General features: G+C 68.8%; 56 protein-coding genes and 3 pseudogenes (2 of these 59 running past the window's edge). 40 read left to right on the plus strand and 19 right to left on the minus strand.

What is annotated here, in order from left to right; translation table 11 throughout:
* The 6 genes and pseudogenes from QJR12_RS10495 to QJR12_RS10520 all read left to right on the plus strand — a co-directional run.
* Positions 1-284, plus strand: partial view of a thiamine pyrophosphate-dependent enzyme gene (locus tag QJR12_RS10495; protein WP_300581686.1) — the final stretch only. Its footprint begins 1,459 nt before the window's first position; the window shows 284 of its 1,743 coding nt (coding positions 1,460-1,743); the start codon falls outside the window, past its left edge; it ends in the stop codon at positions 282-284.
* Positions 265-930: an SRPBCC family protein gene (locus QJR12_RS10500; RefSeq protein ID WP_300581689.1), complete on the plus strand. Its 666-nt coding sequence runs from the start codon at positions 265-267 to the stop codon at positions 928-930. The genes QJR12_RS10495 and QJR12_RS10500 overlap by 20 nt, the downstream gene beginning before the upstream one ends.
* Before the next feature lie 7 nt (positions 931-937).
* Positions 938-1,951: a 3-oxoacyl-[acyl-carrier-protein] synthase III C-terminal domain-containing protein gene (locus QJR12_RS10505; RefSeq protein ID WP_300581692.1), complete on the plus strand. Its 1,014-nt coding sequence runs from the start codon at positions 938-940 to the stop codon at positions 1,949-1,951.
* 5 nt (positions 1,952-1,956) lie between these two features.
* Positions 1,957-2,145 (plus strand): annotated as a pseudogene (locus QJR12_RS10510) (aminotransferase); the annotation flags it as partial.
* A gap of 104 nt (positions 2,146-2,249) precedes the next feature.
* Entirely contained in the window at positions 2,250-2,768 is a 519-nt protein-coding gene (locus tag QJR12_RS10515) for a MarR family transcriptional regulator (protein ID WP_300581695.1), read from the plus strand.
* Positions 2,769-3,164: 396 nt separating this feature from the next.
* Positions 3,165-4,541, plus strand: a complete 1,377-nt coding sequence (locus QJR12_RS10520; RefSeq protein WP_300581697.1) for an HNH endonuclease signature motif containing protein — start codon at positions 3,165-3,167, stop codon at positions 4,539-4,541.
* A gap of 320 nt (positions 4,542-4,861) precedes the next feature.
* On the opposite strand, the gene mmsB is transcribed toward QJR12_RS10520, so the two are convergent.
* The 4 genes from mmsB to QJR12_RS10540 are packed head-to-tail and all read right to left on the minus strand — an operon-like array spanning position 4,862 to position 8,725.
* Entirely contained in the window at positions 4,862-5,746 is an 885-nt protein-coding gene (mmsB, locus tag QJR12_RS10525) for a 3-hydroxyisobutyrate dehydrogenase (RefSeq protein WP_300581702.1), read from the minus strand.
* Positions 5,743-6,921 carry an isobutyryl-CoA dehydrogenase gene (locus tag QJR12_RS10530; protein WP_300581705.1) on the minus strand — a complete coding sequence of 393 codons (1,179 nt, stop codon included), beginning with the start codon at positions 6,919-6,921 and terminating at the stop codon, positions 5,743-5,745. The genes mmsB and QJR12_RS10530 overlap by 4 nt, the downstream gene beginning before the upstream one ends.
* A gap of 8 nt (positions 6,922-6,929) precedes the next feature.
* Positions 6,930-8,450 carry a CoA-acylating methylmalonate-semialdehyde dehydrogenase gene (locus QJR12_RS10535; protein WP_300581708.1) on the minus strand — a complete coding sequence of 507 codons (1,521 nt, stop codon included), beginning with the start codon at positions 8,448-8,450 and terminating at the stop codon, positions 6,930-6,932.
* Positions 8,451-8,497: 47 nt separating this feature from the next.
* Positions 8,498-8,725, minus strand: coding sequence for a hypothetical protein (locus QJR12_RS10540; RefSeq protein WP_300582500.1), 228 nt, complete (start codon positions 8,723-8,725; stop codon positions 8,498-8,500).
* On the opposite strand from QJR12_RS10540, the pseudogene QJR12_RS10545 reads away from it, so the two are divergent.
* Positions 8,616-8,862: pseudogene (locus QJR12_RS10545) on the plus strand (hypothetical protein); the annotation flags it as partial. The gene QJR12_RS10540 and the pseudogene QJR12_RS10545 overlap by 110 nt on opposite strands.
* Before the next feature lie 3 nt (positions 8,863-8,865).
* Here QJR12_RS10545 and rfbC read toward each other — a convergent pair.
* The 3 genes from rfbC to QJR12_RS10560 all read right to left on the minus strand — a co-directional run bounded on the left by rfbC (position 8,866) and on the right by QJR12_RS10560 (position 11,499).
* On the minus strand, positions 8,866-9,477 hold the full coding sequence (gene rfbC, locus QJR12_RS10550; RefSeq protein ID WP_300582408.1) for a dTDP-4-dehydrorhamnose 3,5-epimerase: 612 nt from the start codon (positions 9,475-9,477) through the stop codon (positions 8,866-8,868).
* A gap of 1 nt (position 9,478) precedes the next feature.
* A complete protein-coding gene (gene rfbB / locus QJR12_RS10555; protein ID WP_300581710.1) occupies positions 9,479-10,474 on the minus strand; it encodes a dTDP-glucose 4,6-dehydratase in 996 nt (331 codons plus the stop codon).
* A 164-nt stretch (positions 10,475-10,638) separates the two neighbouring features.
* Positions 10,639-11,499: an LLM class F420-dependent oxidoreductase gene (locus QJR12_RS10560; protein ID WP_300581712.1), complete on the minus strand. Its 861-nt coding sequence runs from the start codon at positions 11,497-11,499 to the stop codon at positions 10,639-10,641.
* Positions 11,500-12,016: 517 nt separating this feature from the next.
* On the opposite strand from QJR12_RS10560, the gene infA reads away from it, so the two are divergent.
* From infA to truA, 8 genes are all read left to right on the plus strand, one after another.
* Entirely contained in the window at positions 12,017-12,238 is a 222-nt protein-coding gene (infA, locus tag QJR12_RS10565; protein WP_300581715.1) for a translation initiation factor IF-1, read from the plus strand.
* Positions 12,239-12,312: 74 nt separating this feature from the next.
* Positions 12,313-12,426 (plus strand): 50S ribosomal protein L36, encoded by a 114-nt coding sequence (gene rpmJ / locus QJR12_RS10570; protein ID WP_213442208.1) that lies wholly within the window; start codon positions 12,313-12,315, stop codon positions 12,424-12,426.
* 162 nt (positions 12,427-12,588) lie between these two features.
* Complete coding sequence (gene rpsM, locus QJR12_RS10575; RefSeq protein WP_300582410.1) at positions 12,589-12,963, plus strand: 30S ribosomal protein S13; 375 nt, start codon at positions 12,589-12,591, stop codon at positions 12,961-12,963.
* 3 nt (positions 12,964-12,966) lie between these two features.
* Entirely contained in the window at positions 12,967-13,380 is a 414-nt protein-coding gene (rpsK, locus tag QJR12_RS10580) for a 30S ribosomal protein S11 (protein ID WP_213442212.1), read from the plus strand.
* 28 nt (positions 13,381-13,408) lie between these two features.
* Complete coding sequence (gene rpsD / locus QJR12_RS10585; RefSeq protein WP_300581721.1) at positions 13,409-14,014, plus strand: 30S ribosomal protein S4; 606 nt, start codon at positions 13,409-13,411, stop codon at positions 14,012-14,014.
* Positions 14,015-14,085: 71 nt separating this feature from the next.
* Positions 14,086-15,129, plus strand: coding sequence for a DNA-directed RNA polymerase subunit alpha (locus QJR12_RS10590; protein ID WP_300581724.1), 1,044 nt, complete (start codon positions 14,086-14,088; stop codon positions 15,127-15,129).
* A 99-nt stretch (positions 15,130-15,228) separates the two neighbouring features.
* Positions 15,229-15,840: a 50S ribosomal protein L17 gene (gene rplQ / locus QJR12_RS10595; protein WP_300581727.1), complete on the plus strand. Its 612-nt coding sequence runs from the start codon at positions 15,229-15,231 to the stop codon at positions 15,838-15,840.
* On the plus strand, positions 15,837-16,751 hold the full coding sequence (gene truA, locus QJR12_RS10600) for a tRNA pseudouridine(38-40) synthase TruA (RefSeq protein ID WP_300581730.1): 915 nt from the start codon (positions 15,837-15,839) through the stop codon (positions 16,749-16,751). The genes rplQ and truA overlap by 4 nt, the downstream gene beginning before the upstream one ends.
* 40 nt (positions 16,752-16,791) lie before the next feature.
* Here truA and QJR12_RS10605 read toward each other — a convergent pair whose 3' ends face one another.
* Together QJR12_RS10605 and QJR12_RS10610 are read right to left on the minus strand one after the other, a co-directional pair.
* Positions 16,792-17,508, minus strand: coding sequence for a cutinase family protein (locus tag QJR12_RS10605; protein ID WP_300582413.1), 717 nt, complete (start codon positions 17,506-17,508; stop codon positions 16,792-16,794).
* A gap of 73 nt (positions 17,509-17,581) precedes the next feature.
* Complete coding sequence (locus QJR12_RS10610) at positions 17,582-18,346, minus strand: cutinase family protein (protein ID WP_300582415.1); 765 nt, start codon at positions 18,344-18,346, stop codon at positions 17,582-17,584.
* A 255-nt stretch (positions 18,347-18,601) separates the two neighbouring features.
* Between QJR12_RS10610 and eccB the strand changes: the two genes are divergently transcribed.
* Positions 18,602-20,077 (plus strand): type VII secretion protein EccB, encoded by a 1,476-nt coding sequence (gene eccB / locus QJR12_RS10615; protein WP_300581733.1) that lies wholly within the window; start codon positions 18,602-18,604, stop codon positions 20,075-20,077.
* On the opposite strand, the gene mycP is transcribed toward eccB, so the two are convergent.
* Both mycP and eccD read right to left on the minus strand, forming a co-directional pair.
* Positions 19,976-21,367 carry a type VII secretion-associated serine protease mycosin gene (mycP, locus tag QJR12_RS10620; protein ID WP_300581735.1) on the minus strand — a complete coding sequence of 464 codons (1,392 nt, stop codon included), beginning with the start codon at positions 21,365-21,367 and terminating at the stop codon, positions 19,976-19,978. The two genes, eccB and mycP, sit on opposite strands and share 102 nt — an antisense overlap.
* Before the next feature lie 2 nt (positions 21,368-21,369).
* Entirely contained in the window at positions 21,370-22,782 is a 1,413-nt protein-coding gene (gene eccD / locus QJR12_RS10625) for a type VII secretion integral membrane protein EccD (protein WP_300581737.1), read from the minus strand.
* Between the two features lie 117 nt (positions 22,783-22,899).
* On the opposite strand from eccD, the gene eccCa reads away from it, so the two are divergent.
* From eccCa to QJR12_RS10670, 9 genes are all read left to right on the plus strand, one after another.
* On the plus strand, positions 22,900-26,796 hold the full coding sequence (eccCa, locus tag QJR12_RS10630) for a type VII secretion protein EccCa (protein ID WP_300581739.1): 3,897 nt from the start codon (positions 22,900-22,902) through the stop codon (positions 26,794-26,796).
* On the plus strand, positions 26,793-28,046 hold the full coding sequence (locus tag QJR12_RS10635) for a type VII secretion-associated protein (RefSeq protein ID WP_300581741.1): 1,254 nt from the start codon (positions 26,793-26,795) through the stop codon (positions 28,044-28,046). Before eccCa ends, QJR12_RS10635 begins: the two co-directional genes overlap by 4 nt.
* A gap of 68 nt (positions 28,047-28,114) precedes the next feature.
* The gene (locus QJR12_RS10640; protein WP_300581743.1) at positions 28,115-28,441 is read left to right on the plus strand and encodes a WXG100 family type VII secretion target; all 327 of its coding nucleotides are present in this window, start codon (positions 28,115-28,117) and stop codon (positions 28,439-28,441) included.
* Between the two features lie 11 nt (positions 28,442-28,452).
* Positions 28,453-28,749 carry a WXG100 family type VII secretion target gene (locus QJR12_RS10645; protein ID WP_300581746.1) on the plus strand — a complete coding sequence of 99 codons (297 nt, stop codon included), beginning with the start codon at positions 28,453-28,455 and terminating at the stop codon, positions 28,747-28,749.
* Between the two features lie 330 nt (positions 28,750-29,079).
* The gene (gene rplM / locus QJR12_RS10650; RefSeq protein WP_300581749.1) at positions 29,080-29,523 is read left to right on the plus strand and encodes a 50S ribosomal protein L13; all 444 of its coding nucleotides are present in this window, start codon (positions 29,080-29,082) and stop codon (positions 29,521-29,523) included.
* On the plus strand, positions 29,520-29,999 hold the full coding sequence (rpsI, locus tag QJR12_RS10655; RefSeq protein ID WP_300581751.1) for a 30S ribosomal protein S9: 480 nt from the start codon (positions 29,520-29,522) through the stop codon (positions 29,997-29,999). Before rplM ends, rpsI begins: the two co-directional genes overlap by 4 nt.
* Before the next feature lie 109 nt (positions 30,000-30,108).
* Complete coding sequence (gene glmM / locus QJR12_RS10660) at positions 30,109-31,446, plus strand: phosphoglucosamine mutase (protein ID WP_300581754.1); 1,338 nt, start codon at positions 30,109-30,111, stop codon at positions 31,444-31,446.
* 46 nt (positions 31,447-31,492) lie between these two features.
* Complete coding sequence (locus QJR12_RS10665; RefSeq protein ID WP_300581756.1) at positions 31,493-31,798, plus strand: type VII secretion target; 306 nt, start codon at positions 31,493-31,495, stop codon at positions 31,796-31,798.
* Between the two features lie 3 nt (positions 31,799-31,801).
* Positions 31,802-33,325 carry a hypothetical protein gene (locus QJR12_RS10670; RefSeq protein WP_300581758.1) on the plus strand — a complete coding sequence of 508 codons (1,524 nt, stop codon included), beginning with the start codon at positions 31,802-31,804 and terminating at the stop codon, positions 33,323-33,325.
* A 38-nt stretch (positions 33,326-33,363) separates the two neighbouring features.
* On the opposite strand, the gene QJR12_RS10675 is transcribed toward QJR12_RS10670, so the two are convergent.
* Both QJR12_RS10675 and QJR12_RS10680 read right to left on the minus strand, forming a co-directional pair.
* On the minus strand, positions 33,364-34,416 hold the full coding sequence (locus QJR12_RS10675; protein WP_300581760.1) for an LLM class F420-dependent oxidoreductase: 1,053 nt from the start codon (positions 34,414-34,416) through the stop codon (positions 33,364-33,366).
* 66 nt (positions 34,417-34,482) lie between these two features.
* The gene (locus QJR12_RS10680; RefSeq protein ID WP_300581763.1) at positions 34,483-35,325 is read right to left on the minus strand and encodes a hypothetical protein; all 843 of its coding nucleotides are present in this window, start codon (positions 35,323-35,325) and stop codon (positions 34,483-34,485) included.
* 108 nt (positions 35,326-35,433) lie between these two features.
* On the opposite strand from QJR12_RS10680, the gene glmS reads away from it, so the two are divergent.
* Positions 35,434-37,302 carry a glutamine--fructose-6-phosphate transaminase (isomerizing) gene (gene glmS / locus QJR12_RS10685; protein ID WP_300581766.1) on the plus strand — a complete coding sequence of 623 codons (1,869 nt, stop codon included), beginning with the start codon at positions 35,434-35,436 and terminating at the stop codon, positions 37,300-37,302.
* Positions 37,303-37,387: 85 nt separating this feature from the next.
* On the opposite strand, the gene QJR12_RS10690 is transcribed toward glmS, so the two are convergent.
* On the minus strand, positions 37,388-38,314 hold the full coding sequence (locus QJR12_RS10690) for a class I SAM-dependent methyltransferase (protein ID WP_300581769.1): 927 nt from the start codon (positions 38,312-38,314) through the stop codon (positions 37,388-37,390).
* Positions 38,315-38,466: 152 nt separating this feature from the next.
* Between QJR12_RS10690 and QJR12_RS10695 the strand changes: the two genes are divergently transcribed.
* From QJR12_RS10695 to tsaD, 8 genes and pseudogenes are all read left to right on the plus strand, one after another.
* Positions 38,467-39,900 carry an NAD(P)H-hydrate dehydratase gene (locus QJR12_RS10695; protein WP_300581771.1) on the plus strand — a complete coding sequence of 478 codons (1,434 nt, stop codon included), beginning with the start codon at positions 38,467-38,469 and terminating at the stop codon, positions 39,898-39,900.
* A 54-nt stretch (positions 39,901-39,954) separates the two neighbouring features.
* Complete coding sequence (locus tag QJR12_RS10700; protein ID WP_300582417.1) at positions 39,955-41,334, plus strand: glutamate decarboxylase; 1,380 nt, start codon at positions 39,955-39,957, stop codon at positions 41,332-41,334.
* Positions 41,335-41,409: 75 nt separating this feature from the next.
* Positions 41,410-42,588, plus strand: coding sequence for an alanine racemase (gene alr, locus QJR12_RS10705; RefSeq protein WP_300581774.1), 1,179 nt, complete (start codon positions 41,410-41,412; stop codon positions 42,586-42,588).
* Positions 42,589-42,601: 13 nt separating this feature from the next.
* Entirely contained in the window at positions 42,602-43,690 is a 1,089-nt protein-coding gene (locus tag QJR12_RS10710) for an alpha/beta hydrolase (RefSeq protein ID WP_300581778.1), read from the plus strand.
* Between the two features lie 76 nt (positions 43,691-43,766).
* On the plus strand, positions 43,767-44,216 hold the full coding sequence (gene tsaE / locus QJR12_RS10715; RefSeq protein ID WP_300582420.1) for a tRNA (adenosine(37)-N6)-threonylcarbamoyltransferase complex ATPase subunit type 1 TsaE: 450 nt from the start codon (positions 43,767-43,769) through the stop codon (positions 44,214-44,216).
* A pseudogene (gene tsaB / locus QJR12_RS10720) lies at positions 44,213-44,851 on the plus strand (tRNA (adenosine(37)-N6)-threonylcarbamoyltransferase complex dimerization subunit type 1 TsaB); the annotation flags it as partial. The gene tsaE and the pseudogene tsaB, both read left to right, overlap by 4 nt.
* Before the next feature lie 75 nt (positions 44,852-44,926).
* Positions 44,927-45,391 carry a ribosomal protein S18-alanine N-acetyltransferase gene (gene rimI / locus QJR12_RS10725; protein ID WP_300582423.1) on the plus strand — a complete coding sequence of 155 codons (465 nt, stop codon included), beginning with the start codon at positions 44,927-44,929 and terminating at the stop codon, positions 45,389-45,391.
* Positions 45,388-46,422 carry a tRNA (adenosine(37)-N6)-threonylcarbamoyltransferase complex transferase subunit TsaD gene (gene tsaD / locus QJR12_RS10730; RefSeq protein WP_300581781.1) on the plus strand — a complete coding sequence of 345 codons (1,035 nt, stop codon included), beginning with the start codon at positions 45,388-45,390 and terminating at the stop codon, positions 46,420-46,422. The genes rimI and tsaD overlap by 4 nt, the downstream gene beginning before the upstream one ends.
* Positions 46,423-46,442: 20 nt before the next feature.
* Here tsaD and QJR12_RS10735 read toward each other — a convergent pair whose 3' ends face one another.
* Entirely contained in the window at positions 46,443-47,102 is a 660-nt protein-coding gene (locus tag QJR12_RS10735; RefSeq protein ID WP_300581784.1) for a C39 family peptidase, read from the minus strand.
* 21 nt (positions 47,103-47,123) lie between these two features.
* A complete protein-coding gene (locus QJR12_RS10740) occupies positions 47,124-47,255 on the minus strand; it encodes a hypothetical protein (protein WP_300581787.1) in 132 nt (43 codons plus the stop codon).
* 187 nt (positions 47,256-47,442) lie between these two features.
* Between QJR12_RS10740 and groES the strand changes: the two genes are divergently transcribed.
* Both groES and groL read left to right on the plus strand, forming a co-directional pair.
* Positions 47,443-47,745 carry a co-chaperone GroES gene (gene groES, locus QJR12_RS10745; RefSeq protein ID WP_213442254.1) on the plus strand — a complete coding sequence of 101 codons (303 nt, stop codon included), beginning with the start codon at positions 47,443-47,445 and terminating at the stop codon, positions 47,743-47,745.
* Between the two features lie 146 nt (positions 47,746-47,891).
* Complete coding sequence (groL, locus tag QJR12_RS10750; protein WP_300581791.1) at positions 47,892-49,505, plus strand: chaperonin GroEL; 1,614 nt, start codon at positions 47,892-47,894, stop codon at positions 49,503-49,505.
* Positions 49,506-49,586: 81 nt separating this feature from the next.
* Here groL and QJR12_RS10755 read toward each other — a convergent pair whose 3' ends face one another.
* Both QJR12_RS10755 and QJR12_RS10760 read right to left on the minus strand, forming a co-directional pair.
* The gene (locus tag QJR12_RS10755; RefSeq protein WP_300581793.1) at positions 49,587-50,447 is read right to left on the minus strand and encodes a class I SAM-dependent methyltransferase; all 861 of its coding nucleotides are present in this window, start codon (positions 50,445-50,447) and stop codon (positions 49,587-49,589) included.
* A gap of 95 nt (positions 50,448-50,542) precedes the next feature.
* Positions 50,543-50,851 (minus strand): WhiB family transcriptional regulator, encoded by a 309-nt coding sequence (locus QJR12_RS10760; RefSeq protein ID WP_213442260.1) that lies wholly within the window; start codon positions 50,849-50,851, stop codon positions 50,543-50,545.
* Positions 50,852-51,200: 349 nt separating this feature from the next.
* Between QJR12_RS10760 and QJR12_RS10765 the strand changes: the two genes are divergently transcribed.
* A complete protein-coding gene (locus QJR12_RS10765) occupies positions 51,201-52,055 on the plus strand; it encodes a hypothetical protein (protein ID WP_300581798.1) in 855 nt (284 codons plus the stop codon).
* Positions 52,056-52,069: 14 nt separating this feature from the next.
* Here the strand turns inward: QJR12_RS10765 and QJR12_RS10770 are convergent, their stop codons facing one another.
* The gene (locus tag QJR12_RS10770; protein WP_300581800.1) at positions 52,070-52,483 is read right to left on the minus strand and encodes a DUF5319 domain-containing protein; all 414 of its coding nucleotides are present in this window, start codon (positions 52,481-52,483) and stop codon (positions 52,070-52,072) included.
* 244 nt (positions 52,484-52,727) lie between these two features.
* Here QJR12_RS10770 and guaB point away from each other — a divergent pair, with 244 nt between their 5' ends.
* From guaB to QJR12_RS10785, 3 genes are all read left to right on the plus strand, one after another.
* On the plus strand, positions 52,728-54,338 hold the full coding sequence (gene guaB / locus QJR12_RS10775; RefSeq protein ID WP_300581804.1) for an IMP dehydrogenase: 1,611 nt from the start codon (positions 52,728-52,730) through the stop codon (positions 54,336-54,338).
* Positions 54,339-54,485: 147 nt separating this feature from the next.
* Positions 54,486-55,613: a GuaB3 family IMP dehydrogenase-related protein gene (locus QJR12_RS10780; RefSeq protein WP_300582426.1), complete on the plus strand. Its 1,128-nt coding sequence runs from the start codon at positions 54,486-54,488 to the stop codon at positions 55,611-55,613.
* 5 nt (positions 55,614-55,618) lie between these two features.
* A protein-coding gene (locus QJR12_RS10785; RefSeq protein WP_300581806.1) for a GMC family oxidoreductase crosses the window boundary here: on the plus strand, positions 55,619-56,209 show its start. It continues 1,173 nt past the right edge of the window; the window shows 591 of its 1,764 coding nt (coding positions 1-591); the start codon lies at positions 55,619-55,621; the stop codon falls past the right edge of the window.

The following is a 56,209-nucleotide window of genomic DNA, read 5'->3' on the forward strand; positions in this document are numbered from 1 at the left end:
GCCGGTACAGCTACAACCGGTTCGGCCCGAGCCGACTGGGGGCCGGTTTGGCGGCGATGTTCCCGGGGCTGGCCTGCGTCGAGGTCACCGACCCCGACGGGTTGAGCGCGGCGATGCGCACGGCCCTCGATCTCGACGGGCCGGCGGTGGTCAGCGTCGAATGCGCGGCCGACGAAATCCCGCCGTTTGCACCATTCCTCAACGGCCAGGTAGCCAACATTACTGCCAGACAACAGATCCCAACTAGTGAGGAGAACACAACCGATGTCGCTGCCAGCGCTTGACGATATCATCGCCCATAGGCGCACCACCGAGCCGATCGAGGGACTGGTGCGAATCGAGACCTCACCGCTGGAGCAGACCGCCCCGGTCCTTATGGCCAAGTTGCGCTCGGTGTACCCGCACGACGAAGTCTTCGGCCAGTACTGCACGGTCAACGACTACATCGACTGCCCGCCCGGCGAGCTGTTCGAATACCTGGCCGACACCCGCAGCCTCGAGGAGTGGACCTACACCCTGCGCGGCTTCACCCCCACCGACGAGCCCGGACTTTGGGTGGCCTACGACCGGTTGCTCCCGGACACCAAGATCTACACCCGCACCGCGGCCAATGCCGAGGCCCGGACCGTCGACTACCACTGCGCCTGGGATCAGGGCAAACACCTGTGGATGATCTACCTGATGCGGGTGCTGGACGCGCAGGTGGTGCTCAACCAGCCGGGTTCGGTTGTGCTGTGGACCAATTGCCGTCACCCGTTCTACGACGAGAACCCGTATCCCGAGGCTGCTCCCTCCGGGCGCACCGGCTGGGTCGGTGACTTCTGGGATCTGTTCGGCGCCGGCCATGCGCTGGAGCTGAACAATCTGAAGACGATCGCCGAGTACCGGCACCGCAACGGCCTGCCGATCACGCCGGCCTGGATGAGATGAGGTCACCGTGAACCGGCCCACCGTCAGCCTGACCGATGTCTCCGGCTACCTTCCCGGCGAGCCGGTCAGCGCCGACTACTATGCACAATTCGCCGATTCCGACGAGTTACGTGACAATCTCATGTTCCGTGCGCCCGCGTTTCGCCACCACGTCGGGCCGGAGGAAACCGCGATCGACATGATCGAACGAGCCGCGCAAGGATTGGTCGAACGCCACGGCCGGGATGCCCTTGCCAATGTCGACGTGCTGATCACCCACACCCAGCTACCGGACATCCCGTTCTACGGCGCGGGGGGTGGTGTCGCTCACCGGCTGGGCATGCGCCCGTCCTGGGTGCTCGACCTGCACAACGGCGGGTGCGCGGCATTCGTGCTGGGGCTCAAGGTCGCCCGCCGTCTGCTGGCGTCGGGGGAAGGACGGACCGCCCTGATCGCGGTCGCGCAGAACGCTGCCGGCCAGGTTTTCGACCAGCCGGGAGTGCGCCGCAAGGCGCAGGCGGCGATTCCCGGTGACGGCGCCGCGGTCGGCCTTGTCACACTCTCCGATCGATCACCCATCCTCGACGTCGAGTGCCGCACCTACGGCGAGTATGCCGGTGACATGACCCTCACCATCGACCCGCCCCGCAAGTGGTGGCAGCCCGGGCCCGGCGAGGGGTTCATCGGTTTCACCGAAACCAGGATCGCCAAGGTGCTCGCCCGCGGCAACCGCCAGGTTCCCGAGGTGGCACTCGCGGTGTGCGATCGAATCGGCATATCGCCCAAAGACATTGACTTGCTGGTCACCAACCAGCCCAACCGTGTTTTTCTGCGTAACTGGCGCGACGCCCTGCAGGTGCCATGCGAACGCCATCGGGATACCTTTGATGAGTGCGGTAACCTCTTCGGTGCCGGCATCCCGATCAACCTGCACCGCGCGATAACCGACGGGCAGATCCATGCCGGCGATGTCGTTTTGATGGCCGCCTTCGCTCATGCCGGTGACTTTGCCGGCGCGGCCGTCGTGCAGTGGGGTGGGTGAGATCGATGATCGAAGCGGCGCAAGCGAGGTCGGCCGCCGCTGAGATCCTCGGCGCGCTGTCTCCGGCGGTCGATCCGTTCGCATTGGCCCTCAACGAGAGCCCGTTCCCTCCATTACCGGCGGTGCGCTCGGCTTTGGTTCGCTCTGTCGACACGGTCAACCGCTACCCGGAGTTCCGGCCCCGACGGCGCGGTGCGCATCGCCGTCGGCGGCCGCGCCTCCACCCTGGCGGTGCTGTCCGCGCTGGGAAAGCCGCCGCGCTGACCCACCCACGGCCAAAAGTGCGGTAAGAAAGAGCGTGGCCGCCGAGCAACCCGATAAGCGATCCGCCAAACCCGACCCGATCGCTCAGGCGAGGGCCAACTGGGAGCGCGCCGGCTGGGGCGAGGTCGCGGACGGCATGGTCGCGGTGACCTCGGTGATGCGGGCTCACCAGATCTTGCTCGCTCGGGTCGAGGCGGCGCTGCGCCCGTACGATCTGAGCTTTTCCCGCTTCGAGTTATTGCGTCTGCTGGCGTTTAGCCGCACCGGGGCGTTGCCGATCACCAAGGCGTCCGACCGGTTGCAGGTGCACGTCACCAGCGTCACCCATGCGATTCGCCGGCTGGAAGCCGACGGGCTGGTCAAGCGAGTGCCGCACCCTACCGACGGGCGCACCACCCTGGTGCAGATCACCGATTTGGGCCGTTCCACGGTCGAAGACGCCACGATCACGCTCAACGAGCGGGTGTTCGCCGATATCGGGATGTCCGTCGAGGAAGCCCGGGCGTTGGTGGCGTCGATTGAAACGTTGCGCCACAACGCCGGGGATTTCTGACTCGGATCGAGGTCGCCACGAAGCGCACGCGTGCCCGCGCGGTTGATCCACAGCGTACCGGGGAGGACTCTTGTCGTCCGCCTAATAGCATTTCGAATCTGATCACATAACGCACTCGACGGCGACGCCGATTTGGCGCTGATGTAGGTGTCCCCGGACCTGATCGACTTCGATTGGCCCGATGCGTCATGGCCGTGCACAATCGGCGGCAAATCGCACTATGTGTGGGGGATGCGTCACTGTCCCGTCTCAAGGTTGTGGAGCGGGCCGGCCGTACCTCCGAGGCAGTAACGCCAACAGCTTTGGCCTCATTTGCTTCAAAAATCACTTGCGCCACAGTAGTTCCGCTTGGGGATGACGTCCGCGGTTGTCGAGCCATTGTGATAGCATTCGAACATGCATTCGAGTTGCTCGCGGGAGGCGATCGTCGAGGTCTTCGACGCCCTGGAGGCCGACATGCGCCGGGCGCTGGGGCTGTCCTGTGATGCGCTGACGACCCCGGAATGCCTGGCGATGCTGCAGCGCTGCGAAATAGTGCGGCGCCTGCTGCCGGTGATCGAGCATCCGTTGATCCATAAGGTCGCCGAGCAGGCCGACCCCACCGATCTGGGCGGCACACTGCCGTTTGCGCTGGCCGAGCGGTTACGCATCACCCGCGCGGAGGCCTCCCGCCGGGTGACCGAGGCCGCCGATTTGGGGCCGCGCCGGGCGCTGACCGGCGAACCCTTACCGCCGCGGCTGAGCGCCACCGCCGCCGCGCAGCGCGCCGGGCGCATCGGCGCCGGTCATGTGCGGGTGATCCGGGAGTTCATCCACCGGCTGCCCGGCTTCGTCGACCTGGACACCCGCCGGCAGGCCGAGGAGCGGCTGGCCGGGCTGGCCCAGGAGTATCGCCCCGAGCAGCTGGCCAAGCTGGCCGACAAGCTCAGTGATTGTGTAAACCCCGACGGCACTTTCACCGATGGGGATCGCGCGCGCCGCCGCGCAGTAACGTTGGGCCCCCAAGACCCCGACGGCATGTCGCCGCTGCGGGGCTGGCTGTCCCCGTCCGCCCGCGCCGCCCTGGAGGCGGTGCTGGCCAAGCTGGCCGCCCCCGGCATGGCCAACCCCCACGATCGCACGCCGGTGCTGGATGGCGCACCGTCGGAGGAGGCGATCCAACGCGACACCCGCGGCACCGGCCAGCGCAACCACGACGGGCTGCACGCCGCGCTGCGGGCGATCTTGGCGTCGGGGAGGTTGGGCCAGCACAACGGGTTGCCGGCGTCGATCATCGTCACCACCAGCCTGCACGAGTTGGAGGCCGGCGCCGGGCGCGCACTGACCGGCGGTGGATCGCTGCTGCCGATGGGTGATGTCATCCGGCTGGCCTCCCACGCCCACCATTACCTGGCGATTTTCGACAAGGGCAGGGCGATCGGGCTCTATCACAGCAAACGACTCGCCTCACCGGGTCAACGAATCGTGCTCTACGCCAAGGACCGGGGGTGCACCGCGCCGGGCTGCGACGTGCCCGGCTATCTCACCGAGGTGCACCACGTCACCGATTTCGCCGACTGCCAGCGCACCGACATCGACGATCTGACCCTTGCCTGCGGCAGCCATCACCGACTCGTCACCCGCGGTACCTGGATGACCCGCAAACGCAAAGACGGCACCACCGAATGGCTCCCGCCCGCTCATCTCGAGCACGGCCGGCCGCGAATCAACCTGTTCCATCACCCCGAGAAACTCCTCCGCGAGGACGATGACGACGATGACGACGGCCCGTAGCGCTCGCAGCGCCGCTACGGGTGCGCCCCCACGAAGACGATCGATCGCGGCCACCGTCGCATCGGGAACCTTCGGTTCTCGACCGACGGCCGCCAAACAGTGCTCATGACCGCGGTCCCAGCCCCCGGGTCGCGACCGGATGCAAAGCCCGCCGGCGCGCCAACGGCGGTGAGGCACCCGCGCGGCCTGCAAACGCGCAGACCGCGGTTCGTTCCGGCTGCGACTCGGGGCATATCGAACCACCCGAGACGTTAACGGCCCCGGCTGCCAGCGCCTGCCGCGGCGATGGTTGCCCACTGAGAAGCGCTTCGGATCGCCGCTCAGCTCCTGCGCAGCATCTCGATGACCGCGCTGAAGTCCTTGTCGGGATGCTCGGCGGCGAACTTGGCGTAGATCTCCGCGGCATGCCGGCCCAGCGGGGCGGCCGAACCGGTGGATGCCACCGCATCCATCGCCAGACCCAGATCCTTGTTCATCAAGGCGGCGGCGAAGCCCGGCTTGAAGTCGTGGTTGGCCGGCGACGTCGGCACCGGCCCGGGCACCGGGCAGTTGGTGTGCACCGCCCAGCAGTTGCCGGTCGCACCGGTGATGACGTCGTAGAGCGACTGGGCGGACAGCCCCAGCCTCTCGGCCAGCACGAAGGCCTCGCCGATCGCGATCTGCTGCACCGCGAGCACCATGTTGTTGCAAAGCTTGGCGGCCTGGCCGGCTCCAGCCGCTCCGCAGTGAATGATTTTGCCCGCCAAGGGTTCCAGCACCGGTCGCGCGCGCTCGACGGCGGATGCGTCGCCACCGACCATGAAGGCCAAGGTGCCTGCCACAGCACCCGCTACGCCACCGGAGACGGGAGCGTCGATTTGGGGATTTCCCCGCGATTCGGCCAAGGCATGCACCTCGCGGGCGTGGTTGACCGAGATGGTGGAGCTGTCGATGAATAGCGCGCCGGGCGCCGCGGCGGGCAGGACCTCGGCGTAGCAGCGTTTGACGATGTCACCGTTGGGCAGCATGGTGAAAACCACCTCCGCGTCGGCTACCGCTTCGGCGCCGCTGTCGAACACGACGACACCGTTTTCGGCGGCGGCCGCGGCGGCCTCGGGCATCGGGTCAAAGCCGTGGACACGATGGCCCGCGGCCACCAGATTCGCCGACATCGGCCCCCCCATGTTGCCTAAACCCAGGAAAGCGATCCTGAAGAAATTGGTCATCGGCTCTCCCGTGCGGTGGTGCGGACTCGCGCGGCTTCGGCGCGGCCGATGACCATCCGCATTATTTCGTTGGTTCCCTCCAGGATTCGGTGCACTCGCAGATCACGCACAATCTTCTCCAGACCGTACTCGCGCAAATAACCGTAGCCGCCGTGTAACTGCAAAGCCTTATCGGCGACATCGAAACACGCGTCGGTGACATAGCGTTTGGCCATCGCGCACAGCTTGACCTTATCGGGGTCGTCACTGTCCAGCGCACTCGCAGCCCGCCACAACAACATTCGCGATGCTTCCAAAGCGGTGGCCATATCGGCCAATGTGAACCTTATGGTCGGCTCGTCGAGCAAACTGGCACCGAACGCCTGGCGGTCCCGCAGATACGGCACCGCTTTGTCGAACGCGGCCTGCGCACCGCCGAGCGAGCACGCCGCGATGTTGATCCGGCCGCCGTTGAGGCCGTTCATCGCGATACCGAAACCGGCGCCTTCGCCGTCTACGCCACCCAACATCGCGTCCGCGGGGACCCGTACGCCTTCGAACACCACCTGGGCCGTCGGTTGCGCATTCCAGCCCATCTTCTCTTCGTGGGCGCCGAAACTCAGCCCGGGAGTCCCTTTCTCGACGACGAACGTCGATATCCCGCGGGGGCCTTCGGCTCCGGTGCGAGCCATCACAACGTACACATCCGAGGCTCCGGCGCCGGATATGAACTGCTTGACACCATCGAGAACGTAATCACCGCCCTGCCGGACGGCGCGGGTGCGCAACGCGCCGGCATCCGAGCCCGCCCCGGGCTCGGTCAAACAGTAGCTGGCGATGGCATCCATCGTCGCCAGCCGCGGCACCCAGATCTTGCGCTGCTCCTCGGTGCCGAAGGCATCGATCATCCAGGCGCACATGTTGTGGATCGACAGGAACGCGGCGATGCTCGGATCGGCGATGGCCAGCTGCTCGAAGATACGCACCCCGTCGAGCCGGCGTAACCCGCTTCCCCCCACGTCGTCGCGGCAGTAGATCGCCGCCATCCCGAGTTCGGCCGCCTCGCGCAACACGTCCACCGGGAAGTGCTTGGTGGCATCCCATTCCAGGGCATACGGGGCGATCCGTTTCTCGGCGAATGCGGCGGCCGTCTCGACGATCACCCGGTCCTCATCGCTGAGGGCGAGAAGTTGCATCGTGGCGCCTATTTCATTGTCGGGATGACGAACTCGGCACCGTCTTTGATGCCCGACGGCCAGCGCGAGGTGACGGTTTTGACCTTGGTGTAGAACTGGATCGACGCCGGCCCGTGCTGGTTGAGGTCACCGAAGCCGGATCGCTTCCAGCCGCCGAAGGTGTGGTAGGCCACCGGGACCGGGATCGGCACGTTGACCCCGACCATGCCGACCTGTACCCGGGAGGTGAAGTCGCGGGCGGTGTCGCCGTCGCGGGTGAAGATCGCCACCCCGTTGCCGTACTCGTGCTGCGACGGCAGACGCAGCGCTTCCTCGTAGTCGTGGGCGCGGACGATACACAGCACCGGCCCGAAGATCTCGTCGGTGTAGATCGACATGTCGGGGGTGACATGGTCGAACAGGGTCGGCCCGATGAAGAATCCGCCTTCCAGGTTCGCGTCACCGAATGTCAGGTCATCGCTGCGGCGCTCGCGGCCGTCGATCACCACTTCGGCGCCCGCCGCCTCACCCTGGTCGATGTAATCGCGCACCCGCTTTAACGCGGCCTCGGTCACCAGCGGCCCGTAGTCGGCCTTGGGATCCAGGCTGTGGCCCACCCGTAGGCCGTTGACGCGCTCAATAAGCCTGGCGCGCAACCGCTCCGCAATTTGCTCACCGACGGGCACCGCAACGCTGATCGCCATGCAGCGTTCGCCGGCACTGCCGTACCCGGCACCGACCAGTGCGTCGACGGCCTGATCCAGGTTGGCGTCGGGCATCACGATCATGTGGTTCTTCGCGCCCCCGAAGCATTGGGCCCGCTTGTCGTTGGCGGCCGCTGTCGCGTAGATGTAGTGGGCGATATCGGAACTGCCGACGAAACCGACCGCCTTGATGTCGGGGTGACTGAGGATGGCGTCTACGGCCTCTTTGTCGCCGTGGACGACCTGAAATACGCCGGGGGGCAGGCCGGCTTCGGTGAACAGCTCGGCCAGCCGTACGGGTACTGACGGGTCTCGTTCAGAAGGCTTGAGAATGAACGCGTTTCCACACGCGATAGCGGGGCCCGCCTTCCACAGGGGGATCATCGCCGGGAAGTTGAACGGCGTGATACCGGCGACGACGCCGAGCGGCTGGCGCAACGAGTAGACGTCGATGCCCGGCCCGGCGCCTTCGCTGAACTCGCCTTTGAGCAGGTGGGGTATGCCGATGCAGAACTCGATCACCTCGATCCCGCGCTGGATGTCGCCGCGGGAGTCCGACAGTGTCTTGCCGTGTTCGAGCGAGAGCAGCTCGGCCAGCTCATCCATGTGGTCGTTGACCAATTGGACGAAGCGCATCAGCACTCGCGCCCGGCGCTGCGGGTTCCATGCGGCCCAGCCCTGCTGTGCCTCCACGGCCGATGCCACCGCGGCGTCGACATCGGCCTTGGTGCCCATCGGCACGGTGGCCTGGACCTGGCCGGTGTTGGGGTTGAACACATCACCGCTGCGCGGGGATTGCCCGGCGGTGCGCCGGCCGTCAATGAAATGGGGAATCTGCGTGGTCATGGGGTGTCCTTGGCGGCTGGGGTAGATATCCGGAATACTTGCATATCCTAGTAACCGTCGTCTGGGTTGGCAAGTTGGCCGATGGGTGACGCCGGCAGGCTCCACGTCCGGCGTGGCCGATAACGCGACGCCGAGTAGCTGGAGCCCCACTTCCACATCAGCGCCATGCTGCCGACCAACAGCAGGCCCACCTCGGAAACCCCCGAGGAATTCTGGGACAACTGGCTGTGGTGCAGCTGGGCGGATCGGGAAACCGGATACCAGCGCTCCGTCACGGTGTCGATCTACCAAGCGACGGACGGCGAACGGGAGGTCGATGGGGTCCGGGACATGATGCGGGACGAGTGTTCGGAGCGGGCTGAATCTACCGACTCCGAACTCGGAGGCCTACGAGATCACCGGCCGGCGGCCTCGCCTACCTGGTGTCGCGCAGAGTGCGAATGAACTCCTGGGCCTCCTCCCAGGTGGGCAGCAGGCCGGCCGCTTGTACCTGCTCCAGCGTCTGCGCGTCGCGGTCACGTTCGGACATGCGAAGCCCAAACCCGTCGATCGCAGGCCAATCGATTCCCAGCGCCGGGTCCGTCGCGCAGATGGTGTGCTCTCGCGCGGGATTGTATTCACTGGAGCATAGGTAGATCACTGTCGAATTATCCTGCAGCGCGAGGAAGCCATGTGCCAGGCCTTCGGAGATGTACACCGATCTGCGTTCTTGGTCGTTAAGCAGCACCGAAGTCCACTGACCGAATGTCGGTGAGCCCACACGAATGTCGACCACGACATCAAACACCGACCCGTGCAAGCAGGTGACGTATTTGGCCTGACTCGGCGGCAGCTGAGCGAAATGTAAGCCGCGCAGGACACCAGTCGAAGACACCGAACAGTTGGCCTGGCGGACATTCAGGCGGTGACCGGCAAACGCGGTGAACGTTCGCTCGGTCAGCCATTCGAAAAATAGTCCCCGGGTATCGGAATGCAGCAGTGGGACAATCTCCCAGGCACCCGGAATGTCGAGTTCGCGGACCTGCATGTCACTGACCGCGTTGTTCGTATCGGTCCTCAACGGCATCCTTGAGCGGGCCCCACCATGATTCGTTGTCGCGATACCACTCGATCGTATCGCGTAGCCCCTCCTCGAAATCGATATGCTTTGGAGCCCAGCCCAATTCACTATATAATGCGGAGGGATCGATGGCGTAGCGCACGTCATGCCCAGCGCGGTCCGGGACATGATCGAAATCGTCGGGGTCGCGGCCCATCATTTTCAACAGCGTGCGCAGCACGGTCAGGTTGTCTCGCTCGCTTTCGGCTCCGATGAGGTAAGTTCGGCCGATCTGGCCTTTTTCGAGGATTCGCCAGACCGCCTCGTTGTGGTCGTCGACGTGGATCCAGTCGCGGATGTTAGCTCCGCTACCGTACAGCTTGGGCCGCCGCCCGGTGAGCACATTGGTGATCTGGCGGGGAATGAACTTTTCCACGTGTTGGTACGGGCCATAATTATTCGAGCAATTGGAAATGGTCGCGCGCACGCCGTAAGACCGTACCCAGGATCGCACCAGCATATCGGCGGAGGCCTTGGTCGCCGAGTACGGGCTCGAGGGGTTGTAGGGTGTGGACTCGGTGAAGCGTCGGGGGTGGTCGATCGCGAGGTCGCCGTAGACCTCGTCGGTGGAGACGTGGTGCAACCGCACACCGTGGCGCCGTACCGCTTCCAAAATGGTGAACGTCCCCATGATGTTCGTGCGCAGGAAGGGCGCGGGGTCGGCCAGAGCGTTGTCGACGTGGGTCTCAGCAGCGAAGTGCACAACCACGTCGGATTCGGCAACCAGCCGGGAAACCAGGTCGGCGTCTGTGACATCGCCCTGGATCAACCGGATCTCGCCGGCGACGTCGGCGAGAGACTCGCGGCTGCCCGCATATGTCAGCGCGTCCAACACGGTCACGGCGTGCTCGGGATGGTGGCGCACCGCGCTGTGCACGAAATTGGCGCCGATGAATCCGGCGCCTCCGGTGACCAGCAGCCGCATGCTCAAACCATAGCCCGGCCGACGCTGCGGGCCGGGAGGCCCGCGGAGGAGGCGGGCGCTCAGTTCGGGTCCGGCCGACGCTGCGGGCCGGGAGGCCCGCGGAGGAGGCGGGCGCTGGTCCGGCCGACGCTGCGGGCCGGGAGGCCCGCGGAGGAGGCGGGCGCTCAGTTCGGCGGCGCCAGCGATAGCGCACCGGCCAGGTCGGCCAGTGTGCGCAGCAGGTCGTCGGGCTTTCCCAGCACTTGGATCGCCACGTGGTCGGCGCCGGCGTCGAGGTGCTGGTTGAGCCGCTCGGCGACGGCTTCCGGGGTCCCGGAGGCCACTAGCGCGTCGATCAGCTTGTCGCTACCAGGTTTGCGCACGTCGTCCTTGGTGAACCCGAGTCGGCGCCAGTTATTTACGTAGTTGCTCAAGCCCAGGTAGAAGTCGATGAACCTGCGACCGACCGCGCGGGCTTCCCCGGTGTCCGCGGTGAGCACCACCTTGTGCTCCGGGGCCAGGAACGCGGCGTCGCCCATCAACTGGCGGGCCCATGCGGTGTGTTCCGGTGTGGTCAGATACGGGTGGGCGCCGGCGCTGCGGTGCGCCGCCAGCGTCAGCACCCTCGGGCCTAGCGCCGCGATCACCCGGCGGCCGACCGGCACCGCGGCGGCGTCTAGGTCATCGAGATAGCCGACGAGCGCGTCGTAGGGCCTTGTGTAGTGCTTCGTGTGCTCGGGGTGGCCGACCCCGATACCGAGTAAGAATCGACCCGGGTATCGAGTTTCGATGCGCCGGTAGGACTCGGCGGCTACCGCGGCGGGGGCCGACCAGATATTGATGATCCCGGTCGCCAGCTGCAGGGACGTTGTCTGGGCCAGGGCCGGCTCGACCCAGGCCAGGCCGGCGTCGGGTGACCCGCCGATCCACACGGCCCCGTAACCGAGCGACTCGATCTGTTTCGCGAGGTCGGGAGTTATCCAGCGGGTCCCCAGCCAGACACCGAACCGGCCCAGGTTGGGCTTGAGCGACACCGTCTTGCTCATCGGCCTCCGTTTCTGTGGTCGGGAGTCTATGGCCGGGAAGGGATCCTCGCTCACCTGAAGGCCAGCCCGACCGGCGCTGGGGTCCGTCTCCCACCTCTGATCCACCTCTGATGAGGACCTGAGGAGAACCTGGTCAGCGACGCGGGCGGCCAATTGCGCAGTTGTCCGCGAGAGCTCGGCAGTTGTCGTTTCCTCCCAGATCCTCCCAGACCGCCAGGTGGCCGAGCGAGCCGATGGGCCCCGCGGGTTGAGCGGTGCGAATTCCAGCAGACCCGCCGCTGTGGTGCCGACAATGCGCGCCGGTCGGGCAGCGAGGGGATTTTGCGTGTGGTGCGTTGCTGCGGGTATCGTGGATCGTCGGTGCGGCGTCTGTGCCGGCTCTTTGCGTGTCCAGTACTCGCGGAACTTCCTGCCACCTGTTCACGTTTGCAGTCCGAACACGTGCTGCACCGAATCGGGCGCACTGACATTGACGAACAGAACGAAAAGCAAGGACACGGAGGACGGCCGAAAGGTAATGGCCAAAAAGGATGGTGTCATCGAGGTTGAGGGTCGGGTGATCGAGCCCCTGCCCAATGCGATGTTCCGCATCGAGCTGGAGAACGGACACAAGGTGCTCGCTCACATCAGCGGCAAGATGCGCCAACACTACATCCGCATTCTGCCGGAGGACCGGGTGGTGGTGGAGTTGTCTCCTTATGACCTGTCCCGGGGACGCATCGTGTACCGCTACAAGTAGCAGCACGACCGACCGACACTGTCGAAGACCACCGAAGCGCGAGAATAGGACCGCGAGAATAGGACCAAAGTGCCGTGAAGGTGAAGCCGAGCGTCAAGCCGATATGCGATAAGTGCCGGGTGATCCGCCGGCACGGGCGGGTCATGGTGATCTGCCCCGATCCGCGCCACAAGCAGCGACAGGGCTAGCCGCGCACACCGCACGCGATCCCCATCACAACTGAATGCAGACCTCCCAGTACCTGTGAGCGGGTCGGCCGCTCATTCACACCCGGAACGGAGGCCGGGGCCCGCCGGCAGGCGGGAACGGACTGGGACCAGACCTCCGCGAAGAAAGAGGTAATGCCACGCATGGCCCGACTGGTCGGCGTCGACCTGCCGCGCGATAAGCGCATGGAGGTCGCCCTCACGTATATCTATGGAATCGGCCGAAGCCTCTCCAACGAGATTTTGGCCGCGACCGGCATCGACCGGGATCTGCGAACCAAGGATCTCACCGATGATCAACTGGCGCGGTTACGCGACTACATCGAGGCCAACCTGAAGGTGGAGGGTGACCTGCGCCGCGAGGTGCAGGCCGACATTCGCCGCAAGATCGAGATCGGCTGCTACCAGGGTCTGCGTCATCGTCGCGGCCTGCCGGTGCGCGGCCAACGGACCAAGACGAACGCCCGGACCCGCAAAGGACCCAAGCGCACCATCGCAGGCAAGAAGAAAGCCAGGTAACTCATGCCACCGAAGAAGGCAACCGCAGCGCCGAAGAAGGGCCAGAAGACCCGCAGGCGGGAAAAGAAGAATGTGCCGCACGGCGCCGCCCACATCAAGAGCACCTTCAATAACACGATCGTGACGATCACCGATCTTCAAGGCAATGTGATCGCCTGGGCATCATCGGGTCACGTGGGGTTTAAAGGCTCACGCAAATCGACCCCGTTCGCCGCTCAGCTGGCTGCGGAGAATGCCGCCCGCAAGGCGCAGGAGCATGGTGTCCGCAAGGTGGACGTATTCGTGAAGGGCCCGGGCTCGGGCCGCGAGACCGCGATCCGGTCGCTGCAGGCCGCCGGGCTGGAAGTCGGTTTGATCGCCGATGTCACCCCCCAGCCCCACAACGGCTGTCGCCCACCCAAGCGGCGGAGGGTCTAGTCAGGGTCTAGGAGGTAGAGAAGAATCGATGGCTCGTTACACGGGACCCGTCACCCGCAAATCGCGCCGACTGCGCACCGACCTCGTCGGTGGTTCCCAGGCGTTCGAGAAACGTCCCTATCCACCCGGTCAGCACGGGCGCGCCCGGATCAAAGAGAGCGAGTACCTGCTGCAGTTGCAGGAGAAGCAGAAGGCCCGCTTCACCTACGGCGTGATGGAAAAACAGTTTCGCCGCTACTACGAAGAAGCGAATCGCCAGGCCGGGAAGACGGGTGAGAGGCTGCTGCAGATTCTGGAAAGCCGGCTGGACAACGTGATCTACCGTGCCGGGTTGGCCCGTACCCGCCGGATGGCCCGCCAGCTCGTCAGCCACGGCCACTTCCTGGTCAACGGCGTGAAGGTCAATATCCCCAGCTACCGGGTCTCGCAGTATGACATCATCGACGTGCGGGACAAGTCATTAAACACCGTGCCGATGCAGATCGCGCGCGAGACCATGGGCGATCGCCCGATCCCGAGCTGGATGCAGGTCGTCGGGGATCGCCCGCGCATTTTGATCCACCAGCTGCCCGAGCGGGCACAGATCGACGTCCCACTCACCGAGCAGCTGATCGTCGAATACTACTCGAAGTAAACGTCCTGCACCGCCGGTGCGGGAACCTAAGCAGCATCAAATAGCGGGTGCTGAGAAGGAGAAGGAAACACATGCTGATCTCGCAGCGACCCACACTCTCTGAAGAGGTCATCAGCGATAACCGGTCCCAATTCATCATCGAACCGTTGGAACCCGGGTTTGGTTATACCCTTGGCAATTCGCTGCGTCGCACGCTGCTGTCGTCGATCCCCGGCGCGGCGGTCACAAGTATTCGCATCGACGGCGTGCTGCACGAGTTCACCACGGTTCCGGGGGTCAAAGAGGATGTCACCGACATCATCTTGAACCTCAAAGGTTTAGTGGTGTCTTCCGAGGAAGACGAACCGGTGACGATGTATCTGCGCAAGCAAGGCCCGGGCGAGGTCACCGCCGGTGATATCGTGCCGCCCGCCGGCGTCACCGTGCACAACCCCGAAATGCACATCGCGACGTTGAACGACAAGGGAAAGCTGGAAATTGAGTTGGTCGTCGAGCGCGGTCGGGGGTATGTCCCGGCGGTTCAGAACAAGGTGTCGGGAGCCGAAATCGGCCGCATCCCCATCGATTCCATCTATTCACCGGTGCTCAAGGTGACGTACAAGGTGGATGCCACCCGCGTTGAGCAGCGCACCGACTTCGACAAGCTGACCATCGACGTGGAGACCAAGAGCTCCATCACCCCGCGGGACGCATTGGCGTCGGCGGGTAAGACGCTGGTGGAATTATTCGGCCTGGCACGCGAACTCAATGTGGACGCGGAGGGCATCGAGATCGGGCCGTCGCCCGCGGAAGCCGACCATGTCGCGGCGTTTGCGCTGCCGATCGAGGACCTGGACCTCACCGTGCGCTCGTATAACTGTCTTAAACGTGAAGGGGTGCACACGGTCGGCGAGCTGGTGTCGCGCACCGAGTCTGACCTGCTGGATATCCGTAACTTCGGGCAGAAATCCATCGACGAGGTGAAGGTCAAGCTGCACCAGCTGGGGCTCTCGCTCAAGGACAGCCCGCCCAGTTTCGATCCGTCACAGGTGGCCGGTTACGACGCCGCCACGGGAACCTGGTCCAACAATAGCGGTTACGACGATCAGGACTACGCCGAAACCGAACAACTCTGATCGCCCCACGACCGCGCGGCCGTGGGGTACCCCACGTAAGGCCCGGGGAGAAGTGGGGCAACCAAGACCCAGCCCGCACTCAAGACAGGAGCATCACTCATGCCCAAGCCCACCAAGGGTCGTCGCCTCGGCGGGTCGTCGTCGCACCAGAAAGCGATGCTGGCCAATTTGGCCACGTCACTTTTCGAGCATGGCCGGATCAGGACCACCGAGCCCAAGGCCCGGGCGCTGCGGCCGTATGCCGAGAAGTTGATCACGCACGCCAAGAAGGGCACGCTGCACCACCGGCGTGAAGTGCTCAAGAAAATCCGCGACAAGGACGTGGTGCATACCTTGTTCGCCGAGATCGGTCCGTTCTTCGCCGACCGCGACGGCGGCTACACCCGGATCATCAAGGTCGAGCCGCGTCAGGGTGATAACGCCCCGATGGCCGTGATCGAGTTGGTGCGGCAGAAGACGGTCACCTCGGAGGCGAACCGGGCGCGTCGAGCGGCCGCCGCGCAGGCGAAGATCCCCAAGGCCGAGCCGCCGAAGGCCGCGGACCGGAAAGCCGAGACCCCGACGCCCCAGCCGACCGGGGGGGTGGCCGCCGAGACCGCCGGGGACGTCCTGGCCCCGGCCGAGAATGCCGAGGTCACCGGGTCACTGCCCGCCGAGGTGGAGACGCCCGGGCCGCAGGCCGGGGGAGAGAACGCTGACACGTCGCAGTGACTCCCCTTGGCGGCGGCTCGGCCGGCGTGCCCGCCACCGACGCCGGTGGCGGGCACGTTCGCCTGCGACTTGATATCGCTTACGACGGAACTGAATTCGCGGGCTGGGCAGCGCAGGCCGGGCAACGGACCGTGAGCGGCGTTCTTGATGGGGCACTGTCCACGGTGTTCCGGACTCCGGTGCGACTGCGAGCGGCCGCACGCACCGATGCCGGTGTGCACGCCACCGGCCAGGTGGCCCACGTCGATGTTCCCGTCGATGCGCTGTCGAACGTCTATCCGCGCTCACCCCGCCCAGCCGAACCGGAATTCCTGGCGCTGGTGCGGCGGCTGAGCAGATTCCTGCCCCCCGATGTCCGGGTCCGCCGCATCGTTCGGGCGCCGGCGGGTTTTGATTCGCGGTTTTCAGCACTGCGGCGGCACTATGTCTATCGATTGACGACGGCGCCCTTCGGGGCCGAGCCGCACCAGGCCCGCTACGTCACGGCCTGGCCGCGGGCCCTGGATGTCGATGCGATGGCAGCCGCGGCGCAGACCTTGCTGGGCCTGCATGACTTCGCGGCGTTTTGCCGCCCTCGTGCCGGTGCCACCACGATCCGGGAGCTGCAGCGGTTCGACTGGTCTCGTGACGGTGATCTGATCACCGCCTCGGTCACCGCGGATGCGTTCTGCTGGTCGATGGTGCGCTCGCTGGTCGGTGCGCTGCTGGCCGTCGGGGAGCACCGGCGCGCGGTCGGCTGGTGCCGCGATCTGCTCACCGCCACGCGGCGGTCGAGCGAGTTTGCGGTCGCGCCGGCGCAGGGCCTGACGCTGACGGGGGTGGACTATCCGGCGGACGGCGACCTGCCCGCGCGGGCCCGGATTACCCGCGATCTTCGGTCGCGTGCGGTGGATGCGCCGTCGCATCGGTGAAATTCCGGGCACGGCGGATCTGATGCGCACCGAAAGTGGGTTACCGCAGCTTGCCCGCCACGAAGTCGGCGGCCTGATCGACCAGGCCGGACGTGATGTACGCGTTGGCATCGTGCTGCGGCCAGTTGGCTGCCCAGCTGTTCGCGTCGGCCGGGTTGCAGACCGGATCAGCGCCGTGACACAAATCGATTGTCCGGTCGTTGTAGACGGGATTGAAATTCGTGATCGGTCCAACCCATTGGCTTCCGTTGCCGAACAGTGCGATCGCGGCGATGTGGGTGTCGTCTCCCGGCGGGAGGGGATTGTGGAAACCGAGCATCCGGTAGGGGACCGCGATCACCATGTCGGTGACCGCCGCGCCCAGCGAATAGCCGCCCAACACCAGGCGGGTGTTCGGGCAGTTGTTGATCATGGACTGAACGTGGCGGCTCATGTCGTCGGCACCGATATCGACTTCGGTGTCGGCGGGGTAGTGCACCGGATAGACACCGATGTCCCGGTTGACCTTGGAGCGCAACGCGCTGATGAACGCGGCACCGACCAACCCCACACCGGGCGGCTCCAACCGGCCCCGGGCAAACACCACCTCGGCATCGGGGCAGGATGCGGCGAAAGCCGTGGGCACCCGTAACCCCGGGAGCGCCGATATCGTGCTCGGCGCCGTCGCCAGTGCAGCGGCCAGCAACCCGGCCGCCGCAGACCTGGCCCAGCGGTGTGCGGTGCGTGACCGGCTAGCCGAAACCGATTGGGCCAGCATGGGGATCCGACGCGGCGGGTCCGGCGAGCGAAGCCTCATCGCCCGATGGTAGCGAACGGGTTGAGCGGTCGTGTTAATGGACAACGGTGGGTGCCGCGGCGACAGCGGATTCACCGGGCGTCGGCTCGGGGGGCTGGCCAGGCGTGACGGGCTGGCCGGGCGTGACGGGCTGGCCGGGCGTGACGGGCTGGATAGCCGAGAGCCGTGCCGCGACGAAGCGCGCCGCCTGGCTGGTGTACGCGGGTATATAGCCTTCGGTGTGCCCGCTCCACTCGTTGCCCTGACCCGCATGACAGATCGGATCGGTGGGGTTGCACAGGTCGATGGCCCGGGAGCCGAAGAGCGGACTTTGGGTTGTGATCGGCCCACCGGAGCGGTCGGCCACGTTGCCGAAAGTGACCACCGCCGCGATCATGTTGGCGTACTGGGCGGGCAGCGGGCTGCCCCAGCTAATGCCCCCGACGGGAACCCCGGTGACGATGTCGACAACCGATGCGCCCTGCGAGTATCCGCCCAGCACGAGTGGGGTGTTCGGACACTTGTCGGCCATGGACTCGATGTGGTTGATGGCGTCTTTCGCGCCGTCGTCGCCGTGCAGTTGAAGAAGACTGGCCTTGTAGTTCACCGCGTACACGCCGATGTTCTTGCCGGTGTCCTGACGGAGCGAGTCGACGAAGGCCTGCCCGACCCGTCCGATGCCGGGCGGCTCGTCGGTACCTCGGGCGAAGATCACCTCGGCATCCGGGCAGTCGCTGGCAACGGCGACCGGCCCGCTCGCCGGAATGGCACCGGGCAGGGCCCACAGCGCGCCGGCAGCCAGCAGTGCGCCGGCGCCCAGGCCCGCAACGCGACGGGCAAGCCGCACCCCCCGGGGGTCACCCGCTCGCCGGAAGCTTGCCCGATGGTTGTGCACGAAAAAATGCTACCGGGCGTCTGCGGGAAGCGCGTTACGGCCACCGGGGTTCGTTGGTGCCGATGAGGCCCGGTCCGCGATCGGTGCGTGCGCGGCCCGCCGTTGCTGTGGATCGATGACGGCGCCGTCGGCGCCCGCGGCCTAGGGTGAGGCTGCAGGGCTGCCGAGCGGGGGACGACAATGGCGCGCCGACCAACAACGCGATTGCAGGTCAGTGGTTACCGATTTCTGATGCGCCGGCTGGAGTGTGCCCTGCTGCGCAGGGATAGCTACCCGGTCGACGAACCTCTCCGCGCGCCGGCGGTGTCACTGATCACCGGGTGCGCACTGGCGGCCGTCGTCGCCACCGGGTGCGCCCTGCTTGCCGTCATCCGGCCGCAGCCGCTGTTGGGCCAGGAGCCGATTGTGATGGGCCAGCAGTCCGGAGCGCTGTACGTGCGACTGGGCGACACTTGGCATCCGGTGCTGAACCTGGCCTCGGCCCGGTTGATCGCGGCGGCAAATGTCGACCCGGCACCGGTGCCCGAAGCCGCGCTGCGCGGCACCAAACGCGGTTCGCTGCTGGGAATTCCGGGTGCCCCGCAGTTGCTGGGCCCGCCGCTCGCGGACCCCGTCTGGACAATCTGCGACACCCAAAGCGGGGCGTCTTCGGGTACGACGCTCATCGTCGGGCCCCGGGACGGGACGGTGACCCCGCAGTCCGCCCCCGAGCAGACCGTGCTGGTGACACCGGACTCCGGTTTATCGACCTACCTGCTCTACGGCGGACGACGGGCGATCGTGAACCTCTCCGACCGCGCGGTCGTCCGGGCACTGCGGCTGGAAGACGCCGTTCCGCACGCTGTTTCGTGGTCGCTGCTGCAGGCGGTGCCGGAGGTGCCGCCGATCACGGCTCCCCGGATTCCGGGTGCCGGCGGGCACGGACCGGGACCGCTGTCGGGGTTTGCGGTGGGCAGTGTAGTTGCCATCGCGCGCGCCGACGGCCAGGAGTACTACCTGGTGCTTCGCACCGGTGTCCAGCGCATCGGACGGGTCGCGGCCGATCTGATTCGTCTTGCCGCCTCTCCGGGTGCCGGCGCGATCATCGGGGTGGCGCCGGCCGTGATCGGTGCCGCCGCGCTCGTGAACACGCTGCCGGTATCGAGCTTCCCGGATCGGGCGTCACCGCCGCTGGCCGGGGATTTTTCCACGCTGTGTGCGACCTGGGTGTCGACCCGGGCGGACCGCACAGAGGTCTCGTTCCGCGCGGCGGGCACCCCGCCCGTCCCCGCCGGTCAGACGGCGGTGACCCTGTCGCAGGCCGACGGCGCCGGACCGGCCCTGGACCGCGTCTATCTTCCACCCGGCCGCAGCGCCTACGTGCGTGCCACCGGCCTGTCCGGGGATCACCCCCAGTCCGGCACCCGATACTTGGTAACCGACACCGGTGTTCGGTTCACCATCCACGACGACGACGCGGCGGGTGACCTCGGTCTTCCGTCGGCGGCGACCCCGGCACCCTGGCCGGTGTTGGCGACCCTGCCGTCCGGGCCCGATCTGGGCAGGGAAAACGCCTTAATCGCCTGGGATTCCGTTGCGGCCGGGCCGCTGCGCCGGCATCCCCGCCCGGCGGAGACGTCCCGGCCCAGCGGTAGCGGCGAGGACCACGACGAGTAGCGCCAGACAGGCCGCGGCGCCGGTGAACGCGGTGCTGCGGGCGCGACGGTCGGCTGGCCGGGGCGCGGGTGGCGGAGCGATCACCGTCGGCGCTTTGGCGGTGTCGGAACCGGCGTTCGGTGGCTGCGCATCGGTACTGACCGCCGCCAGGGGGTCGACAACGCCGTTGCCGACAACCGGATCCCAGCCGCCCGGCGGGTGATGTGCGGTGGTTTCGATGCGCTGCATCACTTGCCGTGCGGTCAACACCGGGAACCGGGCGCGGATCAGCGCCGCGAGTCCGGCGACGACCGGCGCGGCGTAACTGGTGCCCGACAGCGCCGCCACGCCCCCCGGTCCCGCAGCCGCATTGACCACGCCCTCGCCGGTGGGGCTAAGGGAGGTGACCGCCTCACCCGGGGCCGCGACGTCCACCCACGGTCCGGCGAGCGTGAACGACGATGGCGCGCCTGCGGTATTCACCGAACCGACACTCAGCACATAGTCGTCGTACCATGCCGGGCTGACCGCGACGGTGACCTCGTCCCAGGTCGCCGCCGACCGCTGAGGCGGGCATTGCGCGGTGCCGCCGGTGTTGCCGGCCGCGGCGACCACCACGACGTTCTTGACGTCGACCGCATAGGCCAGTGCGGCCCCGAGCGCCCGGTCGTCGAGCCCCGACGTGACCGCAACGCAGGCGACCGACGAGATGTTGATCACCGACGCGCCGAGATCAGCGGCCGTCCGCACGGCTTTCGCCATGGTCTCGACGTCGCCGACACCGGTGCTGGAGCGGTTGCCGAGCGGAGCGAACTTGGTGCTGGACTGGCGGATGCTGATGACGGTGGCCTCGGGAGCGACGCCGCTGAAGTCGCCGGACTTCGGCTCCGGCGCGGCCGCAACGATACCCGCCACCACGGTGCCGTGCCCGTCGCAGTCTCGGGTGCCGTCGCCGGTGAACACGTAGTCACCCCCGGCCACCAGATGCGGAAGCCGGCGATGCGCCGATACGCCGGTGTCGATAATCGCCACCCGCTGCCCCGACCCGCGCGTGAGCCGCCAAGCCTGCGGTAAGCCCAGACCGGAAAGCTGGCCGGGAGCGCCGCCGCGGCTCGCGCCGGAGTCGGCCACCAGCGCGGTGCACGGTTCCCGCTGCACGGTGGGCTCCGGCGGCGCCGGCGGCGCCGGCTCCGGCAACCGGCCGGGGTCGATCGGTGGTGGCGACACCGCCCGCGCCGCCGGGGTGACCCCCGGCGACAGCAACGCCAGCGCCACCACCAGCACCAACCGCAGCACAGGGGACGCCGACACGTTCACCTCAGGTTCACGAGGTTCAGTTCGCGGGCGGCGTCGTAGCCGCCGCATATCCAGCACACCACCGGCACCAGCGCCGCCAGCAGCAGATACTCGACCAGCTCAACCCCGCGGCGCCCGACGGGGGAGATCCCGATCGCCGGTGCGATAAGCGCCACGCACAGCGGGAACCCGGCGAACATCACGGTCGCCGCGCCGATCCACACCGCGTGCTGCGGGAAACCGGCCGCCGCCCCGACGAGGGTGATGCCGATCGTGACCAGCGCGCCGGCGAGCAGCACCAGGATGCGCCGGAGGTCGACCTGGGCGCGGGCGCGCAGCAAGAGCGCCGCGCCAACCAGGCCGGCGAACACAACGCCGCCGAAACGCGGTGTTGGCGGGTAAACCGCGCCGACCACGATGGCGCCCGTAGCGGCCGCCGCCGAGCACGCCGCCGTCAGGCTGGTCAGCCAGTTGTCTGCATGGATCGCTTTGGCGCCCAAAGACTCCGGATCCGGTGCCGGCGTCGCCGGGTCGCCGGGGCAGGGCAGCCGGGGCGTCAGGCCGGCCAGCTTGATCGATACCCGCGCGGCCGCCTCGAGCAGGCCCAGCGCTACCACCGCCGATATCGAGCCGATCGCCGCCGGCCGGGCCCCGATCAGGATTTCGGCCAGCGCGGTGAGGGCGATGAGAACCGCGAAACCCGCGATTGCGGTCAGTGTGACGGTGCCGCAGCCCGTCGCCCGGATCGTGGCGACGGCGGCCACCGTCGCGGTCAGCGCGGCCAGCAGCACGTTGGGGGCCCCCGGGTCGCCGGGTACCGCGACAAACCCGGCAACCGCGGAGAATCCGGCGGCCAGCAGGCCGAGCGTCAGCACGGCACCCGGGTGCCGGCGTGCCCGCCGCGCCCACGCCGCGCCCAGCACCCCCGCAGCGCCGGCCGTCGCCGCGACGGCAACCGCGGCACCGGCGCCTGCGCGGTTGTCGGCTGCAAACGAGTGCCGCAGCAACACCAGCGCGCCGCTGCCCGCCAGCCAGCCCGCCGAGACGACGGCGGTGAGCAAACCCGCCCGACGGGTCCACGGGTGTGCCGCCGTCTCGAGCGTGGTGCGCAGTGCCTGGGCGGTGTCGTCGAACCGCGGGGCGGGCAACTCGATTGTGCGCCGGGTCAGCAGGAGAACGGCGCCGTCGCGGATGCCGTTCTGCGCCAATGTTGCCGAAGCATCCAGCGCGGGTAGGCCCGGCCGGGACAGCTGGTACCCCGCTGTCGCCTCGCCGCCCGGACCGCTGCCGCGGCCGTCGCCGCCCGCCAGGATATCGACGATCGCGGGTATCAGCACCGCCACCGGCACCGCGGCGGGCAGCGCCAGGTCGGCGTGAAGCGCATCGGCGTACACCGAGACCCGGCGCAGACAGCGATCGGATTCCGACACCCGGGACCCCCTTTGACCGAAGACTCGTATCGGCACGTTAAGCGGTAGCGCCCGGCGATGCGCCCGCTGATCCACAACCGGCTTGCGGCCCGGGGGCGTCCCGCTTACGGTGCCCCGATGACGCATCGCGACACCGGCGCAGCGACGACGGGGTTCCTGCCGGCGCCGCGGCGGGTGCCACCGGCGGTCGCGAGCGGCGAGATCGCGGTTGCGCCACCCCCGGCGCTCCCGCGCTCGTCACGAGCCGGTGTGCCGGCCCGCCTGCTCCCGGTCATCACGGCCCTCGCGACGGTGGTCATGACGACCGCGTTCTGGCGCACCGGTTCCACCGGCGCGCATAACCCGATGTATCTGGCGTTCCCGGTGATGATGCTGGTCTCGGTGGGCCTGAGCGCCGCGGCCGGACGTGATCGCGGGCGCGGCGGCGACATCGCCGCCGACCGCGCCGACTACCTCGACTACCTGAACGGGCTGCGCGACTCCGTCACCGAGACCGCCGCCGCGCAGCGCTCGTCGCTGAACCGGTGTCATCCCGACCCGGGCTCGCTGTGGACGTTGATCGGCGGGTGCCGGATGTGGGAGCGCCGCGACTGCGACCCCGACTTTTGTCATGTCCGCGTCGGGGTGGGAACCCGGCAACTTGCCACCCCGCTGGTGCCGCCATCACCCGGGCCGGCGGACCGAACGGATCCGGTCACCGCCGCGGCGCTGCGCCGCTTCATCGACACGCACGCGACGATCGCGCAGGCTCCGCTCACGGTCGCGCTGCGCGAACTGGCCGTCGTGGCGGTGGACGGCGACCCGTCGCCGGCGCGTGGACTTCTGCGCGCGGTGCTCTGCGAGCTTGCCGTGCTGCACCCCCCGGACCGGTTGCTGATCATCGCCGTGATCGGCGACCCCGAGCGAATCTACTGGGATTGGCTGAAGTGGTTGCCGCACAACCGAAATACGTATGCCACCGATGCGGTGGGCGCCGCCCGGATGAGCTACTCGTGCGCGGCCGAGGCCGAAGGCGCGATCAAGCACCTGCAGCGGTGCCGGCCCCCCGGGACGGCGGTACCGCACCTGGTGCTGCTCGTCGACGGGGTCCACTGCGATGAGCGCCTCACCTCCCGCGGGATCACCGGCCTGACCATCCTGGAGGTCGGCAGCGGGTGCCAACCGGCGGGCGCCGGGGGTCTGCGGCTGTGCGTAGCCGCGGAAACACTGGTCATCGGGGGTGAGGGCGAACCGGTCGGCCGGCCGGACCGGATGGATCTCCTCGACGCGCTGGTGTGCGCCCGCCGGCTGGCCGGGTACCGGTTGGCCGGGCCGGGCACCGCCGGCGCCCGGCACGACGGGCGCTGGCAGGATCTCCTCGGCATCGGCGACGTCGCCGCATTCGATCCGACCGCGCTGTGGCGCAACCGCCACCACGGGGATCGGCTGCGTGTTCCCATCGGCACCACCGCTGCCGGCACGGCGGTGGAACTCGACATCAAAGAGCCCGCCGAAAACGGCATGGGCCCGCACGGGCTGTGCATCGGCGCTACCGGGTCAGGTAAATCGGAGTTTTTACGCACCGTCGCGCTGGGCATGATGGCCCGCAACTCCCCTGAGGTCTTGAACCTGGTGCTGGTGGACTTCAAGGGCGGTGCGACGTTCCTCGGCCTGGACGGGGCGCCCCACGTCGCCGCCATCATCACCAACCTGTGTGACGAGGCGCCGTTGGTGGCCCGCATGCGCGATGCACTGACCGGCGAGCTGAACCGCCGTCAAGAGTTGCTGCGAGCGGCGGGCAATTTCGTGAGCGTCACCGCCTACACCCGGGCGCGCGGCCCCGGCTGCCGGTTGGCCGCGCTGCCGGCGCTGCTCATCATCGTCGACGAGTTCTCCGAACTGCTCAGCCAGCACCCTGACTTCGCCGACGTGTTCGTGGCGATCGGGCGGCTGGGACGGTCTTTGGGGATGCACCTGCTGCTGGCCAGTCAGCGACTCGACGAGGGCAGGCTGCGCGGGCTGGAATCGCACCTGTCCTACCGGGTGTGCCTGAAAACCCTTTCCGCCAACGAGTCCCGGATCGTCCTTGGAACCCAGGACGCCTATCAGCTGCCGAACACGCCCGGTGCCGCCTGGCTGCGGACGGCGACGGGAGAACTGATCCGCTTTCAGAGCACGTTCGTCTCCGGACCCTGCCCGACGGCCCCGAGCGCGGCCACCGGTTGCGCGCAGACCGCGGTGTACCGGTTCGGCGCGACGCCGGCCGGGCGGGTCAGATTCCAGTCACCCGCACGCGCCGACGGCGGTGCGACGCCCGAGCGCACCGTGTTGCGGGCGGTCATCGATCGGCTGGCCGGGCATGGGCCGCCCGCGCACGAGGTGTGGCTGCCGCCGCTCGGGGCGGCACCGGCGCTGGACCGGGTGCTGCGCGAGGCCGCGGCTGCGACCGCTGAGTCAAGCCCCGAGCGGCTGGCCGTGGCGATCGGGGTCGTCGATCACCCCTTCGAGCAGCGCCGGGCCCCGCTGATCGTCGACTTGTCCGGGGCCGCAGGCAATGTGGCGGTGGTGGGTGCACCCCGATCGGGGAAGTCGACCGCGTTGCGCACCCTGATCACCGCGCTCTGCGCCACCCATGACCCCGACCGGGTGCAGTTCTACTGCCTGGACTTTGGCGGGGGGACGCTGGCCGCGGTGCGGGCATTGCCGCAGGTGGGGTCGGTGGCCGGCAGGGCCGAGCCGCAGCTGGCCCGGCGCATGATCGCCGAGCTGGAGTCGGTGGTTCGCGAGCGGGAAGCCGTGTTGCGTGACCCCGGCCGGGACCCGATCGGCCGGGATCCCCGGCAGCGGGCGGGGCAAACCGATGCCGGGTGCCGTGCCGACGTTTTTCTGGTCGTCGACGGCTGGGCGAGGCTGTGTCACGAGTTCGACACCCTCGAGGGCCCGATCACCGCCCTTGCGGCCCAAGGACTGTCGTTTGGCGTGCACGTGGTGTTGTCGGCGACCCGGTGGGCGGAGATCAGGCCCGCCCTCAAAGACCAGATCGGCACCCGAATCGAGTTGCGACTGGGCGACCCCGCGGAGTCCGAGCTGGACCGCAAGCAGGCGCGGCTGGTTCCCCCTGATCGCCCGGGCCGGGGGCTGTCCCGCGAGGGGCTGCAGATGGTGATCGCCCTGCCCAGGCTGGACGGGGTGTCGTCGGACGCCGGATTGGCCGGGGCCGTCGCCGAGGCCGGCGAGTTGCTGCGCCGCCGCTACGGACGGTCCGTCGCCCCGCCGATACCGCTGCTGCCCGCGCGGGTGGACCGGGACGGCCTCCTCGCGCGGGCGGGTAAGAGGCTGCGGCCCCACATTCTGCTGGGCGTGGAGGACCGCCGGCTGCAGCCGGTCCCCGTGGATTTCGCGCGGTGTTCGCATCTGCTGATCCTGGGCGAGAACGGCTGCGGCAAGACCAGCGCCTTGCGGTTGCTGTGCCGCGAAATCGTGCGAACCACCACCGCGGCGCACGCACAACTGCTCATCATCGATTACCGGCGCACCCTGCTCGGCGTCGTGGAATCGGATCACCTTGGCGGCCATGCGATATCAGCGCCGGCGCTGGATACGTTGCTGCCCGGTCTGCTCGAACTGCTGCGCCGGCGGTTGCCGCCGCCGAACGCCACACCGGCGCAATTGCGAACCGCATCCTGGTGGTCGGGCCCACAGCTGTATGTCGTCGTCGACGATTACGATCTGGTCGCCACGACCGCCGGTAACCCGCTGGCACCGCTCATCGAATACCTGCCGTACGCCAGAGATGTCGGCCTGCATGTGGTGGTGGCCCGGCGCAGCGGGGGTGCAGCGCGCGCCGTGTTCGAGCCGCTGCTTGCCGGCTTGCGCGATTTCGGCTGCGGGGGGTTGATTATGAGCGGCCGGCCGGAGGAGGGACCGCTGATCGGGTCCGTGGGTCCGGTACCACTGCCACCGGGGCGCGGCATCCTGGTCACCGGCGGGGGTGACCAGCAGGTGGTGCAGGTGGCCTGGAGCCCCCCGGCGTGAGCCCCCACCGCGCGATCGTCGAGACGGGCCCCGGAGGGATACGCCGATTGTGTTGCGGCACAGCCACCGTCGACAGCGATATGGCCGGCATCGCGCTGGAGGCACTGGATGACACGGTCGCCCTGGTCGACGAGCGCCCGGTTGCCGTCGCCTCGTTGTGGCGCACGGTGCTGGGGTCGCTGGACTTAGGGAACCCGGAAACCCACAACGACGTGGTCCTCGTCTACCCATCGTGGTGGTCGCCGTCGCGGGTTGCCGTGCTCACCGCCGCTGCCGGGGTTTTCGCCGGCAAGGTCGAGGCCCACCGCAGGTGCTGGCTGCTCGCCGGGGGGGCCACCACGGGGCGACCGGCGGTGGTCGTGGAGATCGCCGAACGGCTGGTGATGGTGACCGGCGCCCAGCGCGTTGCCGAGCCCCGCCGCGGATCCCCCAGAGGCATCGCCGAGCGGATTGCGCGGGTGGTCGCGGAACTGACCGGGGGTTCGGGCGCGACCGTGTTGATCGACGCCCCGGGCACGATCAGCGGGGCGGCGGAGTTGGCGGCGATGGTGGCCACGGCGGTGCGCCTCAACGGCTCCGGCGTGACCGTGGCGGTGGTTGACGACCGTCGGCTGCGACGGCTTGCCCTCAGGAAGGGTTCGGCCGCGTCGGATCCGCCCGCACCCCCTTCCGCGGAACGCGCGTACGGTGCCGGGTTGCGGCACCGCAAGCGGCGCCCGGCGCGGGTTCTGCCGGCGGGTCTCGCGCTGGCCGCCGCGCTGGCGGCGCTCACGGTCGGGAACCAGCGTGCGCCGGTCACCGGGAGAACACCGACGACGTTTCTGGTAACCGAGCGGATCGCGCTGACGGTTCCCGCGGCGTGGGGGGTGCAGCGGGTCGACGCCGGGCCCGGCCCGGCACGCATTGAGCTCACCTCCCCGTCGGACCCGGAGGCGGCGCTGCACGTCACGCAATCGCCGGTCGGGGAGAACACCCTGCGCGCCACCGCAGAATCACTGAAACACGCCCTGGATGCGCAACCTCCCGGCGTCTTCGTCGACTTCGACCCGGCCGGGCAGAGTGCCGGGCGGCCCGCTGTGACCTACCGTGAAGTGCGCTCCGCGCATGACATCCGGTGGACGGTGGTGCTCGACGAGGGGATCCGCATCGGTGTCGGATGTCAAAGCCGGCGCGGCGGTGAGGAGGCCATGCGCGGGGTGTGCGAGCAGGCGGTGCGCTCCGCCCGCGCGGTGCAGCGAGCAACCAAGTAAAACCGAAGTAAAACCAATGAACCGGAAAAATCGGGAACCGAACGAAAGGCCCCGTAGTCGTACTTGTTGTGAGCACATCGGCAGTGACCAACACGCTTAACACCGACTTGGACTTGATGCGCTCCGTCGCTGCCATGACGGACGCCCGTAACGAGGAAATCCGGGCGATGCTGCAGGCATTCATCGGCCGGATGAGCAGCGTGCCACCGTCGGTGTGGGGTGGGCTCGCAGCTACCCGGTTCAAAGCGGTGATAGAGCGCTGGAACACGGAGTCCCTCAAGCTGCACCAAGCCCTGCACACCATCGCCGAGACCATCCGCCACAACGAGGCCGCGTTGCGCCAGGCCGGCGAGATCCATGCCCATCGCATCGCCGTGTCCGGCCAGACCCTGTGAGCGGGGCACCGATGGATCCCGTGTTGTCGTACAACTTCGACGAGATCGAGTACTCCGTTCGTCAAGAGATCCACGCCACCTCGGCCCGGCTCAACGCCGCGCTGGAGCAGCTGAGGTCTCAGATCGCGCCCTTGCAGGAACTCTGGACGCGAGAGGCCGGCGCCGCCTACCGGGCCGAGCAACTCAGGTGGCATCAAGCGGCCGGGGCGCTCAACGAGATCCTGGTCAACCTCGGCAACGCGGTCCGAGACGGCGCTGAGGACATGGCCGGTACGGATCGCCGGGCGGCCGGAAGCTGGTTGGGGTAGGGGCCGGATGCCGCGTCGGTAATCGGGCCGCGGCCCAGCCCGCTGGATGAAGCCTCTGGGGGAAACCCCTGTGTGGTCCCGACGGAGGAGAGCCGTCGGGACCACACAGTCGGGTGCGCACCCCTCGGCAGGAGTTTTGACCTGCGCGGATGCCCGCCGGTAAGCTGTCCGGTTGGCGTGCGGTACGCCGTGCGGTGTGCAGGGGCCCGGGTCAACGTCGGTCGCCGGGAGCAATCCCCGCCGTCCACGCCGGACCGGCACCCGGGGTGCGATACCGGGATCGATCCAGCTCCCGAAAGACGGGCTCGCAGAGAAAGTGGGGTAAGCGCTTTGCCTACGTACACGCCGAAGGCCGGTGACACCACGCGGTCGTGGTATGTCATCGACGCCACGGACGTGGTGCTCGGCCGCCTTGCCGTCGCCGCGGCCACCTTGCTGCGCGGCAAGCACAAGCCGACCTTCACACCCAACGTCGACGGCGGTGATTTCGTCATCGTCGTCAATGCCGCCAAGGTCGCCCTCAGCGGCGATAAACTGCGGAAGAAACTGGCCTACCGCCACTCCGGTTACCCCGGCGGCTTGCACTGGCGCAGCATCGGTGAGCTGATGGCCAAACACCCTGATCGGGTGGTCGAGAAAGCGATCGCCGGCATGCTGCCCAAGAACAAGCTCGGCCGGCAGATCAAGCGCAAGCTGCGTGTCTATGCCGGCCCCGAGCATCCCCACATCGCCCAGCGACCGGTTCCGTTCGAGATCAGGCAGGTGAGGCAATGACACAGACCGCTGAGACCGAGGCCGGTGCGCCCGCGGAGGCTGCCACCGGCGCGGCGCAGCAGCGGGAAGCCCCCGCCTCCTTTGTTTTCGAGCGTCCGATCCAGACCGTCGGCCGTCGCAAGGAAGCCGTCGTGCGGGTGCGGCTGGTTCCCGGCACCGGCAAGTTCGACCTCGACGGTCGCAGTCTGGAGGACTACTTTCCCAACAAGGTCCATCAGCAGCTCATCAAAGCCCCGCTGGTCACCGTCGACCGGCTGAACAGCTTCGATATCTACGCCCATCTCAACGGCGGCGGGCCCTCCGGCCAGGCCGGCGCGCTGCGCCTCGCCATTGCCCGGGCGTTGATCCTGGTTTCGCCCGAGGATCGGCCCGCGCTGAAGAAGGCGGGATTTCTCACCCGGGACCCGCGGTCGACCGAACGCAAGAAGTACGGTCTGAAAAAAGCCCGCAAGGCGCCGCAGTACAGCAAGCGCTGACATTCGTCGGGCGGGCGCCCCGTGTCACCATGCGGAATCGCCGGCCGGCGGGTCCGCCGACAGCTTCGCCACGGGGATGCGGTGTGTCGCCGGTGAGAGGTGTGTTCGCATGGGTCGACTGTTCGGCACCGACGGTGTCCGCGGAATCGCCAACCGCGAGCTGACCGCCGAGCTGGCGCTCGGCCTGGGCGGCGCCGCGGCTCGCAGACTGGCCAGCCCGGATCCCGGTCGACGGAAGGTCGCGGTGGTCGGCCGTGATCCGCGGGCCAGCGGCGAGATGCTGGAGGCCGCGGTGATCGCCGGGTTGACCAGCGAGGGTGTCGACGCGCTGCGGGTCGGTGTGCTGCCCACCCCCGCGGTGGCCTACCTGACCCGCTGCTATGCCGCCGACTTCGGGGTGATGATCTCCGCGTCGCACAACCCGATGCCGGACAACGGGATCAAGATTTTCGGCCCGGGCGGGCACAAACTCGACGATGCCACCGAAGACCAGATCGAGGATCTGCTGGCCTCAGGACCCGGTCTGCGGGCCGTCGGCGCGGGAATCGGGCGCGTCATCGACGCCGGGGACGCGATCGATCGCTACCTCGGCCAGCTGGTCACCGCCTGCCCGACACGCCTCGACAGACTGACCGTGGTCGTCGACTGCGCCCACGGGGCGGCGTCGGTGGCGGCCCCGCGCGCCTACCGCGCGGCCGGTGCGCGGGTCATTGCGATCAATGCCCGCCCCGACGGACTCAACATCAACGAGGGGTGCGGGTCCACGCATTTGGATCCGCTGCGCGCGGCGGTGCTGGCCCACGGCGCCGATCTGGGGCTCGCGCACGACGGGGACGCCGACCGCTGCCTGGCGGTCGACGCCGAGGGGGAGGTTGTCGACGGCGACCACATCATGGCGGTGCTGGCGCTGGCGATGCGGGAGGCCGGCGAGCTGGCCCGCGACACCCTGGTGGCCACCGTGATGAGCAACCTCGGGCTGCACCTGGCTATGCGCTCGGTGGGGATCACCGTGCGCACCACCGACGTCGGTGACCGCTACGTTTTGGAGGCGTTGCGCGCCGGGGACTACAGCCTCGGCGGCGAGCAATCCGGGCATATCGTGATGCCCGCGCTGGCCACCACCGGTGACGGTATCCTCACCGGCTTGCGGTTGATGTCGCGGATGGCGCAGACCGGGTCGTCACTTGCGAGCCTGGCGTCGGCGATGCACGCACTGCCGCAGGTGCTGGTCAACGTCGAGGTCACCGACAAAGCCACCGCCGTCGCCGCGGCGCCGGTCCGCGCCGCGGTACGGCAGGCCGAGGCCGAGCTTGGTGACACCGGGCGAATCCTGGTGCGCCCCTCGGGAACCGAACAGCTCATCCGGGTCATGGTGGAAGCGGCCGACGAACGTGTGGCACGGCGGCTGGCGAGCCGGGTCGCCGAGTCGGTGCGGGTGTCGAGCTGAGCCGCCCGAATGGAACCGCGGCGCGGGGCCGGGCGTCGTAGCAGTTATGGGATATCGGGACACGGCCAGTATCGACGTCGCGGCGGTGCGGGCACTCGCCGGGCGTTTCCAGGCCACCGCGGAGATCCTCGACGAGGTGGCACGAAACCATTTGGCGTGTTTGACTTTCGGCGGGGCGGCGGCGGGGCGGGCACACAGCGCCCGCGGGGACGCGCTGCGCACCGCGCTGATGCGGTGGGCCGCCGAGGTGTCGCAGTGGTCGCTGGCGACCGGTGAGATCGCCAGGGCGTTGCGGGCCAGCGCGGACCGGTACGCCGACGCCGAACTGCGCGCCGCGTCCGGGATCGGCTGACCGGTGGCCGCGCGATACGACGTGGCGGCACGCCACGCCGAGGGCACAGCCGCCGCGGAGCACACCCAAAGTTACGTGTGGGCTTGTCATCTGCTGGGGTATCAGCATCCCGACCTGACCGCGCACGGCTCCCAGGTCCGCGACTGGTATGCCAGCGAGGCCGGTCTCGACCTGCACGCGCTGGATCGCGACGGCGCCGAACTGCGGGCTGCGGCCGCCGCGGTCGAGGAGGCACTGCGGATCCAGCGAGACCAACTCGCCGAACTCGCGGCGAACTGGGCGGGATCGGCGGCGGCCGCCACCGTCGAGTCGCTGCGGCGTCATTGCGGCGCCGCCGCAACGGTGGTCACCGGTGTCCGGACTGCCGCCCAGGGCTGCGCGGACTTGCTCGACCAGCTGTGGCAGCTGGTCGACGCCAAGGTGACGACGGCGGTGGCCATCGATGACCGCACCCTCGCACAGCGTCCGGCGTGGTTGGCTGCCGCGCAGGCGGTGACGGCCGGGGCGGGGGACCGGCCGGCCGCGGACGAGATGGTGAGCCGAGAAGTAAAGCCCTACGTAGATAGCGACATCCGCACGGATTGGCTGACTGCAATGCGCTTTACCCTGGAGTCGGTGGCGGCGTCCTACGACGCGCTCACCGACCGGCTGTCCACGCTACCCGCGGCACAGTTCCGGCTTCCCGGTGATCTCGGGTGCGGCTGCCCGGAACCGCCGGCCGAACCGGTTCTGCCACCCAACCCGGACGTCGCCGTCCCGGTCACGCCCGCTGCGGCGGGATCACCCCCAGGGGGTGTCACTGCGGTGTCCCCGGCCGCGGACTCGTTGCCTACCGTTGCCGACGATCCTCTCCTCGCCCCGTCGCGCCCGTCGCCGATCACCGCCCCGAGCCCATCGCATGGTCCGATGGCCGACGTCGGGGATGCGCTGACCGCACCCCCGGTATCGCAACCGGGGGCGCCGTTCGGGGAGGGCGGCGGGCTGCCCGCCGGTGCCGGGGACCTCGGCGCGTACGGCGGCGGCGGGGGTCTGGGCAGCCTCGGCAGCCTTGTCGGCCAGATCGCCGACGTGATCAGCGGCCTGGTGGGCTCCCTGGCCGAGGGACTGGCCGATCCGTCCGGTGTCGACGGGGTGCTTGATGACGGGGCTGACGACGACGATCCCGATCTGACCGACGCCGAGGAACCCGACGCCGAGGAACCCGACGAGCCACCCGACGGCGAGGAGGCAGCCGACCGTCCGGGCGAGGGGGAGGCCGACGACCGCCCCGGTGGGCGGACGGACCAGCGGCCGGACGAAGAAAAGCCCGCCGGCGCGCCCGACGACCCCGGCGAGGGCCCTGGGATCCCCGGAAGCAATGCGCCGCCGGCGGGCAGCCCGGGGCCGGCTACCCCGACCGGCGGGCCATCGGCGGTTGGCGTGCCACCGCCCGGCGAACCCACGCCACCGGCACCGCCGGGCCCGCAGCCGGGGGGACAGACCCCGTGTGCGACCGCCGCGGAGGGTCTTCCCCAGGTCGGGCGATGACGGATCCCGCCCGGCGGCGATCTCCACAGACACACCGATCAGGCGGGCAGCAGCCGGCGTAACTGTTCCAGGTAGCGCACCGACTCGTCGCGGTCTACCGCCAGGGTGTTGACCAACAGCGTCGTCACCCCGGCGTCGGCGAACGCGGCTACGCGTTCGGCGACCCATTGGCGCGGACCGACCAGCGAGATGGCCCGCGCCAACTCGTCGGGTACCGCATCGATGGCCTCCTTCTTGCGCCCGGCCAGATACAGCTCCTGAATCCGGTCGGCCACCGCGCCGAACCCGTAGCGGGTGGCCAGATTGTGGTAGAAGTTGCGCCCTTTGGCCCCCATGCCCCCGATATAAAGAGCCAGCTGGGGTTTGATCCACGCCAGCCGCTCGTCGACGTCATCGCCGACGGCCAGCGCTGCGCCCACCATCACGTCCAGCGAGCCCAGCCCCGGATCCCGTTTGGCGTAACCGGATTCCAACGCGCTGCCCCACACCGACCGGGCCTTCTCCGGATAGAAGAAAACCGGCTGCCAGCCCTCGGCGATCTCCGCGGTGAGTTCCACGTTCTTCGGTCCCAGCGCGGCAATCGATATTGGAATACGCTCGCGCACAGGACGATTGATGATGTGGAGCGGCTTGCCCAACCCTGACCCGCGGTCTGGCGGCAACGGGATTTGATAATACCTGCCGGTGTAGCGCACCGCCTCGCGGCGCCACACCTGCCGGCAAATCTCCACAACTTCGCGGGTTCGGCCCAGTGGGGCGTCGAACTGCACACCGTGAAAACCCTCGATTACCTGCGGCCCGGAGGTGCCGATGCCCAAACGAAATCGGCCGCCGGACACGAAGTCCAAACCGGCGGCGGTCATTGCCAAAAGCGTCGGGGTGCGAGTGTATATCGGCAAGATCCCGGAGGCCAGCTCGATCGTCGACGTCTTGGCGGCCAGATATCCCAGCTGGCTGACGGCGTCAAAGGAATACGCCTCGGCGACCACGGCGATGTCGATGCCGGACTTTTCCAGTTCGACGATCTGATCGGCGGCTTCGCGAAACCCGCCCGAGTAGTCCACGACGACGCCGATTCGCACCAACGACACATATCACGACGGGGACGCCGCGTTGCGGCGTCCCCCCTGGTTGTCCCGGCGTCGGCGCTACCGCTTCTACCGGTGCAGCAACGCGACAATTTTGTCCTCCGGGCTGGCGGGCTTCGCGACCTCGTCGGCGGGGGTGGTGTAGGGCAGACGCACGTCCGGGTCAGCGAAGGCGCGATAGGTGCTGTCGCCACCCAGCGTGGCGAGCAGATACCCGGTCAGCAGCGCCCGGACCGCGTTTTGCGTCGGGCGGTGCGGACCGCCCAGCCCGAACGCCTTCGTCAGCCGACGGCCCTCGGCCAGGCCCTCGGCCCGGCCTTTGCGGATAACCCGCAACACCGCGGTGCCCCACGCCTGTGAAAGCTCAACAGCGTTGAAGCGTAATGACTTTGCATCTCCCGGTGCACTGAAGATCACGCCCGGTACGGTCAGTGTCGCGGCGGGCTGTTGCGCGGACGGCGCGGTGACCGCCGGAAAGATGGCCGCCACCGCTGCCGGTTTGGGTCGCATGCCGGCCGCGGCGAACACCGCGGCCGAGCCACCGAAACCATGCCCCGCCAAACCGAGCTTGGCGGGGTGCACGCCGATGGCGCCGGGCCCCAGACGCACCCCCGACACGATGTCGAGCGCGGTGCCCAAATCGTAAGCCAGATTCAGCACCGAGGGCGCCGGTCCTCGTTCGGTGTCCGGGGCGGCGGCCACGATGCCCCAGGACGCCAGGTGCTCCAGCAGACCGCCGTAGCGGCCCACGCCGGTGAGCCAGTCGTGGCCGAAGGCGATGGCGGGCAGCCTCGACCCCGCCGCGGGTGTGTACACCACCCCGGGCAGGCCGACAAACGCCAGGTCGCCACGCAAAACGCGGTGCGGGCCGCGGCGGGCGAGAGCGGCGGCGAGCGCGCGAAGGCTGGTCACCCGTTGACGGTAGCGCACCGTGGCGGGCCGGCTCGACTGCCCGACGCGAGGGTGCCGGGCCGCCAGGACAGCCGTGCCCACGGCGGTGCTGCACTACCCTGAGGGGCTATGTGCGGGATCGTCGGTTACGTCGGGTACCGCTGCGCCCGCGACGTCGTGATGAATGCGCTGCACCGGATGGAATACCGCGGCTACGACTCGGCCGGCATCGCCCTGGTCAACGGGAACGGCGCCCTGACCGTGCGCCGGCGCGCCGGGCGGCTGGCTAACCTGGACGCCGCGGTGGCCGAGATGGCGCCGGCGGCGCTGACCGGCACCACCGGTCTCGGTCACACCCGCTGGGCCACCCATGGGCACCCCACCGACCGCAACGCGCACCCGCACCGCGATGCCGCCGGCAAAATCGCCGTCGTCCACAACGGCATCATCGAGAACTACGCGACCCTGCGCCGCGAACTGGAGTCATCCGGTGTGGAGTTCGCCAGCGACACCGACACCGAGGTTGCGGTGCACCTGGTCTCGCAGGCGTATCGCCATGGCGACACCGCCGGTGACTTCGTCGCCTCGGTGCTGGCCGTGCTGCGCCGACTGGAGGGCCACTTCACCCTGGTGTTCGCCAACGCCGATGAGCCCGGCACCATCGTGGCGGCCCGCCGCTCGACGCCGCTGGTGCTTGGGATCGGCGAGCGGGAAATGTTCGTCGGCTCCGACGTGGCGGCGTTCATCGAGCACACCCGCGAGGCCGTCGAACTGGGTCCGGACCAGGCGGTGGTGATCACCGCCGACGGCTATCGGATCAGCGACTTTCACGGCAACCCCGACGACGCGAGCGCCCGCCGGTTTCACATCGACTGGGATCTGGCGGCCGCCGAGAAGGGCGGCTACGCGTACTTCATGCTCAAGGAGATCGCCGAACAGCCCGCCGCGGTGGCCGACACCCTGTTGGGCCATTTCGTCGACGGCCGGATCGTGCTCGACGAGCAGCGGCTCTCCGACCAGGAGCTGCGCGACATCGACAAGGTGTTCGTGGTCGCCTGCGGCACCGCGTATCACTCGGGGCTGTTGGCCAAGTACGCGATCGAGCATTGGACCCGGCTGCCGGTGGAGGTGGAAGTCGCCAGTGAATTCCGCTACCGGGATCCCGTGCTGGACCGCAGCACCCTGGTGGTGGCCATCTCCCAGTCGGGGGAGACCGCCGACACCCTGGAGGCGGTGCGGCATGCCAAGGCGCAGAAGGCCAAGGTGCTGGCGATCTGCAACACCAACGGCTCGCAGATCCCGCGCGAATGCGATGCGGTGCTCTACACCCGCGCCGGCCCCGAGATCGCCGTGGCCGCCACGAAAACGTTTCTGGCGCAGATCGTCGCCAATTACCTGCTGGGACTGGCGTTGGCGCAGGCCCGCGGGACCAAATACCCCGACGAGGTCGAGCGCGAGTACCGCGAGCTGGAATCCATGGCCGATCAGGTAGCCCGGGTGCTCACCGGGATCGAGCCGGTGGTCGCGCTGGGGCACCGTTTCGCCCGGGCCTCGACGATCCTGTTCCTGGGTCGCCACGTCGGTTACCCGGTGGCGCTGGAAGGGGCGTTGAAACTCAAGGAACTGGCCTACATGCACGCCGAGGGCTTCGCCGCCGGCGAGCTCAAGCACGGCCCGATCGCGCTGATCGAAGACGGCCTGCCGGTCATCGTCGTGATGCCCTCGCCGAAGAACTCCGCCACTTTGCACACCAAGCTGCTATCCAATATCCGTGAGATCCAGGCCCGCGGCGCGACCACCATCGTGATTGCCGAGGAGGGCGACGATACGGTCCGTCCCTACGCGGACCATTTGATCGAAATTCCTGCGGCGTCGACGCTTTTTCAACCGCTGCTGGCCACCGTCCCGCTGCAGGTGTTCGCCGCGTCGGTGGCCCAGGCCCGCGGCTACGACGTCGACAAGCCGCGCAATCTCGCCAAGTCCGTCACCGTCGAATAGCGGAGCTGCGCTGCGGAGCAACCGAATGCGGGTCGTCGGCTTCACCCCGTTGCGTCCATTGTCAGGGCGCAGGGACGGTGGCGTCCTAGTCGCGGCTGGCGGTGACGTAGGCCAGCGCGTCGAGCACCGTCGCCTCCTCTTCGTCGTCGGCTGGGGCTGGAAAGCCTTGGGAGGAAAGTAGTTCCGCCGCGGCGATGGTAGTGGTGTGCCAGCCGCGGGCGCTGAGGTATGCGGCCACGTCGTTGCGGTCACCCGGATACCACAGGTCCGTTATCTCCAGGTCCAACCCGTGCTCACGCCAGCCATCGGCGAACCGGCGCATCCGCTGCGCCAACATCGGCATCACCCGGCCGGCGGCTGCCATGTTCTCGGTGGCCAACCGGCTGTGCACCGCGCTGAGCAGGGTGATGTTGTCCAGAAGGCGGTCCTGGGCGTCCGGCGGCAGGAACGGCATCAGGCCTTCGGCGCTCCACGCGGTGGGCTGGGCCGGGTCGAAACCGGCTGCCGTCAACGCGGCCGGCCAGTCCTGGCGCAAATCGACGGGCACTGTTCGCCGCTCGGCGGTCGGGGAAGCGCCCAACTGTGCCAGCGTTCTGGTCTTGAACTCGATGACCTGCGGCTGGTCGATCTCATACACCGTGGTCCCGGCCGGCCAGGCGAGCCGATACGCGCGGGCGTCCAGGCCTGAGGCCAAGATGACCGCCTGACGGATTCCGCTCGCGGTGGCCGCGGTGAAAAAGTCGTCGAAGTATCGGGTGCGCGCCGCCATCATCTCGCCCATCCGCGCCATCCCCCACGCGCCACCGTCGTCGACCTCGGCGGGATCCAACTCGCCGGTGACCAAGCGGGTGAAGAAATCCACCCCCACCGCCCGGACCAGCGGCTCGGCGAACGGGTCATTGATCAACGGGTTGGGGCCACGACTGGCCAAAGCGCGTCCCACCGCGACGCCGGTTGCGGTGGCTCCTACGCTGGTCGCGAGATCCCAGGTGTCGTTGTCCGTGCGTGGCATGGCACTCCCTTCCAAAATTAGTTAGCAAATTTAACTTCAGTCTTATCGTCGACTGTACGCGGCAACCTGAGCGTGGCGGCCCGGCCGGGTAGCGCCGGTGAAGTTTCGGTGCCGGCCAACGCATCGCCCGCAGGCGTGGAATCCTGGCGGTGATGCGCTCCTACTACTGCGTTGACACCATCCGTGCGGCCGAGGCGCCGCTGCTGGCCAGCCTGCCGGACGGCGCACTGATGCGGCGGGCCGCTTTCGGGCTGGCCACCGCGTGCATCCGGGAGTTGGTCGCCCGCACCGGCGGGGTCGCCGGCCGGCGGGTGTGCGCGGTGGTCGGATCCGGCGACAACGGCGGCGACGCGCTGTGGGCGGCGACCTTCCTGCGCCGCCGCGGGGCCGCCGCCGACGCGGTGCTGCTCAACCCGCAGCGCGCCCACCGCACGGCGTTGGCGGCGTTCCGCAAGGCCGGTGGACGGGTTGTGCAACGGGTCGCGACCGAGAAGACCGATCTGGTCATCGACGGCGTGGTGGGTATCTCGGGCTCCGGGCCATTGCGCCCGGAGGCGGCCGAGGTGTTCGCCGCCCTGGAAGCCCCGGGGGCGGGTGGGATCCCGGTGGTGGCCGTCGACATTCCCAGCGGTATCGACGTGCACACCGGGGCGATCACCGGCCCCGCCGTGCATGCCGCGCTGACCGTCACCTTCGGCGGGCTCAAACCCGTGCATGCGCTCGCCGACTGCGGCCGCGTCGAGTTGGTCGATATCGGACTCGACCTGCCGCCGGCCGACGTGCTGGGTTTCGAGGCCGCCGACGTCAAGGCCCGCTGGCCGGTGCCCGGCCCCACCGACGACAAGTACACCCAGGGAGTAACCGGCATCCTGGCGGGCTCGTCGAGGTATCCGGGTGCGGCCGTGCTGTGCACCGGCGGCGCGGTCGCGGCCACCTCCGGCATGGTCCGCTACGCGGGCAGCGCGCTGCGTGAGGTGCTCGCGCACTGGCCGGAAGTCGTCGCCGCGCCCACCGCCGCCGCCTGTGGGCGAGTCCAGGCCTGGGTCGTGGGCCCGGGCATCGGGACCGACCAGGACGCCGCCGCCGCGCTGTGGTACGCCCTGGACACCGACCTGCCCGTCATCGTCGACGCCGACGGGCTGACTTTGGTGGCGGCTCACCCGGAGCCGGTGGTCAACCGCGACGCGCCGACGGTGCTGACACCGCATGCCGGGGAGTTCTCCCGGCTGGCCGGCGGGCCACCCGGTGAGGACCGGGTGGGCGCCGCCCGTGAGCTCGCCGCCAGGCTGCAAGCGACCGTGCTGTTGAAGGGGAATGTCACCGTGATCGCCGATCCCGGCGGCCCGGTCTACTTAAACCCGGCCGGCCAGTCGTGGGCGGCCACCGCCGGATCCGGTGACGTGCTGTCCGGCATGATCGGTGCGCTGCTGGCCGCCGGACTGCCGGCGGCCGAGGCGGCCGCCGCGGCGGCGTTCGTGCACGCGCGGGCGGCGAACCTGTCGGCCGCCGATCCCGGTCCCGGCCCCGCGCCAACGTCGGCGTCACGCATCATCGAGCACATCCGAGCCGCCGTGGCCGGCCTCTAGCGGCCGCACCGACGACGCGAGAAACGTGAGAAAGGATCTGCCGTGCCCCAGACCGTGCCCCAGCACCCGCCCATCCCGCACTCGATCAGCCCCGCCTACACCGGGCGGCTGTTCACCGCCCCGGTCCCGGCGCTACGGCTGCCCGACGAGTCGATGGATCCCGAGGCCGCTTACCGCTTCGTGCACGACGAGCTGATGCTGGACGGCAGTTCCCGGCTGAACCTGGCCACCTTCGTCACCACCTGGATGGATCCCGAGGCCGAGAAGCTGATGGCCGAGGCGTTCGACAAGAACATGATCGACAAGGACGAATACCCGGCCACCGCGGCCATCGAAGCGCGCTGTGTGTCGATGGTGGCCGACCTCTTCCACGCCGAGGGCTTGCGTGACGACGACCCCACCAGCGCCACCGGGGTCTCCACCATCGGGTCTTCCGAGGCGGTGATGCTCGGCGGGCTGGCGTTGAAATGGCGCTGGCGAGAGCGCGTCGGCGCCGGCTGGAAAGGCCGCACCCCCAATTTGGTGATGGGCTCCAACGTGCAAGTGGTCTGGGAGAAGTTCTGCCGCTACTTCGACGTCGAGCCCCGATATCTGCCGATGGAAAAGGGCCGCTACGTGATCACCCCCGAGCAAGTGGTCGAGGCGGTCGACGAGGACACCATCGGCGTGGTGGCGATCCTGGGCACCACCTTCACCGGGGAACTGGAGCCGGTCGCGGAGATCTGCGCGGCCCTGGACACCCTGGCGGCCGGCGGCGGTGTGGACGTGCCGGTGCACGTCGACGCGGCCAGCGGGGGTTTCGCGGTGCCGTTTTTGCACCCGGGCCTGGTGTGGGATTTTCGGCTGCCCCGGGTGGTGTCCATCAACGTCAGCGGCCACAAATACGGGCTGACCTACCCCGGCATCGGATTCATCGTGTGGCGCAGCCACGAACATCTGCCCGAGGAACTGATCTTTCGGGTCAATTACCTGGGCGGGGATATGCCGACGTTCACGCTGAACTTCTCCCGCCCGGGCAACCAGGTGGTGGGGCAGTACTACAACTTCCTGCGGCTGGGCCGTGAGGGCTACACCCAGGTGATGCGGACGCTGTCGCAGACCGCGCGCTGGTTGGCTGACCGGCTCGCCGCCAGCGGGCAGTTCGAGCTGATCTCGGACGGTTCGGCGATCCCGGTGGTGTGCGCCCGGCTTCGCGGGGCCCGCGACTACACCGAGTTCGACGTTTCCCACGAGCTGCGGACCTGTGGCTGGCAGGTGCCCGCCTACACCATGCCGGCCGATGCCGAGGACGTCTCCGTGCTGCGCATCGTGGTGCGGGAGGGCTTCTCCGCGGACCTGGCCCGGGCGCTGGGCGACCACATCATCACCGCGTTGTCCCATCTGGACCGGCTCAAACCCGGTGGCTACTTCACCGCCAGGCACTTCGCCCACTGACGCCCGGCGGCAACGCGGCGTCACCGGGCCGGTGCGGCCGTCGGCGCTTCTGGGACAATCGGGTGCGAGACACTCATGCAGACAACCCCGCTGTCCGCTACGGCACCGACGTCCGCCGGCCTGCTCGCCGAGGCGGCGGTGGATCTGCGGGCCGTCGCGCACAATGTGCGGCTGCTGCGCGAGCGTGCCGGGTCCGCGCAGCTGATGGCGGTCGTCAAAGCCGACGGCTACGGGCACGGCGCGGTGCCCGTCGCCCGCACCGCACTGGCGGCCGGAGCCGCCGAGCTCGGCGTGGCCACCATCGACGAGGCGCTGCAGCTGCGGGCCGACGGCATTACCGCACCGGTGCTGGCGTGGCTGCACCGGCCCGGGACCGATTTCGGGCCCGCGCTGCGGGCCGGTGTGCAGATCGCGGTGTCCTCGGTGCGCCAACTCGCGGAACTGCTCGACGCGGTGCGCCGGACCGGTCAGCCGGCAACGGTGACCGTCAAGGTCGACACCGGGCTGAACCGCAACGGGGTGGGCGCGGACCAATTCCCGCAGCTGCTGACGGCGTTGCGCCGGGCCGCCGGTGACGACGCCATCCGGTTGCGGGGCATCATGTCGCATTTGGTGTATGCCGATAATCCCGACCATCCGACCAACGAGGCTCAGGCCCAACGGTTTCGCGAGATGCTGAGCCAGGCCGACAGCCAGGGGGTGCGCTTCGAGGTGGCGCACCTGGCGAATTCGTCGGCCACGCTGACTCGGCCCGACATGGCGTTCGACCTGGTGCGGCCGGGGATCGCCATCTACGGGCTCAGCCCCATCCCCGGGCGCGGCGATATGGGCTTGGTGCCGGCGATGACGGTGAAATGCGCGGTCGCACTGGTACGCGCGATCCGCGCCGGGGAGGGGGTGTCCTACGGGCACACCTGGATCGCCGAGCGCGACACCGCCGTGGCGTTGCTGCCGGTCGGCTACGCCGACGGCGTGTTCCGGGCGCTGGGCGGGCGCCTGGAGGTGCTGATCAACGGTAAGCGCCGACGTGGGGTCGGGCGGATATGCATGGACCAATTCGTCGTCGATCTCGGCCCCGGCAAGGTCGACGTGGCCGAGGGGGATGAGGCGATTTTGTTCGGGCCCGGCACCCACGGCGAACCCACCGCCCAGGACTGGGCCGACCTGCTCGACACCATCCACTACGAGGTGGTGACCAGTCCCCGGGGACGCATTATCAGGACGTATCGCGAGGCCGAAACCGTTGAGCGATAACGGTGCGCGGCGGGTGCGGTGGCGCACGCGCTGGCTGGCGGGTGCTGCCGGGTTGACCGCGGTGGGCGCGGTCGCCGGGGCCGGCATCGCGCGCTCGATGACCCGGCACACCACCGCCGAGGACCCGTACGCGGGCGAGGATTTCACGATGCTCGACGGCGACCGGAACTCGTGGGTGAGCACCCCCGACGGGGTGACGTTGGCGGTGCGCGACGTCGGGCCGAGGGACGCCCGGCTGACCGTGGTGTTCATCCACGGATTCTGTTTGCGCATGGATTCGTTTTATTTCCAGCGGGTTCGGCTAACCGACGAGTGGGGTCCGCAGGTGCGGATGGTTTTCTACGACCAGCGCGGGCATGGCCGTTCCGGCGAAGCCTCCCCCGACACCTATACGGTGCCGCAGCTCGGTGTGGACTTGGAGACGGTGCTGCGGGCCGCGGTGCCGCGCGGCCCGGTGATTCTGGTCGGGCATTCCATGGGCGGCATGACGGTGCTGTCGCACGCCCGGCAGTTCCCGCACCACTACGGCAGCCGTATCGTGGGCGCCGCGTTGATTTCCTCCGCCGCCAAAGGCGTGTCGCGATCCCCGCTGGGCGAGATCCTGAGGAATCCGGCGCTGGAGGCCGTGCAGCTCACCGTCCGGTACGCGCCGAATCTGGTGCACCGCGGGCGGGGCGTGGCCCGGCCGTTGATCGGACCGATCCTGCGGGCCGCCTCCTACGGTAACGAAAAGATCAGCCCGAGCGTGGTGGCGTTCTCCGAGCAGATGATGCACGACACCCCGATCGCCACCGTGGTGGGTTTTCTGCACGCGCTGGAGGTGCACGATGAAAGCGCGGCGTTGCCCACGCTTTCGAGAATCCCGACGCTGATCGCCTGCGGTGAGCACGACCTGCTCACCCCGCCGGGGTACTCCAGGGCGATGGCCGCCGCGCTCTGGGACGCCGAACTGGACATCGTTCCTGACGCCGGGCATCTGGTGCAGCTGGAACAACCCGACGCCATCAACGACGGGTTGATCCGGCTGGTGGAGCGGGCCACCCCGGGCAGACTGGTCGCATTGACCCGGCGGTTGCGTGAGCGAGCCCGCCCTCATGTGTGATCCGCCGAACCGGCCGCCGGGCGAGGCTCAGGGCTTGGCCTCGCCGGGCTGGCGATCGCCACGGTCCGGCAGGGCGATGCTGGCGCGTGTCGAGGACACCGTGGCGCTGGGATCCCAGCTGGGTAAGCAGCTGCGCGCCGGCGATGTGGTGGTGTTGTCCGGTCCGCTGGGTTCCGGAAAAACCGTGCTGGCCAAGGGGATTGCCGAGGGCATGGATGTTGAGGGGCCGGTGATATCGCCGACGTTCGTGCTCGCCCGGGTGCATCGGCCCCGCCGGCCCGGTGCACCGGCGATGATTCACGTCGACTGCTACCGGCTGTTGGATCACCAAGGTGGCGAGCTGCTGGCCGAGCTGGACTCGCTGGACCTAGACACCGAGCTTGACCAGGCGGTTGTCGTGGTGGAGTGGGGAGCGGGCCTGGCCGAGAGGCTCTCCGAGCGGCATCTCGACGTCCGTCTCGAGCGGGCCGGTGACACCGATACGCGGATCGCCACCTGGCGGTGGAGCGGACCATGGAAGCTATGAGCGATGATTCCGCTCGGCTGGTGCTGGCACTGGACACCGCCACCCCCGCGGTCACCGCGGGGATCGTGCGGCTGAGCTGTTTGCCCGGCGGCCGGGTCGACGTGCTGGCGCAGCGGGTTACCGTCGAGGCCCGGGCACACGCCGAGCACATCACCCCGAACGTGTTGGCTGCGCTTGCCGATGCCGGGTTGGCGATGGCGGATCTCGACGCCGTGGTGGTGGGTTGCGGTCCCGGACCGTTCACCGGCCTGCGGGTGGGGGTGGCCACCGCCGCGGCCTACGGGCATGCGCTGGGCATTCCGGTGCACGGGGTGTGCAGCCTGGATGCGATCGGCGTGCTGACCACTGGTGAGACGCTGGTGGTCACCGATGCCCGCCGACGAGAAATCTACTGGGCGCGTTACCGGGACGGTCACCGCACCCACGGCCCGGCGGTCACCGCCCCGGCCGACGTCGATGCCCGCGCCGTGCAAGCGGTGGCCGGCTCACCCGAGCATGCGGCGCTGTTCGCCCTGCCGCGGTGCGGGCCGGCCTACCCCACACCCGCCGGTTTGGTGGCCGCGGTGGCCGACTGGTCCGAGGAGGCGGCGCCGCCGGTGCCGATGTATCTGCGCCGGCCGGACGCCAAGACGCTGCTGGAGCGCGCGGCCGCCCGCGGCGCCGGCGCGGAGGTCCAGGACCCGGGAAGCGACCGCACCGTCAACACCCCCATGGGCGTCCCGGGGCCCGTCGTCATCGACGCGCTGACATCCGGGGACGCCGAGCGATGCGCCCAGCTGGAGGCCCAGCTGTTCGACGGCGACGACCCGTGGCCGAAAGAGGCGTTCGTCCGGGAAATCACCGCCCGGCACAACCATTACGTGGGAGCGCGCGTTGGCGACTTGCTCGTCGGATACGCCGGCATCTCCCGGTTGGGGCGCACGCCGCCGTTCGACTACGAGGTGCACACCATCGGCGTCGACCCCGCTTACCGGGGCCGGGGCATCGGCCGGCGGCTGCTCGAGCAGCTGCTGAGCTTCGCTGCCGGCAGCCCCGTGTACCTGGAGGTCCGCACCGACAACGCGCCGGCGATCGCGCTATATCGCAGCCTGGGATTCACCGAGGTCGCGCTGCGCCGGCGGTACTACCGGGCCAGCGGGGCCGACGCCTACACGATGCGGCGGGATCCCGCATGACGGTCATCCTGGGAATCGAAACGTCCTGCGACGAAACCGGGGTCGGCATCGCGCGGCTGGGCCCCGACGGCACCGTGACGCTGCTGGCCGACGAGGTCGCCTCCAGCGTCGACGAGCACGTCCGGTTCGGTGGTGTGGTCCCCGAGATCGCCTCCCGGGCGCACGTGGAGGCGCTCGGACCGACCGTGCGTCGCGCGCTGGCCGCGGCGGGGCTCACTGACCGGGCGAAACCCGACATCATCGCCGCCACCGTCGGGCCCGGCCTGGCGGGCTCGCTGCTGGTGGGCGTGGCCGCGGCCAAGGCGTATGCCGCCGCCTGGGGGGTGCCGTTCTATGGGGTGAACCACCTGGGCGGTCACCTGGCCGCCGACGTCTACGAGCATGGGCCGCTGCCGCAGAGCGTGGCCTTGCTGGTGTCGGGCGGGCATACCCACCTGCTGCACGTGCATTCGCTCGGCGAGCCGATCGTCGAGCTGGGCAGCACCCTCGACGACGCCGCCGGGGAGGCCTACGACAAGGTGGCGCGGCTGCTGGGGCTGGGTTATCCGGGTGGCAAGGCGCTCGATGAGCTGGCCCGCAGCGGTGACCGTGACGCCGTCGTGTTCCCCCGGGGCATGAGCGGGCCGCGGGACGACCCCTACGCGTTCAGCTTCTCCGGGCTGAAAACCGCTGTCGCGCGCTATCTGGAGGCGCACCCGGACGCGGTGACGGCCGATGTCGCGGCGGGGTTTCAGGAGGCCGTCGCCGACGTGCTGACCGCGAAGGCGGTGCGCGCGGCCACCGCCCTGGGTGTGTCAACCGTGCTGATCGCCGGGGGGGTGGCGGCGAACTCGCGGCTGCGTGAGCTGGCCGCTCAGCGCTGCGCGGAGGCGGGCTTGACGCTGCGGATCCCTAGCCCGCGGCTGTGCACCGACAACGGCGCGATGATTGCCGCATTCACGGCGCACCTGGTGGCCGCGGGAGCACCGCCGTCGCCGCTGGACACCCCCACCGACCCGGGCCTGCCGGTGGTGGCGGGACGGCTGCCCTGACCGGCGCCCGGGTCGGCCGGTTAGATGTCGTTCGTTTCCCGGGTGACGATGAGCAGGTCGTTGCTGGTCGCCCAGGCCTGGGTGAAGGTGGCCATGGGTATTCGCTCGTCGCGCCCGTTGGGGGTGCCGCTGTCGTTGAGGTGCACGACGTTGTCGCGGGTGTCCACACCGGTGATCACCACGGCGTGATCGGCCCGGGTCCGCTGCCCCTTGCCCGGGGGGTAATCCCACAGCGTCTCGGCGTTGACCCCGGCGATCAGTTTGTGCCCCCCGGCCAGATCCCGCTCCACGGTCTGCATGGTGTTGCCCTCGGTGAGGCTGGACTGGATCCCGTATTTCTGCAGCAACACCACCAGGTCCTGCGGGGCGCTGCCGTCGAAGAAGTAGATGTCCCCACGGTGGGCCACGCTTTTGCTGAAGATGCCGCGCAGCTCGATCCCGATTTGGGAGGGTTCCCTCCCGGTGAGCTGGCCGACCACGTCGGCGACGGCCATTAGGCCGCAGTCTTGCTGGTGCTGGTAGCGCCAGTAGGGGGCGGCGGCCTCGGGGTTGCCGTACATTTGGCCGTCCGGGTCGGCTCTGGAGACTCCGATGCCGGCCGCGGCCGACGCGATAGCGGCCGCAACGACCAGTGCGCCCACGCCGGCGGTGCGGTTTCGGGTGGCGATGCCGGTGACCATGAGCCCCATTATTAGCGATTATTAGCGGTAGTAGCGGTCACCGGTTGACGTGTGGTTGCCGGCCGGCGTTGGGATCGGCAATCCGGGGATCGGCGTGAACGCCGGGCGCGTCCCGGGAAGCAGTGAGCCGGCCTTGAGTGCTAGCACTCTCATGTATAGAGTGCTAGATGGCAATCGGACAATCCGAGTGTCGGCACCCGCGACGACGGCACGAGGGCACGGACGAATGCCGAAGCACCTGGTAATCCGACAGGTACGGGGCCGGTCCCGGACCTAGGGCCAAGACCGGTTCGGGACGACGGCCCCGGACCCCGATCTCAACTAGTGGAGGGCTCCAATCGTGGCGAAGGTGAACATTAGGCCACTCGAGGACAAGATCCTCGTCCAGGCCAACGAGGCTGAGACCACAACCGCGTCCGGTCTGGTTATTCCCGACACCGCCAAGGAGAAGCCGCAGGAAGGCACCGTCGTCGCAGTCGGCCCCGGCCGGTGGGATGAGGACGGTGAAAAGCGGATCCCGCTTGACGTGTCGGAGGGCGACACCGTGATCTACAGCAAGTACGGGGGCACCGAGATCAAATACAACGGCGAGGAGTATTTGATCCTCTCGGCCCGCGACGTGCTGGCTGTCGTCAACAAGTAGCGCAGGCGATGTCCCGCCCCGGCGATCCCCGCGACCACCCGTGGGCGATTTCCGGGGCGGTGCATAGCAAGGGTCACATCGCCCGGTGCCGGGTACCTCGCGGACCGGATCGGCGCCGGGCCGGTTAGACGAGACAGGACCGACCTATGAGCAAACTGCTCGAATACGACGAAACCGCACGCCGCGCCCTGGAGAGCGGAGTCGACAAGCTCGCCGACGCGGTGCGGGTGACGTTGGGCCCGCGGGGCCGGCACGTGGTGCTGGCCAAGGCGTTCGGCGGACCGACCATCACCAACGACGGCGTCACCGTCGCGCGGGAAATCGACCTGGAAGACCCGTTCGAGAACCTGGGCGCCCAGTTGGTCAAGGCGGTGGCGACCAAAACCAACGACGTCGCCGGTGACGGCACCACCACCGCCACCGTGCTGGCGCAAGCGCTGATCAGGGGCGGGTTGCGCCTGGTTGCGGCCGGGGCCAACCCGCTCGCGCTCGGGGCGGGAATCGGCAAGGCCGCCGACGCGGTGTCCGAGGCGTTGCTGGCGGCGGCAACACCGGTGTCCGGCCAGACGGCGATCGCGCAGGTCGCGACCGTGTCCTCGCGGGATCCGCAGATCGGCGCGCTGGTCGGCGAGGCGATGGCCAAGGTCGGCCACGACGGCGTGGTCAGCGTCGAGGAGTCCTCGACCCTGACCACCGAGTTGGAGTTCACCGAGGGTATCGGGTTCGACAAGGGGTTCTTGTCGGCGTATTTCGTCACCGACTCGCAGGCCCAGGAGGCCGTGCTGGAGGACGCGCTGATCTTGTTGCACCGCGACAAGATCAGCTCGCTACCCGACCTGCTGCCGTTGCTGGAGAAGGTGGCCGAAACCGGCAAACCGCTGCTGGTGATCGCCGAAGACGTCGAGGGTGAGGCGCTGGCGACGCTGGTCGTCAACGCCATCCGCAAGACGCTGAAGGCGGTCGCGGTCAAGGCCCCGTATTTCGGTGATCGCCGCAAGGCCTTCCTGGAGGATCTGGCGGTGGTGACCGGTGGCCAGGTGGTCAACCCCGATGTCGGCCTGCTGCTGCGCGAGGTGGGACTGGAAGTGCTCGGTTCGGCACGCCGGGTGGTGGTCACCAAGGATGACACCATCATCGTTGACGGCGGTGGCACCCCGGAGGCCATCGCCGCGCGTGCCAAGCAGTTGCGCGCGGAGATCGAGGCGACCGACTCCGACTGGGACCGCGAGAAGCTTGAAGAGCGGCTGGCCAAGCTGTCCGGCGGGGTGGCCGTCATCAAGGTGGGCGCGGCCACCGAAACCGCGCTCAAGGAGCGTAAGGAAAGCGTCGAGGACGCGGTGGCGGCCGCCAAGGCCGCCGTGGAGGAAGGCATCGTCGTCGGCGGTGGGGTGGCGCTGTTGGCGGCCCGCAAGGCGCTTGCCGACCTGCGTGCCTCGCTGAGCGGCGATGAGGCACATGGCGTCGACGTGTTCTCCGAAGCGCTCAGCGCGCCGCTGCACTGGATCGCGGCCAACGCGGGCCTTGACGGCTCGGTCGTGGTCAGCAAGGTCGGCGAGTTGCCCCCGGGGCACGGGCTCAACGCGGAAACGCTGCGCTACGGCGATCTGGCCTCGGAGGGGGTCATCGACCCGGTCAAGGTCACCCGGTCGGCGGTGCTCAACGCCGCGTCGGTGGCCCGGATGGTGCTGACCACCGAAACCGCTGTGGTCGAAAAGCCCGCCGAAAAGGACGAAAACGGCGAGCACGGCCACGCGCACTAGCGCAGCGGCCCGGCGTGGAGTTGTCAGGGCGCATCCCCGGCCCCAACGCGCCGGGGATGTCCTCTCGTCGCGGTGACACCATCAGGGCGGGTTCGTGGACCAGGCGCCGATCTCAGAACGGCCCACGAAAACGCTTGCGCGCGCGGTGATGTCGGCCAAGACCTGATCGGCCAGGGTCGCGGGCTCGATTTCGCCCGGTGCAACCCGACCACACCGCTCCAGCTCGGGCAGCAGGGTTATCAGCACGTCGGTGGTCAGCCGCACCTGCTCACTGCCGTCGACGCCGGCACCGATCACGGTCTCCATGGCGAGTCTCGGCGCCGGAAGACCGGCAGCGGCGTACACGGTCGGCAGTTTGGCGCCCATCTCCGGGTCGGCACCCCCCGCCAGCAAACCCTCGACCACCAGGCGACAGCATCGCTGCCAGCTCGGCACGTGCGGGGCCGAGTGCGCGCGTGCCCACTCCGGCTCCTGGAACACGACGACGCCGCCGGGGGCCAGATGCCGTAGCAGCCCACGCAGCCACCCCACCGGATCGGGTTGGAACATCAGGACGTACCGGCCGACGATCGCATCGAACGGGCGATCGAACGTCAGCTCCGCCGGGTCGCCGCCGAGGAACCTCACGTTGCCGGCACTCAGCGAGGCCGCCCGTCGCCTGGCGACCTGCAGCGCGGCCGGGGCGCGCTCGACGCCGATAACCTCACCGGCGGCACCGACCAGCTCGGCCGCCAGGAACGCGACGTCGCCGATACCGCTGCCGACGTCGAGCACCCGCATCCCCGGGGCGAGCCCGGCCGCCGAAAAGAACCGGCGGGTGATCGGCCCGATCATGCGGGCCTGGACCGCTAGCCGATCAAGTTCCTCGTCGGAGTGTCCGAGCACGTACGTGCGGGCCGGTGGGTGTCCCCCGTCAGCACCAATCGCCGTCGGATCGACCACGGTGGGAACGGTATTGGCTCGTTCACGTGAAGACAAGCGGGCATCAGTCGGCACCGGCCCGCGGTAGCTTCGGCGATGTGCCTTTCGTCCCGATGTCAGGCAGTGCGGCGAATCCCCCGGGTGCGGCCCAGACCTCGCTTGAGCACCAGGTCGCGCTCGGATTCGGACATGCCGCCCCAGATGCCGTACGGTTCGCCCACTTCCAGGGCGTGCGACCGGCACCGTTCGATCACCGGGCAGCGCCGGCAGATTTCCTTGGCGCGGCGCTCGCGTTGCAGGCGGGCCCGGCCGCGCTCGCCGTCGGGGTGGAAGAACACCGAGGAGTCGATGCCCCGGCAAAGACCCTGAAGTTGCCAGTCCCAGATATCGGCGTTGGGCCCGGGTAGTTGCTCCGGCTGTGGCATTAGAATTCCCTCTCTCATTAACCCCTATCGGGGAAAGTTCGCGAACGCGCGAGTCGTGCAACTGATTCGAGCGGTTGTCGCCGATGACTGCTCGCCGATGCTAAACGTACGGGTGCCGCACAAATTCAGTCAATAGGGGAGCGGGTTGCCGAAAGCGTAATGATCGCTGACAAATTTACTTCCCGTTCATCGTGGCGACGCAGTTGACCGGCGCTGACAGCCCCGTCATGAGGTCGGAAGATGCCGCGATTTTGCAGCTTAAGCGCGACGGCGGGAAAACGTCATAATTGGTCTGGCGGTTCCCATGGTTTAATATTGCGATAACATAATCACCACGAAGTTTTAACTAATGGGTTCCACGATCTTCGCGATTTCCGCCGGCCGCGATCCGGCGATCGAGACGGTGGAAGCGAGGCTGGCGGCGGCCGCCTTCGGGAGCCAGCCCGGCTACTGGCCGCTGCCGGCGGCGCGCACGCCCCAGCAACTGTGGCTGCGGGCCGTCGCCGCCGGTGGGCAGGGTCGTTACAGCAGCGCCCGCGCCGACCTGGTGGCGCTGCTGCGCGGTCGCCCGTCCGGGCGATTGGGCTCGCTCGCCCATAGCGCGCAGGGCTCGTTCTTGCGGCAGCTCGGTTGGCACCGGGCGGCCCGACACTGGGACGGTCGGGCGTGGGCGCTGGCCGGCACCGATGTGGAAGCCGGGGCCGACGCGCTGGTCGGACTGGCCGCCGATGCGCTGGGGATCGGGCGCTTCGCCGTGGCGGGAGCATTGCTGAGGCGCGCGGAAACCGTGCTGGCCGCCGCGGAGGTGCCGACGGAACCCGCGGGCCGGCTGGTGGTGCGCCGGGAGTGGGTGACCGCCGAGCTGGCCATGGCCGTCGGCGACGGTGCCGCCGCGGTCGATCATGCCCGGCGGGCGGTTGAGGTGGCACACACCGGAATCACGTCGGTGCGCCACCGGGTGAAGAGCCAGGCGGTGCTGGCCGCCGCTTTGTGCAGCGCCGGAGCCGTTGATCGGGCACGCGTCGTCGCCGACGCCGCCCTGGACGCCTGCGGTCGGTGGGGGCTGGTCCCGCTGCGCTGGGCGCTGGCTTGTCTGCTGATCGATATCGGAAGCGCAACCCACACCCCACAACACCTGCGTGAGATCCGCGACGGGTGTGCGCAACAAGTGCGTCACGGCGGCGGGACCTGGAACGGGCGCTGACGCCGGCCGAATGATCAGCGGCCCCGGCGATACCTGTCGGCGTCCGATGTCGCCTCGTTCAGCGAGGCGTCGGCGTAACCGCGGCAATAGTCCCAGGTGACGTAGGCGTCTGGTTCCGGATCGTAAGCCGGTTCGTGCGGGCGCACCGTGCCGTCGATCAGCAGCTGCAGCAGGTTGGCCCGCAACATGTCCCAGTCATGATAGTGGTCCTGCTGGCACTCGTCGCAGCAAACCACCAACCCACGGATCCCCTTGGGCGCCAGGAGAGCCTCGTACACGGCCAGGTCCGCGAGGTCGCTTTCCACCGCCAGCCGCTCTTGCGGATCCAGCGGCTGGGCGGGCTCGACGTCATCCAGTGCCGCCGACGGGTCATTGGGGTCGTCGGCAAACGGGTCGGGTGGCAAACCCGGTGGCAGATAGTCGCGCACGCTTCCACATTACGCCAGCCTCGCGGGGATCGCGCCAGCGACTCGGTCCGCGCTGCGGTGTCGGCGCTTCATTGCCGGGCATTGCGCCGGGCATTGCCGGCATTGCCGGCGACGCGCGCCCAATCACCTCCCAGCGGTCACACGGTGCCCGGCGCGCCCGACCGGCCGTGCGGCGCGCACCGTCGTCCGGGCGGCGGGTAGCCGATAGGATGGTTTCGCACTGCACATCAGAAGGGCCTGATCCATGTCTTCTGGCATGTCCCCGATGGACGGCGCCGGCCCGATCGCCGGCCCCCACGCCCGCGTCGGCGTCGTGGCCGAAGACCCCGTGCCCACGGGGGGCGACGATCCGCACAAGGTGGCGATGCTGGGGCTCACCTTCGATGATGTCTTGCTGCTGCCCGCGGCTTCGGACGTGGTGCCGGCCACCGCGGACATCGCCAGCAACCTCACCAGGAAGATCCGGCTCAAGGTGCCGCTGATCAGCTCGGCGATGGACACCGTGACCGAGTCGCGGATGGCCATCGCGATGGCCCGGGCGGGCGGCATCGGCGTGCTGCACCGCAACCTGCCCGTCTCCGAACAAGCCGCACAGGTCGAAACCGTGAAGCGATCCGAGGCGGGCATGGTCACCGATCCGGTCACCTGCCGCCCCGATGACACGTTGGCGCACGTCGACGCGCTGTGTGCGCGCTTCCGGATCTCCGGGCTGCCCGTGGTCGACGACTCCGGCACACTGGTCGGGATCATCACCAACCGCGATATGCGCTTCGAGGTCGACCACTCCAAGCGGGTCGCCGAGGTGATGACGAAAGCCCCGCTGATCACCGCCCAGGAGGGCGTGTCCGCCGATGCGGCGTTGGGCCTGCTACGCCGGAACAAGATCGAGAAGCTGCCGATTGTCGACGGGCGCGGCAAACTGACCGGGCTGATCACCGTCAAGGACTTCGTCAAAACCGAGCAACACCCGCTGGCCACCAAAGACGCCGACGGCCGGCTGCTGGTGGGGGCCGCCGTGGGGGTGGGCGATGACGCCTGGGTGCGCGCGATGGCGCTGGTCGACGCCGGGGTCGACGTCCTGGTCGTCGACACCGCGCACGCCCACAACCGGCTGGTGCTCGACATGGTCGGCAAGCTCAAGGCGGAAGTGGGTGAGCGGGTCGAGGTGGTCGGTGGCAACGTTGCCACCAGGGCCGCGGCCGCCGCGCTCGTGGAAGCCGGCGCCGACGCGGTCAAGGTCGGTGTGGGCCCAGGGTCGATCTGCACCACGCGAGTGGTGGCCGGCGTCGGCGCCCCCCAGATCACCGCCATCCTGGAAGCCGCCGCCGCGTGTGCCCCGGCGGGCGTGCCGGTGATCGCCGACGGCGGGCTGCAGTACTCCGGCGACATCGCCAAGGCCCTGGCCGCGGGTGCCTCCACCGCGATGCTGGGATCGTTGCTGGCCGGCACCGAAGAGGCTCCCGGAGAGCTGATCTTGGTCAACGGCAAACAGTACAAGAGCTACCGCGGCATGGGATCGCTGGCCGCGATGCGGGGCAGGGGTGTATCGGCGGGCCCTGCTGAAGGCGTGGCCAAGTCCTACTCCAGGGACCGCTACTTCGCCGACGACGTTTTGTCCGAGGACAAGCTGGTGCCGGAGGGCATCGAGGGCCGGGTGCCGTTCCGCGGGCCGCTGGCCACGGTGATCCACCAGCTCACCGGTGGCCTGCGCGCCGCCATGGGATACACCGGCGCCGCCACCATCGAAGCCCTGCAGCGCGCGCAATTCGTCCGGATCACCGCGGCGGGCCTCAAAGAGAGCCATCCCCACGACATCACCATGACCGTCGAGGCGCCGAACTACTACGGGCGCTGAGAGTGAGACCCGCTGAGTGAGATCCGGTGCCGAAGCCACCCCCCGCGCCCAGATCGCCGTGCCGCGGGCGGCCGGCGGGATTCTGGCCGGATTTCTGCGCCACCCACACCCGCCGACGACGACCAAGGCTGATCTTTGATGCGTGATCTGGTCGAGATCGGCATGGGCCGTACCGCGCGGCGCACCTACGAGCTCGCCGACGTCAACATCGTGCCGTCCCGGCGCACCCGGTCCTCGAAAGACGTCTCGACCGCCTGGCAGCTCGACGCCTACCGGTTCGAGATCCCGGTGGTCTCGCACCCCACCGACGCGCTGGTGTCGCCCGAATTCGCCGTTGAGCTCGGGCGGCTGGGTGGGCTGGGGGTGCTCAACGGCGAAGGGCTCATCGGGCGCCACCCGGACTATCACGCCAAGATCGCGCAGGTCATCGAGGCCGCTGAAAAAGAGCCCGAACCCGCGGCGGCGATCAGGCTGCTGCAACAGCTGCACGCCGCGCCGCTGGATCCGGATCTGTTGGGCGAGGCGGTCGCGCGTATCCGGGAGGCGGGTGTCACCACCGCGGTGCGGGTGAGCCCGCAAAACGCGGCGGCGCTGACCCCGGCACTGGTGGCGGCCGGCATCGACCTGCTCGTCATCCAGGGCACGATAGTCTCTGCCGAGCGGGTCGCCAGCGACGGTGAGCCGCTCAACCTGAAGACGTTCATCTCCGAGCTCGACGTCCCGGTGGTGGCCGGTGGTGTGCTCGACCACCGCACCGCCCTGCACCTGATGCGCACCGGAGCCGCCGGCGTGATCGTCGGCTACGGCTCCACCCGCGGAGCGACCACCACCGATGAGGTGCTGGGCATCAGCGTGCCGATGGCCACCGCCATCGCCGACGCCGCCGCCGCCCGCCGGGAATACCTCGACGAAACCGGGGGCCGCTACGTGCATGTGCTGGCCGACGGGGATATCCATACCTCCGGCGAACTGGCCAAGGCGATCGCCTGTGGCGCCGACGCGGTGGTGCTGGGCACACCGCTGGCCGGGGCGGCGGAAGCGCTCGGCGACGGGTGGTTCTGGCCGGCCGCCGCCGCGCATCCGTCGCTGCCGCGCGGCGCGCTGCTGCAGGTCGCCACCGGGGAGCGCCCGCCGCTGCGGCGGGTTCTCACCGGGCCGTCGGACGACCCGTTCGGTTCGCTGAACCTCGTCGGCGGTCTGCGCCGGTCGATGGCCAAGGCCGGTTACTGCGAGCTGAAGGAGTTCCAAAAGGTCGGTCTGACCGTGAGCGGCTGAGCGCCATGAGTGGGGTTGATGCGGTGCAACCGGATTACCGACCGGATTACGATGTCCTGATTGTCGGGTCGGGTTTCGGCGGCAGCGTGTCCGCGCTGCGGTTGACCGAAAAGGGCTACCGCGTGGGGGTGCTCGAAGCCGGCCGTCGGTTCTCCGATGAGGACTTCGCCAAGACCTCCTGGAATTTGCGCAAGTTCCTGTGGGCGCCCAAGCTGGGCTGCTACGGCATCCAGCGCATCCACGTGTTGCGCAATGTGATGATCCTGGCCGGTGCCGGCGTGGGCGGCGGGTCGCTGAACTATGCCAACACGCTCTACGTGCCGCCGGAGCCGTTTTTCACCGATCCCCAGTGGGGCCATATCACCGACTGGCGCGCCGAATTGATGCCCCACTACGAGCAAGCCCAACGGATGTTGGGCGTGGTGCGCAACCCCACCGTCACCGACGCCGATCGCCTCGTCAAGGAGGTGGCCGACGAGATGGGGTTCGGCGATACCTGGGTGCCGACCCCGGTCGGAGTGTTTTTCGGTCCGGATGGCACCACAATGCCGGGCCGGGAGGTGCCCGATCCGTATTTCGGCGGGGCGGGACCGGCG

Origin of the sequence: Mycobacterium sp. (assembly GCF_029961025.1) — a bacterium.
In the GTDB taxonomy this organism is placed as follows: Bacteria; Actinomycetota; Actinomycetes; order Mycobacteriales; family Mycobacteriaceae; genus Mycobacterium.

Excerpts from the sequence above, each read along its gene's own strand:
- QJR12_RS10500 (WP_300581689.1), top strand. The coding sequence starts at position 265 with ATGTCGCTGCCAGCGCTTGACGATATCATCGCCCATAGGCGCACCACC.
- QJR12_RS10520 (WP_300581697.1), top strand. The coding sequence starts at position 3,165 with ATGCATTCGAGTTGCTCGCGGGAGGCGATCGTCGAGGTCTTCGACGCC.
- mmsB (WP_300581702.1), bottom strand. The coding sequence starts at position 5,746 with ATGACCAATTTCTTCAGGATCGCTTTCCTGGGTTTAGGCAACATGGGG.
- QJR12_RS10530 (WP_300581705.1), bottom strand. The coding sequence starts at position 6,921 with ATGCAACTTCTCGCCCTCAGCGATGAGGACCGGGTGATCGTCGAGACG.
- QJR12_RS10535 (WP_300581708.1), bottom strand. The coding sequence starts at position 8,450 with ATGACCACGCAGATTCCCCATTTCATTGACGGCCGGCGCACCGCCGGG.
- rfbC (WP_300582408.1), bottom strand. The coding sequence starts at position 9,477 with ATGCAGGTCCGCGAACTCGACATTCCGGGTGCCTGGGAGATTGTCCCA.
- rfbB (WP_300581710.1), bottom strand. The coding sequence starts at position 10,474 with ATGCGGCTGCTGGTCACCGGAGGCGCCGGATTCATCGGCGCCAATTTC.
- QJR12_RS10560 (WP_300581712.1), bottom strand. The coding sequence starts at position 11,499 with ATGAGCAAGACGGTGTCGCTCAAGCCCAACCTGGGCCGGTTCGGTGTC.
- infA (WP_300581715.1), top strand. The coding sequence starts at position 12,017 with ATGGCCAAAAAGGATGGTGTCATCGAGGTTGAGGGTCGGGTGATCGAG.
- rpsM (WP_300582410.1), top strand. The coding sequence starts at position 12,589 with ATGGCCCGACTGGTCGGCGTCGACCTGCCGCGCGATAAGCGCATGGAG.
- rpsK (WP_213442212.1), top strand. The coding sequence starts at position 12,967 with ATGCCACCGAAGAAGGCAACCGCAGCGCCGAAGAAGGGCCAGAAGACC.
- rpsD (WP_300581721.1), top strand. The coding sequence starts at position 13,409 with ATGGCTCGTTACACGGGACCCGTCACCCGCAAATCGCGCCGACTGCGC.
- QJR12_RS10590 (WP_300581724.1), top strand. The coding sequence starts at position 14,086 with ATGCTGATCTCGCAGCGACCCACACTCTCTGAAGAGGTCATCAGCGAT.
- rplQ (WP_300581727.1), top strand. The coding sequence starts at position 15,229 with ATGCCCAAGCCCACCAAGGGTCGTCGCCTCGGCGGGTCGTCGTCGCAC.
- QJR12_RS10605 (WP_300582413.1), bottom strand. The coding sequence starts at position 17,508 with ATGCTGGCCCAATCGGTTTCGGCTAGCCGGTCACGCACCGCACACCGC.
- eccB (WP_300581733.1), top strand. The coding sequence starts at position 18,602 with ATGGCGCGCCGACCAACAACGCGATTGCAGGTCAGTGGTTACCGATTT.
- eccCa (WP_300581739.1), top strand. The coding sequence starts at position 22,900 with ATGACGCATCGCGACACCGGCGCAGCGACGACGGGGTTCCTGCCGGCG.
- QJR12_RS10645 (WP_300581746.1), top strand. The coding sequence starts at position 28,453 with ATGGATCCCGTGTTGTCGTACAACTTCGACGAGATCGAGTACTCCGTT.
- rpsI (WP_300581751.1), top strand. The coding sequence starts at position 29,520 with ATGACACAGACCGCTGAGACCGAGGCCGGTGCGCCCGCGGAGGCTGCC.
- glmM (WP_300581754.1), top strand. The coding sequence starts at position 30,109 with ATGGGTCGACTGTTCGGCACCGACGGTGTCCGCGGAATCGCCAACCGC.
- QJR12_RS10665 (WP_300581756.1), top strand. The coding sequence starts at position 31,493 with ATGGGATATCGGGACACGGCCAGTATCGACGTCGCGGCGGTGCGGGCA.
- glmS (WP_300581766.1), top strand. The coding sequence starts at position 35,434 with ATGTGCGGGATCGTCGGTTACGTCGGGTACCGCTGCGCCCGCGACGTC.
- QJR12_RS10690 (WP_300581769.1), bottom strand. The coding sequence starts at position 38,314 with ATGCCACGCACGGACAACGACACCTGGGATCTCGCGACCAGCGTAGGA.
- QJR12_RS10695 (WP_300581771.1), top strand. The coding sequence starts at position 38,467 with ATGCGCTCCTACTACTGCGTTGACACCATCCGTGCGGCCGAGGCGCCG.
- alr (WP_300581774.1), top strand. The coding sequence starts at position 41,410 with ATGCAGACAACCCCGCTGTCCGCTACGGCACCGACGTCCGCCGGCCTG.
- tsaE (WP_300582420.1), top strand. The coding sequence starts at position 43,767 with ATGCTGGCGCGTGTCGAGGACACCGTGGCGCTGGGATCCCAGCTGGGT.
- rimI (WP_300582423.1), top strand. The coding sequence starts at position 44,927 with ATGGGCGTCCCGGGGCCCGTCGTCATCGACGCGCTGACATCCGGGGAC.
- tsaD (WP_300581781.1), top strand. The coding sequence starts at position 45,388 with ATGACGGTCATCCTGGGAATCGAAACGTCCTGCGACGAAACCGGGGTC.
- QJR12_RS10735 (WP_300581784.1), bottom strand. The coding sequence starts at position 47,102 with ATGGTCACCGGCATCGCCACCCGAAACCGCACCGCCGGCGTGGGCGCA.
- QJR12_RS10740 (WP_300581787.1), bottom strand. The coding sequence starts at position 47,255 with ATGAGAGTGCTAGCACTCAAGGCCGGCTCACTGCTTCCCGGGACGCGC.
- groL (WP_300581791.1), top strand. The coding sequence starts at position 47,892 with ATGAGCAAACTGCTCGAATACGACGAAACCGCACGCCGCGCCCTGGAG.
- QJR12_RS10760 (WP_213442260.1), bottom strand. The coding sequence starts at position 50,851 with ATGCCACAGCCGGAGCAACTACCCGGGCCCAACGCCGATATCTGGGAC.
- QJR12_RS10765 (WP_300581798.1), top strand. The coding sequence starts at position 51,201 with ATGGGTTCCACGATCTTCGCGATTTCCGCCGGCCGCGATCCGGCGATC.
- guaB (WP_300581804.1), top strand. The coding sequence starts at position 52,728 with ATGTCTTCTGGCATGTCCCCGATGGACGGCGCCGGCCCGATCGCCGGC.